Source organism: Huijunlia imazamoxiresistens (assembly GCF_037132455.1).
Lineage (GTDB): Bacteria > Bacteroidota > Bacteroidia > Chitinophagales > Chitinophagaceae > Flavisolibacter > Flavisolibacter imazamoxiresistens.
Genome location: NZ_JBBBEI010000026.1, coordinates 1 through 57,671, shown reverse-complemented (window position 1 = coordinate 57,671; position 57,671 = coordinate 1). Strand labels below are relative to the sequence as shown.

Here is a 57,671-nt window from a genome sequence, read left to right as displayed (position 1 = left end):
GTGCTGATCTTCAGGGCCTCTTCTCCTACCAGCGTTCCCGAGGCCACTACGGCTCCCGTGGTGTCGATGCTGCCGCCCAGCCAGGCGCCGGTGACGGCTTCCGGGAAATGGAAATAGTTGGCAATAAGGGGCATGAAGATCATCATGGGAATGGCGGTGATCAATACCATGGAGATCACGTAGGACAGCTTTTTGGAATCACCCTTGATGGCGCCCGAAGTAGCGATGGCGGCCGATACGCCGCAGATGGAAACGGCGCTGGCGATCATCATGCGCAGCTCGTCGTCCACCTTCAGCTTCTTGCACACCCAGAAGGCGAAATACCAGACCGACAACACCACTACCAGGGCCTGTACGAGGCCGAGGGCGCCGGCTTTTAAAATATCGGTGAAGATGACGCCGGTGCCCAGCAGCACCAGGCCGATCTTGACATAGAGTTCGGTGGAAAGGGCGGCCCGGAACCACCCGGGCAGGCGGACCGTATTGCCGATCAGCAGGCCGATGACCAGGCTGAAGATCACGGCTTCCAGGTTCAGCCCTTTGAGGGTGGCATTGCCGGCGATGACCAGGGCCACGATCGTTAATACATAAACTACCGGGAACACCAGGACGTTCGATTTCACCGGCTTGCCGGTCAGTCGGGCGCCGAGGACGGCCACGGCAAAGACGAATAAAAATTGCAGGCCGATGGTGCCCAGGTTGGAAGCGGTCAGTACTTTCTGGCTCAATTCGCCGGCATTCTTCCATCCAAAGGAAGGAACGGGGAGCACGAGGCCCCAGAGGGAGAGGCCGATGATGAGGAAGCCCAGGATAACGACCACCCAGTCCTCGTGCAGCGCGAATTTCGATGCGGGAGGCGGGGGCGCGACCTCTTGTTTAAGGGGCGATGGCTGGATGATTTTTTCTGCGGTTTGTTGCATATACGCTGTTTGGTTGTGTGTGAAAAATGTCTTTTAATGCCTGGCGGGCGGCATGGTAGCCGCACATGCCGTGCACGCCCCCGCCGGGAGGCGTGGAGGACGAGCAGATATACAGTCCTTTGGCGGAGGTGCGGTAGGGCGAATAACGCAGGGCCGGCCGTGTAAACAGCTGTCCCAGGTCGATGATACCGCCATTGATATCGCCCCCGATATAATTGGGGTTGTGGGTCTCCATCTGCGCGGTGTTCATGGTATGGCGGCCGATGATGCGGTCGCGGAAGCCGGGGGCAAAGCGCTCCACCTGCCGTTCGATGGCGTCGGTCATGTCGGCGGTGGACCCGTTGGGCACATGGCAGTAGGCCCAGGCCGTATGTTTGCCTTCGGGCGCGCGGGTGGCGTCGAAAAGGCTTTGCTGGGCCAGCAGCACAAAGGGCCGCTCGGGCAGGCGGCCTTCGGCGGCGGCCTGCTCGCCGGCGGCAATTTCTTCGATGGTATTCCCCAGGTGCACGGTGCCGGCATGGCGGCAGGCGGCAGCCGTAAAGGGGATGGCGTCGTCCAGGGCCCAGTCGACCTTAAATACGCCCATGCCGTACCGGTAGCGTTCCAGTTGCCACTGGTAGAGGCGGGAAAAGCGGTAGCCGGCGATCTGCAGCAGCTGCCGGGGCGTAACGTCGAACAATACTGTTTTTGCGGAAGGAAGCTGGCGCAGCGACTCCACCCAGAAGCCGGTTTCGATGACCCCGCCCAGCGAAACGAAATATGAAGCCAGTGCCTGCGCAATAGAGCGCGACCCGCCAACGGGCACGGGCCATCCCTGCAAATGCCCTACGGCCAGCAGCACCAGCCCGATGGCCGAAGTGGCGGCATTGGAAAGCGGTTGAATGGAGTGCGCCGCCATGCCGGCCCATAAGCCTTTGGCTTCGCGGGTGTGAAAGCGTTGGGACAGGCCCAGGGCGGAACGCACGGCCTTCAGCCCGAAGCGGGCCATCGCCAGGGGTTCTTTGGGAAGATGCAGGGGGGCGAGCACGTCGTCGGCAATGCGGGGCCAGTCCTGCGTCACTTCCTGCAGGAGCCGGCGGTACACGGGCGCATCGCTTCCCAGCAGGCGGGCCGTTTCCTCCACCGATCCTTTGAGCACGGCGGCATAGCCTTCGTCAAAGGGGTGGGCGGCGGCTACCGCCGGGTACACGAATTCGAGGCCGTGCTCGTCCAGGGGCAGGTTTTTGAAAAAGGGCGAGCCCGCCGCCATCGGGTGGATGGCGGAACAGGTGTCGTGCAAAAAGCCCGGCAGGGTCAGTTCCTGCGTGGACAGGCCCCCGCCCAGTTCGTCCTTTCCCTCGATCAGCAGCACGGAAAGCCCGGCCTGCTGCAACGTAATGGCGGCCGCCAGCCCATTGGGTCCCGAACCCACCACCACCGCATCATATTCTGTTTTCCCAATGTTCATTACTGTACTTTTTTCGTCCGTATTTAACTTTTGACAGCTGGCTCAATAGCGGCCGGCGACCAGCGTGCTTTTCGACAGGGTGTATTTCTTATCGGCCCGGTCCAGCACCACGTAAATGGAATCACGGTTTTCGTTGATGCCCCTCAGGATCACCCGCGAGCCGTCGGCGGTGCTGTAGTGCAGCACCATCCGGTTGCGCCTGAGGGTTTCCTTCGATTCTTTGGCGATGCCTTCGGTACGCCGGGCGGAGCGGGCACGGTCGTCGATGCGGGCATCCTCGTTGCTGATATGCGCTAGGGAGGAATCGGGCATCCAGGATTTTTGCTTTTCCTTATGGGCGGGTTTCTTAGCGGTTTCGCCACGGCCGTTGCCGTTGCGGCGCGGACGCAGGCCGGCGGTATTCTTGTCCTGCAGGTACAGTACACCGTTGACGGTATCGGCATCATAATAAAACACCCGTTGTCCGCCGGCCACGCCGGTCAGCTCGAAGGTGCGGTTGATATCGCGCATCGGCGCGCCGCCGCCATTGGAGAGGTCGAGCTGCACGGGCTTGTTCACCTTAAAGGTGAGGGTCGACCATTTTTCAAAGGTCGCCTCCTGCCAGCGCACGGTATCCCGGGGCGAGTAAGGGATCACCTGGTTGTTCAAGCGGAATTCCGTTACGTTGTAAAAGCCCCGCAGCGCGGTTACGCCCTTGCCCGAAGGCTGCTTGTAAGGGTCGTAGCGGAAGTTGATGAATTGCAGGTAGAACAGCACCACCAGGAACAGGAAAATGGTCAGCGATTTCAGGCCCACGCGGGTCCAGCGCAGCCACCCTTCCAACCTGGGATAAAAATTCACCGGAACGGTGTAGCGTTCGCGGATAAAGAGGTTGTACAACTTCGGAATGTCCTGGATCATCAGGAAGGCGGCCAGCAGCACGAAATAAGAGCTGTAGCCGTGCACGCCGCCGTCGTAGGCGAAGTTTACGTACACGATATCGCCCAGGGCACCGAACAGCAGCACGGAACCCAGCAAGGTGGTGCGGCGGAAGAACAGCAGGGCGCCGGCCAGGTTTTCCACGATACCGGCAAACACCTGGTACCAGGGCACGATGCCAATGGACAGCCAGTAGATCTTTTGCGCGGTGAAGTCGCCGAAATCAGTATTCAGCAGGCCTTCCGAAGGATAAGGCATCTGCACCGGGAACAGCTTGGTAAAGCCGAAGCCGATGATGCCGATGCCGGCACGGTAGCGTACGATCACCCGCAGCCAGTAATAAAGGGTATTGTACCCGGGACGCTTGCGGTCCAGGGCGGTCCATACCAGCCCGGCCAGGGTAGCCACGAACAGGGTAATGATCCAGTTGGCATAGCCGAGGAGCGAATTGCCAAGGATGGTATTGCCGACAAAGCTGAAGCCCGAGGAGAAGCGGGCCAGGTCGTAGAGGTCGCGGTAGTGCAGGCTGGTCCAGTCAATGGAAGCCAGGCCGGTGTACCAGCTGGCGTCCGTGGGCAGGGATAGGAACACGAAGAACACGAAGGCGATGCGGAACAGCACCTTCTGCCAGCCTTTCCATTCAGCCGGCGGCTGTTTGCGTTCCTGGCCGGCACGGACCAGGGATTCCTCGTGCAGGCGGGTATCCTGTAACAGCTGGGGATTTATGAGGGTAGTCATGATCAGTTTTTTTGGAGGTTTACAGTTTTGGAGAAGGCTTATAACTTCAGCGACTGGCGGCGGCCGGCGGCGGCTTCCAGCAGCAGGTACTTTTTCGGCAGGCGGTTCAGCACCACGTGGATCGAATCATTGCGTTCGTTCACGCCATCCAGGACGATCTGGTCGTTGCCGGTGCGGGTAAACTGCAGCGCCAGCTTTTCACCTGCATGGTTCCGGTTCTTGTTTTCCAGCAGCAGCCGGTTGTTGGAGGAATCTACCTGGTATTGGTAGTAATGCCTGCCCGCCGAACCGGCCAGCTCGTAGATGCGGTCTTTGTCGTTCTTCGCTACTTCCTCTTTTGGAGCATGCTGCAACTGCACAGGGCGGTTGGAACGGATGCTGAGGGTGGCCCATTTTTCAAACACCACGTCCTTCCAGCGTACGGAATCGGTGGCCGAATACGGCAGCACCCGGTTGTTGATGCGGAACTCGCTCACATCGTAAATGCCGGCGGCATCGGCCAGTCCCTGCTCTCTGGGGAACTGGTAGGGATCGTTTTGATAGCCCGAATACGTAGTAAACCCGTACAGGAACACGAACAGGAACACAAACAGGCCTTTGGCGCCCAGGCGGGCGGCCCGCTGCCAGTTTTCCCGGTACACGGGCTTGAAGCGGTTGGGCAGTACCGGCCGCTCCAATCCGAACAGCACGTATAAGCGAATAACATCGAAGGCCAGCACGAACAGGGCAAGGCTGATCAGGTACAGGCTGTACACATGCTCGCCGCCTTCGTAGGCCAGGTTGGATAGGAATACGTTGCCGGTAAACACCACGATGATGAATGCGCCGATGGTGGCGGTCTTGCGGTACAGCAGCAACAGGCCGGCAATGAGCTCCACCAGCCCGAGGAAGGATTCGTAGCCGGGAACGATGCCCAGGCTCAGCGAGAACACCTTCCAGTCGGAGAAATCGCCGTAGTGCGTATTCAGGTTGCTGATGGAGGGAAAGGGCGCCTGCAGCGGGAACAGCTTGATAAAGCCGTAGCCGATGATGCCGACGGCCAGGCGGTAGCGAACGAGCACCCGCAGCCAGTAGTACAATAAGTTGTATTCCCGGCTCTTTTTATCCGCCAGGGTCCAGGCTGTGGAACCGGCCAGGGCCACCAGGGCCACCACGCCCCAGTTGGCAAAGCTGTCGGGGCCGGGAAAGAAGGAAGGCGCATACCGGGTCAGGTTAAAGATATCCCCGTAATGGGGGCTTTCCCAGCTGATAGCGAACAACTGCTTAAAAAATCCCGGGTCCAGGGGAAGGACCTGGAGCAGGAAGTAACTAAAGAAAAAGCGGAACAGGATCTTTTCGTATCCCTGCCACGGGGCCGGGGGAACTTCTTTGTGTTGGCTCATACGTCCGGTTATTAGTAGGTGTACAATCGTGTTTAATATCCCAGGTTTTGGTCCAGCGCTTTGTCGATCAGGCGTTGCTCGGCGGGTATGGGCAGCACCAGGCGGTTGGGGTCGGTCACGTTCAGCACGGCGGCGGCGCGGCCGGTGCGTACCAGGTCGAACCAGCGGTGCGGCTCGAAGGCGAACTCCAGGCGGCGCTCCTGCTCGATGGCCAGCAGGGCCTCTTCAGGGGTAGTGGCCGCGGCCTGCACCAGGCCGGCACGGTCGCGAACGGCATTGAGGTCGCTGAGCGCTTCCACCAGGCGGGTGGCGCCCTGGCGGGCCCGCGCTTCGGCGCGAATGAGGTAGAGTTCGGCTATGCGGATCACGTAGGTAGGGTCCGTGGCGGGGTTGCGGTAGTACAGGGTGCCGTACCAGCGGTTTTGCTTGTCCCTGGCCACCAGCACGCTGCGGTTGCCGCCCACCAGGGGATTGTTCACCAGGGCCACGAAGGCGTCGCCGGGCGCCCATTGGCGGGTGCCGCCGTTCTCCTGCGGCTGCCACTGGTTGCGGTGCCCGTTAGTTTCGGCGCTGCTGTAAAAAATCTCGAATACCGACTCCTGCGTGCCGCGGACGTCGCCGGCAAAGAAGGCGCTGTACGGCTTCAGCAGCTTATAGCTGGCATCGCCAATCAGCTTGGAGGCATATTCTTCGGCCTTCTGCCAGTTTTTCTGATAGAGGTAAAAGCGGGCCTTCAGCGCCCATACGGTCCGCTGGGTAGCCCGGTAGCGGTCCACTGTGTTGGGCAGCAGGGGCTCGGCGGCATCGAGGTCTTTCAATACCTGGGAAAAAGTTTCTTCTACGGTAGCCCTCTTCACCCCCACGTTGTCCGACTGGTCCCGGGTGGGCTGGGTGATCAGCGGAACGCCGCCCCATACCCTTGCCAGGTCGAAATAGGCCAGGGCCCGGATGAAATAGGCCTCGCCGGTGATCGGGGCCCGCTGCGCCGCGGTGAAGGAAGCGTCGCTTACCTCGCTTACTTTTTTGATGACGTTATTGGCGCGGTTGATGGTGCGGTAGATGGCGATCCACACGGTGTTGATAGTGGCGTTCTCCGCATTCACTTTGTGGTTGATAAACTCCTGCACCTGCGATTGCGAGCCGGTCCACTGGACGTTGTCGCCCGATAAATAACCGATCGACTGGAAGCTGGTGCCGTAGTAGCCGCCGTCGGCCAGGGCGCTGTACACGCCGCGGAGGGCGGTTTCGGCGGAGGCCTTGTCCACGATGGTCTGGTCGTCGGAGAGGGAAGCCCGGGGCTCCACCTCCAGGTATTTCCCGCAGGAGCTGAAAGCGAGAACGATGAGGAAGAGTATGCTGTAGTTCAGAATTTTCATGATGATTTGCTTTATCTGTCTGGAATAGGGAATAGCGCTGCTTAGAGCGTCAGGCTCACGCCCACCTGCAGGCCACGGGGCTGCGGCGGCGTACCCAGGTCGATGCCCTGCTCGTTCTGGCCGCTGCTGGAGCTGCTCTCGGGGTCGAGGCCGGTGTATTTGGTCCAGGTAAACAGGTTGCTGCCCACGGCATAGAAGCGTACCGACTCGATCCTGGCCTTCTGCGTCAGGGCCTTGGGCAGGGTATAGCCCAGGGTCAATGAGCGCAGGCGCAGGAACGATCCGTCTTCCAGCCAGCGGCTGCCGCCGTCGCGGTAGTTGTTCACGTTCACGCCGTCGGGGCGGGGCACGTCGGTGATGTCACCGGGCTGCTGCCAGCGATCGAGGTTGCTGGCGAAAATGATGCGGGCCGCATCACGGGCGCCGCCGCCCTCGCCGAAGAACCGGTTGTGGTTGTAGATCTTGTTGCCGTACTGGAACGACAGCAACAGGCCGGCGTCAAAGCCTTTATAGGAAAGGTTGTTGGTCAGGCCGCCGAAAAACTTCGGCCAGATGCTGCCGTAGATCTGCCGGTCGTCCACCGTGATCTTGCCGTCCTTGTTCACATCCTCGTATACGGCGTTGCCGGTTTGGGGATCGACATATAATTGTTTGTACACCCAGAAGGAATAGAGCGGGTAACCTTCCTGTTGCAGGATCAGGTCGCGGCTGCCGTACTTCAGCGGCGCATTCAGCTTCTCGATGCGGTTCTTGTTGCGCGCAACGTTAAAGGAGGTATTCCAGGTAAAGCTTTCCGTGCGGACGTTGGCGGTATTCAGCACGAACTCGAAGCCCTTGTTGCTGATCTCCGCCGTGTTGCTCCAGTAGCTGCTGAACCCGGAAGTCGCGGGCTGCGACACCTGCAGCAAACCGTCGCGGGTGTATTTATCATATACGTTCAGTTCGATGTTCACGCGGTCGCGGAACAGGCCCAGGTCCAGGCCGGCGTTGAACTGGGTGGTTTTTTCCCAGCGCAGGTCCTGGTTGGCCAGTTGCTGCGGGGCGGTGCCGGCACTGCCCTGGTAGGGCGTACCGCCGGACCACAGGCCCAGGGCGGCAAAGTCGCCGATGCCGTTCTGGTTGCCCACGAGGCCGTAGCTGGCGCGGAGCTTTAAGTTGCTCACGTGGTCCACCTGTTTCAGAAAATCTTCCTGGGCCACTTTCCAGGCCAGGCCGACGGCGGGGAAGTAGCCCCACTTGTGGTCCTTGCCGAAGCGGGAGGAACCATCGGCGCGGATGCTGAAGTCGACCAGGTATTTGCCGGCATAGTTATAATCCAGCTTGGAGAAGAAGGAGGCGAGGCTGCTCTTCGTCCAGGATTGCGAGCTGGTGGTAGTGGCCGCCGAGGAGATCAGCTTGAAGGAGTTGTTGGCAAAGCCCCTGCCCTCCGCGCCGGTGCGGGTATACACATCGCTTTGCAGGGTGTTGCCCACCAGGGCGCCGAACTGGTGGCGGCCTTCTTTCTTGCGGTACTGCAGCGTCTGCTCGTTCAGCAGGGTGGTGAACTGACCGATGGAAGAAGTGGCCAAACCATTAGGGCTTCCGGAAATCAAATAATTATTCCAGTATTCCGACTCGTTGTAGTTATTATAATCGGCGCCGAAGCTGGAATGGAATTTCAAATTAGGCAGCAGTTCCGCGTCGGCATACAGGTTGCCGATATAGCGCAGGCTTACGGAATGCACGTCGTAATACTTCATCAGCAGGCTTACGTTGTCGAAGCCTGCCCGGCCCACCAGCACGCCCTGTTCATTGTAAGGCGACAGGTAGGTGGGGGTATGCAGGGCTGCCTGCAGCAGGCCGCCCGCGGGGCCGTCGCCCGCCCGGGCCTGGTTGCGGAATGCCCGGGTAAAGCTGTTGCTGACGCCCACTTTGAGCTTTTCGTTGATCTTCTGGTCGAGGTTTACTTTAAAGCTGGCGCGGCTGAAATCGATGGGACGCAGGATGGCCTCCTGCTTGTTGAAGCCGCCGCCGATATAGTAGCGGGTGGTTTTGGTACCGCCGGTCAGGGAGATGTCGTGGTTCTGCAGGCTGGCCGTACGGAACACCTCGCCCAGGCGGTCGTAGGTCTGCTGCTCTTCCGGCAGGCCGCGGCCGCCTTCCGATACGGGGCGGAACGGGCGGTTGGCAGAGGTGCGGTTCAGGGAAGGATCGTCCTTGCCGGTATTGATCCACCACTCGTTCACCAGCTGCGCATGTTCGGGGCCGGTAGTCAGGTCCCACAGCTTTTGCGCTTTTGCCCAACCGTAAGAGGAATTGATAGCGACGGTGGGGCGCTGGTTGAAATTCCCGCGCTTGGTGGTAATTAAGATAACGCCGTTGGCGCCGCGGGCACCGTACAGGGCGGTGGATTCGGCGTCTTTCAATACCTCGATGCTTTCAATGTCGGCCGGGTTGATATCGGCAATGGGGGAGGTGGCTTTACCGCCGGTACCGATCGACTGCAGGGAAGTGTTGTTTATAAACACGCCGTCCACTACGTAGAGCGGGTCGTTGTCGGCATTGATGGAGGTGGCGCCGCGTACGCGGATGTTCACCGCTTCGCCGGGTACGCCGGTATTGCTGGAGATCTGCACGCCGGTGACCTTTCCCTGCAGCTGGGCGTCGAAGCTGCCCGCAGGGATATTTTTGGTTTCCGCCGGGTTCACCTTGGTAATGGAGCCAATAAGGTTTCTTCTTTCCTGGGTGCCGTAGCCCACCACCACAACGTCATTGAGCTGGGTGCTGGTCTGCTGCAGGCTGATGGGGAAAAAGGTGTCGGCCGTCTGGGTAACTTCAAAGGTTTCGTAGCCTACAAAACTAACGACATAGGTTACGGGCAGTCGCTGCCCGGTGAGGAAATGGAATTCGCCTTTGTTATCGGTCACCACTTCGTGGGTGGTTCCTTTAATATGCACCGTAGCGCCGGCCAGCGGCAGCCTGGTACCGCGATCCAGCACTTTGCCGTTAAAGGTGATGTTGTTGTTCTGCGCCTGTGCGGGAAAAAGCGAGAGGCCGAACAGGGCGGCCGCCAGCAGGGAGCCTTGAGCACGCCATTGCTTTTTAGCCTTGTAAACTATTTTCTTCATGTGAATGTGTGAATGATTGATGAGCTGATTCGGGGAGGTTACAGGAAGCTGTCCTTGCTTGGAGGACATAGGATTCCCAGGTGTTTTCCCAACAACGGCCGGGCGTTGCACTCAAAGCCAATCGCCGACTTTTTTTTGCAATCGACTACCGGCCCGTTGGTTGGAAAACAGGATATGATGGGGCTGTCAGCAGGATACCTGCCGATACGGCCGAATAAGGAAGCGTGTGGGGAACTACCTACAGGTACAACAACACATTCGTGTGGAGAATCGACAATAGACATGAATCGCCTGAGCGTCCCGGATTGAGTGCTTTACAGAGTACATTACCGTTTACGTTTTTGATGAATGGTTTCATCAGCGCTGCTGGCGATTAACAGGACTGATGATCAGGGTAAAATTTAGTCTACTAAATTTGTGGACAAATATAGACGCATTCGGGCAAATGAAAAAACTTTGAAGAAAAAAAGTCCTCCGGGTCTTTTCAGGAGCCCCTTTAAAACAAATACGAAGCAGACCAGAAGCGCCAGTGAAAGTTGCCGGCGGCGTGGGCATCGGAAGGGATAATGGGCTGGCCCACTGCTTTTTTAGAGATAATTCCTTTGTCCGCCAGCAGCCGTTTGGCTTCCCTTATGCGCTCCTGCACTGCCCCATCGGCCATCCATTTTTTCTGGGGCGGCTCGAAGCCTACTTTATCCTTGCGCCACACGATCTCCTGCGGCAGCATCGGTTCGGCGGCCTGCCGCAGCAGCCACTTGGTCCAGCCCTGCCGGATCTTGAGGTGGGGCGGCAGTGCAAACAGGAATTCCACCAGGCGGTGGTCGAGGAAGGGCAGGCGCACTTCCACGGCATGGGCCATGCTGTTGCGGTCGGCATAGCGCAGCAGCTCCTCGAGGCCGTTCAAAAAAGTATTGTAGTACAGCACGCCGTTCAGATCGGGCCGGGCGGGCAGGCTGTAATACAGGTGCCGCTTCTGAGCATGGGCAAAGTCCTCTTCCCAAAACGGCAGGCGGGCGGCTTCCCTGGCTTTTTGACTTTGCAGCAGCGCCCCGGCGAAGTGGGGGAACAGGGCCGCCGCCTTGTTCTTTAACGTAAAGGGCTCCGTTACGCCCAGGGCACGCGCCGCGGCCAGCTCGCCACTCCGCCCTAACTTACCGGCAGCATACAGCTCCTGCCAGTACCATTTGTAATACTTATGATAACCCGCCAGCAGTTCGTCGGCGCCCTGGCCGTCGAGCAGCACCGTTACCCCTGCCCTTTTCGCCGCGGCGTACACCTTGTACTGGGCCAGCGTGCTGGCCGAGCCCACCGGCTCTTCCTGGTGCCGCATCAGCCGGTCCATTTCTGCTGCCATGCCGCTTCCGTCCACAGTCACCCTATGGTGCCGCAGACCAAAGCGGCTGGCTACCGCGGCGGCATAGCGTTCCTCGCTTTTTTCATAACCAGGGAAAACGGCGGTGAAGCACTGGCGGGAATAGGTTTCCGGGGGCGCATTGGCGCAAAGGGCCGCCAGCAACGAGCTGTCCAGCCCGCCACTCAGGCTGGTGCCGGTGGCGACGTCGCTGCGCAGCCGTCGCTGCACCGAGGCGGACAGCAGCTCCCGCAGCCGCTCTACGGCTTCGGCATCGCCGACGTCCCTGCTCTCCGGCGCTTCCACGCCCCAGTAGCGCTCCAGCGCCAGCTCGTTGCGGGGCAGCGAATAACGCAGGAAGTGGGCGGCCGGCAGGCGGCGGATGCCTTCGTAAAAGGTTTCGCCGGGATCGAAAGGATTGGCCGTATAGCCGATAGAAAGATAATTATAGAGCAGGGAACGATTTACCTCCCGGGGCACACCGGCGGCCCACAGGGCCTTCATTTCGGAAGCGAACACCAGCTGGTCTTCATCATAAAAATAGAAAAAGGGCTTTTCGCCCAAACGGTCACGGGCGGCAAACAACTCCTGCTCCTGCTCGTCCCAGAGGGCGAAGGCGAACATACCGTCGAAACGCTGCAGGCAGTCCGCACCCCAGGCATCGTAGGCGGCCACCAGCACCTCGGTATCGGAAAGGGTGGTAAAGCGGTAGCCTTTCCGTTCCAGCTCCTGCTTCAGCTCCAGGTAATTATACAGTTCGCCGTTGTGTACCAGCACGTAGCGGCCAGCGAAGGCCATGGGTTGCCGCGACCGGCTGCCGGCATCCATGATGCACAGGCGCTGGTGGCCCAGGGCTACCGTTTCCGCCCCGTTCATCCACAGGCCCTCGTCCTCGGGTCCGCGGTGCTGCAGGGCAGCGGCCGCGGCGGCCACCCGTTGCCGGCTGACCAGGGGCGCAAGGGCCGAAACCATTCCGGCGATACCGCACATAACAAAAGAAATTAAAGTTGAAAAGGTAAGCGGGCTTCGGTATCGTCCCAGGCGATCACCAGGTTGCCGCCGGCGCCGGCACTAGCTTTCTCGAAGACCATGGTGAAGTTTTCCACGGGCGAAGTGGTCGGCTGCACGGGCACCTCAAAGCGGTAAAGGTCTTTGGAGGCATCCTGCTTCAGGCCCCAGGAGTAATTGCCGCTGTTGAACACCACGGTCCAGGTTTTTTCCTGGGGAATGGCATAGAGCACGTAGCGGCCCGGCCTTATCCGTTTTTTCTGGATGGTCACGGGCCGGAAGAATTCGATCTCGGTGGCTTCATTGGCACCCAGCCGCCAGGGCTCGCCCCATTTCAGCAGCGCGCCGAAGATCTTTCGCCCGTGTTTGTGCGGCCGGCTGTAAATAACCCTGGCCACTGGCGGGGCCGTGGTTTTCTTCGTGGTTTTGAGGATGGGGTAGTCGGGCGGAAAATAGCTGACGTCCATAGGCGACAGGTCTACCGGCATATAGGGATTGGGCGGGGCGGGCGCCACCACCGTGGTTTTGCGGGGAATGATCTTTTCCGTGCCGGTACGGGTAGGGACAGGCTCGTCGCACGAGGCCAACAACAGCAGCAAACAGATAGCGGGAAAAAACTTCATGGTGAAAATTACGGTTCAGTCGGAGGTCCGAAAGTCCAAAAGTCGGAAAGTCCGGGAGATTTTAACCGTATTAATTGAAGAGATCAGCCAAAGCAATTTCGGATGTCGTCTCGCCTTGGGCGAGACGACATCCGAAATTTTATGGTTTCAGATCGATGGGCAGGGCTACCTCCACATCGTCCCAGGCAATAACCAGGCTGATGCCGGCACCCGCCTTGGTAAAGGTCATGGTAAACGGCTCCACCGGTGCCGGCAGCTTTTTTACCGGCACGTCCACCCGCGCCACGTCTTTCTTTTCATCGTATTTAAAGGCGCCCCAGGTATCGGTTTCCCTGTTCACGATCAGGGTCCACTGTTCGGGGTTCACCAGGGCGTAAAGCGTATATTTTCCTTTGACCACCTTTTTGCCGCCGATCTTCACGTCGCGGTAGAACTCGATCTCGGTAGCCTCGTTGGCACCCAGGCGCCATACCTTATTATATTCCACCAGGTCGCCGAAAACGGCGCGGTTGCTTTTCTGGGGGCGGCTGTAGATGGCCCGCGCCACCAGGGGGCCGTTCGCTTTATCCTGGATTTTCAGCACGGGAAAGTTGGCCGGGTAGTAAGCCATATCCATGGGCGACTTATCGAGCCCGGGCAGGCGGTTGGCATCGGACTGGGCATCAGCAGCAAAAAAGAGGAGCAGCACTGCAAAAAAGAATACGCATTTCTTCATGGTTAACTCTGTTTGGAGAAAACGCAAAAATAGACCGTGGAAGTATGCGATTTGACGCTGAGTCAGGCAGTTAGCCGGTCAAATTGCTGTTTGGCAAAGATTTTAACATCTTTAAAAAAAAGCGTAAAGCACTGCTGCAGAAAGGAGTAGTGCTGTAAAAACAGCTCAAAGGCGGTATGGCTGTCGGAAAAGAAGCTCGACCGGCGCACCAGGCCGCGGATGCTCTTTTCCATGGCCGGGGTGGTGTGATACTGGTAGAGCCAGTTCTCCGTCTTCATGTAGGCAAAGGCCTGGATGAAGTGGGGCGGCAGGTGGGCGGAATACTCTTCCAGCACCCGGTACACCTCCTGGGAAAAGGCCAGCAGTCCCTCCGGGGCAAAGCAGTGGGGGTCGTTGGCCAGGAAATGGTCGAACAAAATATCGGTGATCACGCCGCTGAACAACCGGTAATGGGGACGGAACACTTCCTTGGCCTCCCGGGTAACGGGATGCTGGTCGGTAAATTCGTCGATCTGGCGGTGCAGGAGGATACCGCTGCGGATACCCGGGGGGTAGCGCTGCGCAGCATTCCCCTTCACAAAGTCGCTGATCATATTGCCGACCAGCACTTCTTTGTGACCGAAAGAGAGGTATGCGTGCGCGAGGAAGTTCATTCGCTTTCGTTGAGTTTACGCGTTTACGGGTTTACAAGTTTACGAGTTCCTGCGGAAGTTTCCCCTCAACTCGTAAACTCGTAAACTTGTAAACGCGTAAACTGTAATTTTGCCCCTCAAATTTTAACTATGAGCAAAGGACCGGTTTCGAAATTTATCGAGCACCATTACCGCCACTTCAACGCGGCGGCGCTGGTGGATGCAGCAAAAGGATATGAGCAACACCTGCTGGAAGGCGGCAAGATGATGATCACGCTGGCGGGCGCCATGAGTACCGCCGAGCTGGGCGTTTCCCTGGCCGAGATGATCCGCCAGGACAAAGTGCACATCATTTCGTGCACCGGCGCCAACCTGGAAGAGGACATCATGAACCTCGTAGCACATGACCACTACAAGCGCATCCCCAACTGGCGCGACCTGACGCCGGAGCAGGAATGGGAACTGCTGGAGCAGGGCCTGAACCGGGTAACCGATACCTGTATCCCTGAGGAGGAAGCCTTCCGCAAGATCCAGCAACACATTCACAAAACCTGGAAGGATGCCGCCGACAAAGGCGAGCGCTACTTCCCCCACGAATACATGTACCAGCTGCTGCTGAGCGAAGTGATGAAGGCCGACTACCAGATCGACCCCAAAGACAGCTGGATGATCGCAGCCGCGGAAAAGAACCTGCCCATCGTGGTAGGCGGCTGGGAAGACAGCACCATGGGCAACATCTTCGCTTCGTACGTATATAAGGGTGAGATCCCTGCCAGCACCATGAAGAGCGGTATCGAATACATGGTATGGCTGGCCAACTGGTACAAGGACAACAGCGGCGGCAAAGGCACCGGCTTCTTCCAGATCGGCGGCGGCATTGCCGGCGACTTCCCGATCTGCGTGGTGCCGATGATGTACCAGGACCTGGAAATGCACGAAATCCCGTTCTGGAGCTATTTCTGCCAGATCAGCGATTCCACCACTTCCTACGGTTCGTACTCCGGCGCCCACCCCAACGAAAAGATCACCTGGGGCAAGCTCGACATTCACACGCCCAAGTACATTATCGAAAGCGACGCCACCATCGTAGCGCCGCTGGTCTTCGCTTACCTGCTGGGCTGGTAAACCGAGGGTCTATAAATAGTAAAGGGTTTATAAGGGGCAAATCTTCATCACCCCTTATAAACCCTTTGTTGTTTGTGAAGCTGCCAACCGCTTAGCAGGAGATCTTTCCTACCCGCTTTTCATGGCGGCCGCCTTCGAATTCAGTGTTCAGGAAGGTTTCCACCATATGCAGCGCCGCATCTACCGACACGAAGCGCTGGGGCAGGCAGAGCACATTGGCATTGTTGTGCTGGCGCGAAAGCTCGGCCAGTTCCGGCTCCCAGCAAAGGGCGGCCCGTACGTCCTTGTACTTGTTGGCGGTAATGGCCACGCCGTTGCCGCTGCCGCATACCAGGATGCCGGCGGCCGCTTCGCTGTTCTGCACCGCCCCGGCAACCGGGTGGGCGAAGTCGGGGTAGTCGGCCGACTCCTCGCTGTAGGTGCCGTAATCTTTAAAGGCAATGCCTTTGCGGGTCAGGAACTCGACAATCTTTTCCTTATAGACGTAACCGGCATGGTCGGAGCCGATAGCGATCGGCTTGGACAGATCGAATGTATTACTCATAGTGCGTGCTTTCTTTTACAAAGTTTAGATTTTCCTTTCTTAACTCCATTCCTTCAGTTCGGCCTTCTGCTGTTCCTTTTCAATGCGGCGGGCCAGCAGGATGCTGATCTCGTACAGCACGATAAGGGGCACGGCTACCGTCAGCTGGCTGATGATATCAGGACCGGGGGTAATGATGCCGGCCACGATGAAGATAATGACGATGGCGTACTTGCGCACGTTCCGCAGGAATGTACCCGACACCACGCCGACCTTGGCCAGGAAATACATCACCAGCGGCAGCTGGAACGCCAGGCCGCTGCCGATGACCAGCGGGATCATCGTATCGATATAGCTCGAGATGGTCCATTTGTTCTCGATGTTCTCATCTATCTGGAAGGTGGAGAAGAAGTTGATGGTATAAGGCGAGATCACGAAATAGCCGAACAGGACGCCGGTAAAGAACAGGAAGGACACCCAAAAGATCACGCCCCGGGTTTTGCCCAGCTCTTTTTTGGTCAGCGCCGGCCGTACAAACCGCCAGAATTCGTAAAACACATAGGGGAAGGCCAGGATCAGGCCGCCGATGATGATGACGGAAAAGAACATGCTGAGCTGTCCGCTGACCACCGTATTCTGCATGGGCACATTCACCTCGCGGATACAAAGGGCGGCACCCAGTCCCAGCTTATTGCCGATCTTACACATCAGCACATAGGTGGGAAAATCAGCATGTGTCGGCCCCATCAAGATCTGGCGCACCACGAACTTGTTGTAGATGCCGATCAGGGTAGCCCCTATAGCGATGGCGATAACCGAACGGAGCAGGTGCCCCCGCAACACATCCAGGTGATCTATGAACGACATCTCGGCCCGGTCATCCTGCGGCAGGCCTCTTTGTAAAATTTTCAAAGCCATTTTTGCAATAAAGGGTGCAAAGATAATGAGGATAAGCCGCCATCAATAAAGCCCGGCCATATAGCCGGGCTTTTCCCTGTTAATTTACGGGGGTCTTCGACCCTTTGCTATTTTTATGCGTGCAGCTTATTGCGGTTTGAGGGCATTATTGATCAGGAATAGCAGGGAAGAGCGGTGGGCCTTCGTCTCCTCGTTGGTGGAAACGGCGCCCGCCAGCAGCGCTTTTACCTTCTTCAACGAATGCAGGGCGCCCGCCTTGGCCACATCGTCAAAGCCAATGGCCCGCTCGCCGGAGATGGAGATCAACCCTTTTACAAATTGCGTCTGCAGGTACTGGCGGTACACGTTGACATTGGTTTTCAGGTCGGCGGCGAAAATGCCCGTGGTCAGGTCGCCGAGCACGGAGGCCACGCTGTATTGGTTGCCGTACAGGCGGCTGTTGGTGATCCGCTGCAGGGTGTTGGGGTGCATGATATGCGCCAGGGCGCCGCTGATCTGGTTGTTCAGCACCGTGGCCGTGATCTTGTAGTCGTCGCCGCCGGTCGCCTGGTTAAAGCCGCGTCGCTGGGGCTGCAGGTACGGGAATATGGCGGCATCGGCGTCAAAAGCGGTCGGCGCAAATACATAGCGGGTCAGCACGGCCATTGCCTCTTTCTGAACGGAAAGGGGAACGGGTGTGAACGGCTTGGCGGGCGAACGCTGCTCGGGAAAGCTCCGGTCGACATACACCCCGCCGATATAGCGGCTTACCGCCGAGATCATGCTCAGGCGCTGGCCCTGCAGGGTGTTGTAGCGTGCCCGCAGCTCGGCATACGACTGGCCGGGCTTGCTGTAGCGCTGTACCAGGGAACCCATCAGGTTGTTCACCACCTGGAAGCGCTGGGCGGCATAAGCGACCGCATCGCTGGTGAGGTCGTTGACGTTCACCCGGGGGTCCATGGCCTTACCCGGCGCCCGCATGTCGTCGCCATCGTTGCCGAAGGCCAGCTTGGGGTCGGTGCTGCGGAACAGGATCTTTTTCAAACCCCCTTCCTCCTCGCTTTCGGAGAAAGGCTTGTAGCCGTACTCGATGGCCCACAGGTCGTAGGGGCCGGCAACCGAGGTATAATAATCGCCCTGCTCCTTGCGGTTGAGCGCAATATTGGAGGCCGGGTAGTCCATTACGGAAGCCACCAGCCCGTATTTGCGGGTCAGCTCTTTATTGTTGATCTCCTTGAGCGACCACATCTGGCTGGCCATCATGTTGTGGTTCAGCCCGAGGGTATGGCCCATTTCGTGCAGGATCAGGTAGGTCAGGAACTGCCGGTGCATTTCGGTCATTTCCCGGGTATCGGCATTGGCAGCTTCCAGGGCAGTAAGGCTGGTGGCGTACTGGGCCTTCAGCTCCGCCGCCAGGGTGCAGGCGTTATGAGCGGTCGGCTCGGGCTGTTTCGCCAGCGCATCCCAACCGGCGGGACCGGTCTTGCCGTTCATCAACTCGTCGTAAACCGGGGTATTGCTGCCCGAGTACCATTCCACCGTGATATCGGCGCCCAGGATCTGGCCGGTCTTGGGGTTGACAAAGCTGGGCCCGATGGCGCCATAGGCCGGCACGGCGGAGGATACCCAGCGAATAACGTTGTAGCGGATGTCGGCCGGGTCCCAGGTGGCGGTGTCGGGCATGATCTTCATCTGGACGGCGTTTTTGAAACCGGCTTTCTCAAAGGCCGCGTTCCATTTCAGGCCGGCCTCCAGGATGGTTTGGCGGAAGGCCAGGGGCGTGGTGTTCTCGATCCAGAAAACGATCGGTTCTTTGGGTTCGCTCAGGGCGGCGGCAGGATCTTTTTTCTCCAGGTGCCAGCGGTTAATGATATCGCGGTAAGGAACGGCACTGATGCTGGTGAGGTCGGTCACCTGCTGGTTAAAATAGCCCACGCGGGGATCGTCGCGGCGGGGGCGGAAGTCGTTTTGCGGCAGCTCGATCAGGCTGTGCTGCAGGCGTACCCTTACGTAGCGGGCATCGGTGATGTCGGGGCCGCCCGTTACCCAGGCGTTGGGGTTATCGTAAGCCAGGTCCACTACGATGTCGGTATTGTCCGGAAAGGACCGGATGGCGTTGACTTTTGATTTAGAAGGGTTTAGGCCGCCCAGGCTGAAGGAAAGCGAACTGAACAGGCCGGGAGAGGTCTGCGGCTTGACGGGGTCCAGCTTTTCGCTGAGGAACAGCCCGTCAGCGCTGACGAGGTAGCCCGTGGAATCTTCGGCAATGATTTTTTCGGCCGTGATCACCGCTTCGGGCTTATCGACGTCCTTGGTCTTGCTGACCGGGCTTTCGGGGTCGTAATAAAAAGAGGTATTCACCCGGCTGAACTCGAGCTTATCAAAGGCCTTCTGCACCTTAAAGATGAAGTTGGACCGGTGCATACTCTGGTTGAGGTACAACGAGGTGGGACCGCTAATGGAAAAGCTCTGGTAGATGTATTCTTTTTGCAGCTGGTCCTTTTTCACGTACAGCTGGAGGGAGCCGTTCACCGAATCCTGGTACACGGTAAAGAGGCCGTCGGTTTTTTTGCTGGCTTTTACTTTATCGGAGATGCCGGCGGGCTTTTTGGGCTTCGCGGTATCGGCAGCCGGCGCCGGGGGCGCCGCAGGGACGGATTTTGCTTTGGACTGGGCATAGCCTGAAGCTGTCAGGCATAGAACAGCAAAGGAGAGGATCGCTTTTTTCATCGTGGAAGGCAATTAAAATTGGTTGAAAATAATGCCGGAATGAATGTTTCTTAAATGTAAACTGAAGAATGAAAAACAGGAAATGAAAATAAGAAAAATAGCCGGCAGGGATTGTTAAACTACAGCAGAGAGTCCATGAAATGGATGGGCGGTAACCCCCAATAAAAAGGCCCCTATGCTAGGGGCCGTTATCCATTCAATAGTTTTTATTCTATTTTAATATTTTGAGCTTGACCATCTCGATCCGGGTGTCGCTGACGCTGAGGATGTCGAACTCGTAGTCGTCGATAATGATCCGGTCTTTCTGGCGGGGGATGGTCTCGTGGTAGTTGATAATATAGCCCGACAGGGTTTCCGATTCGTTGTTGGTGAATTCGAGGTCGTATTTTTTGGAAATATAGTCCAGCTCCAGGCGGCCCGAGAAGATGTATTCGTTCTCGGAGATCTGCTTTTCCACGAATTCCTCGCTGTCGTATTCGTCCTGGATCTCGCCAAAGATCTCTTCCAGCACGTCTTCCATGGTCACGATGCCGGAGGTGCCGCCGAACTCGTCCACCACCCAGGCAATGCTTTTCCGCTCCTTGGTGAGCTTGTTCATCAGGTCGATGGCGCTCATGCTTTCGGGCACGGCCGGAATGGAAATGAGGATGGACTGCAGGCTGTCGGGGCTTTTGAACATGTCGAGCTGGTGCACGTAGCCCACGATGTTGTCGATATTGCCTTCGAAGACCACCAGCTTGCTCAGCTTGGTTTCAATAAACTTCTGGCGGGCCTCCTCGATGCCGATGCGGCTGTCCAGGCCGATGATCTCCTTACGGGGTACCAGGCACTGGCGGATCTTGATCTTGGACAGCTCCAGCACGTTCTCGAACAGCTCGGTATCTACCTCCTCCTGCTCGTGCTTGGCGTCTTCACTCTGCTGGAACAAAGTGCCCAGGTCCACCCGCGTAAAGGCTTCCTTCTTCTCGTTGACCCGCACGTTGAACACGTATTTCAGCATCCAGTTGGCCAGGTTGATGAAAGAGGCGGCCAGGGGCTGCAGCAGCTGGTAAAAGATATTGATGAGCCAGATCAGCCTCGAAAGAAAGATGCTGCTTTGCGCCCGGAAGAGGGCACGGGGCAGGAACTCGGCAAAGATCAGCACGATAAACGTGGACAGGATGATCTCGGCCACCAGGCGGGGGGTATTGTACTGGGGGTCCAGCAGGCCCACCCAGGTCCAGACAGGTTCCATAACCAGGCTGAACATGAGGGTAAAACCCACCAGAAAGAGGGTAAAGCCCAGGATGGAAACGCCCAGGAACTGCTCGGGGTTGTCGAAAAAGCGCGACAGCAGTTCCGCCCCGGGGCGTCCCTGCTTTTTCTTCAGCTCAATGCCAAAGCGGTTGGCGCTGTAGAAGGCCATTTCGATACCCGAAAAGAAGCCCATCATGATGATGGTGACGAAAAACCAAACCAACGTACTGACTGCTATCATTGTCATAAAGATAAACTACTCATCCATAAATCTAAGAGATAAAGAGGGGAAGGAGCTAAAGAGTAAAGAAGAAATAATCTGCTGCTGCCGGTAAGCAACCTCCTGCAGCGCCCTGTACTCTTCAACCCTTTATCTCTTTTTTTCTTTGTCGCTTAGCCTTCGAGGAAGTCAAAGATGGCCTTTTCGGCTTCGGCGCAGGCTTGATCAAGCTCGGCATTGACAATCACCTGGGTGAAGGAATGCTTGAACGACAGTTCGTAGGAGGCCTTGTTGATGCGGGCATTGAGGGAGTCCTCGCTTTCGGTACCACGGGAGGTCAGGCGCCGCTTCAGCTCGTCGATGCTGGGTGCCTCGATGAAGAGCGACAGGGTGGTTTCGGGGAATTGCTGCTGCACGTGGATGGCGCCCTTCACGTCAATATCCAGCACGGGCACCTTGCCCTCGTTCCAGATGCGCTGCAGCTCGGACTTGAGGGTGCCGTAATATTTTCCTTCGTACACCATCTCCCACTCCACGAACTCCTCGTGCTGGATCTTGTTCCGAAACTCCTCCTCGGTCATAAAATAATAATCCTTTCCACTTTTTTCGCTGTGGCGGCTCTGACGGGTGGCCGCGGAAATGGAAAAGGCCAGCTTTTCGGGGTATTTTCCCAGTAAATAACGGGTAATGCTGGTCTTGCCGGCACCCGAAGGGGCGGTCAAAATGATGATTTTCTGCTGCTTATTGATCGTCATGGCCTGCGAAGTTAAAGGAGTTTGTAGTTTGTAGTTTGTGGTTTGTAGTGAGGCGTAACGCCGGCAAGGGATGGCTAAGAATAAGAAGTGGCAAGCTGCCACTGCAATTTAACCCGTAAACTTGCATTTCAGGCCGTTAAGCACATTTCCAATAGCACGACAACTACAAACCACAAACAACAAACTACAAACCCTTCTAAAATGTCATACCAAATCGACGCCATCAACCACCTGATACGCCACCGCCGCTCGGTATTTCCCGCCCAGTTTGTTCCCGGCAAGAAGGCCGACGACGGCATTATCCGGCAGATCCTGGTAAACGCCACCTGGGCGCCGAACCACCACCATACCGAGCCCTGGCACTTCGTGGTGTTCACCGGCGAGGGACTGAAAAAGCTGTCCGACTTCCAGAGTGAATTATATAAGGAGGAATCCGGCGACCACTTCAAGCCGGAAAAATACCAGAAGCTGAAAAAATATCCCCTGCTGGCCTCGCACGTGGTAGCCCTGTGCATGAAGCGCAGTGCGGGCAAACGGGTGCCGGAGATCGAGGAAATTGAAGCCGTGGCCTGCGCCGCCCAAAACCTGGCGCTGTCGGTGGAAGCCTACGGCCTGGGAGGCTACTGGGCCAGCGGCGGCATTACGTATTCCAAAAAAGCAAAGCCTTTCTTCGGCCTGGGGGAAGAGGACAAGCTGCTCGGCTTTTTCTACATCGGCCACGTGGCCGTAGCCTCTCCCCGCAGCAAACGCCAGCCACTGGAGGAGAAGATGGTGTGGGTGAGTGAATAGGGATTGGGGTATTGGTTCATTGGTTAATTGGGAATTAGGGAGGGACAAGCTTCACTTTCCTGGTAAGGGAAGCAGAGAGACCTGTTTCCGCCCTAACTCTTTATCCCCTTGTCCTCGTGGTCTCTTAGCTGGCGTTTTTGGGATAGTCAAAGAACAGGAATTCCTTTTCGCTTTCCCGGAAGGCGGACCAGTGGCCGGTATGGGCCTGCACCGCCAGCATCGAACAGGTAGGCATATCGTCGATGCGCACCGTATCGAGGGTGTTGGCAAAATCGGTAATGCCGGGGTTGTGCGAGAACAGCACCACGGTTTCGTATTTGTCGTCCAGCTGCCCGAGCACTTCGTAAAAATTGGCCGAAGGGGCTTCGTACAATTTCTCCTCCTCCACAATCTCTTTTTTGCTTCCGCCGAATTCCTCGGCAAAAAAACGGGCGGTCTTGCGGGCCCGCTTTGCCGGGCTGGAAAGAAAGAGGTCGGGCCGGATGCCTTTTTCCTTTAAGCGTTTGGCCATTTCCGGTGCATCCTTCTTGCCCCGGTCATTCAGGGGGCGGTCCCGGTCGTCCTGCGTATCGTCCGCCCAACTGCTTTTGGCATGTCTTACAATGATCAATGTTTTCATAAACGAGCCTGTTTGGTTCACCAACAATTTATACTTTTTACAGGGGAAAACAAATAGGGCAGGCCGGGAATGGCCCCAAACAAAAAAACTACAAAAGTCTTAGCGACTTTTGTAGTTTTCTAATAATGGGGATAGCCTCCCCAGGAGTTTCTTTTAAATTAATAGCCCCGCACGTTCTTGCCTTCCATGTAGTTGATGAAAGCTTTGTTCACGACGCGGTTGCCGCCGGGGGTGGGGTAATTACCGGTAAAATACCAGTCGCCCAGGTTGCCGGGACAGGCCTCGTGCAGTGATTCGATGGTCTGGAAGATCACATCTACGGGGATATCCAGGTCGGGCGGGGTGATCAGCTCGGCAATCTTGGCGGTGATCTCCTCGTTGGTGAACGTCTTGTACACCTGCTTCACCACGTTCTCGGTATGCAGCAATCCCTGCTCGTTGAGCTCCAGGCAGCGGTTATAGAGCTCTTTCAGGATGGACTCGCGGCCCTGCTCCTTCAGCAACTCCACGGCGGCATTGAAGGCGATGAAGTCGCCCATCTTGCTCATATCGATGCCGTAGCAGTCGGGGTAACGGATCTGGGGAGCGGAGGACACGACGATAATGCGCTTCGGTCCCAGGCGCGCCAGCATGCGGATAATGCTTTCCTTCAGCGTGGTGCCCCGCACGATAGAGTCGTCGATGACCACCAGCGTATCGGTATCCCGCTTCACGGTGCCGTAGGTAATATCATAAACGTGCTGCACCATCTCCGAACGGCTCACATCCTCGGTGATGAAGGTGCGCATCTTGACGTCCTTGATGGCGATCTTTTCCATCCGGATCTTGCGGTTGATCACTTCCGCCAGCTTTTCGGGGTCGATCTGGTTGCCCCAGGCGGCGATGCGCTCGATCTTTTTCTGGTTCAGGTAGTCCTCGGCGCCTTTGCACAGCCCGTAGAAAGCCACCTCGGCCGTATTGGGAATAAAGGAAAAAATCGTGTTTTTGAGGTCGTAGTCGACGGCGTTCAGCACTTGGCGGCTGAGGTTATACCCCAGGGCAGTGCGTTCGCGGTAAATCTTTTCGTCGCTGCCACGGGAGAAATAGATGCGTTCGAAGCTGCAGGCCTTCCGCTCCTTGGGCTCGATCACCTGCTCGATCTTCACCTCGCCGTTGGGGTAAACGATCATCGCCTGGCCCGGCATCAGTTCTTTTACTTCGTTCTCTCCCACGTTGAAGGTGGTGCGGATGGCGGCCCGTTCCGAAGCGCCCACTACCACTTCCTCGTTTACATAATAGTACGAGGGGCGGATGCCGTGTGCGTCGCGGAAGACAAAGCCGATGCCGCTGCCGGTGATGCCGCTTACATTGAAGCCGCCATCAAAGAGGCGTACCGCCTTCTTCAGCACCGAAATAATATCGGTTTCGCCGGGACTCTCCTCGTCGGCCTTGATGAGGAAGTGGTAGATCACTTCCATCATGGCGGCCAGGTCGCTCTGGCGCTGGAATTCACCGGGATTGATGCCCACCAGCTCGAACAGCTCATCGGTATTGATGAGGTTGAAGTTGCCGGCCAGTGCCAGATTGCGGGCCGGGATGGTGTGGCGTTTAATGAAGGGGTGGCAAAAGTCGGCGTTGTTCTTTCCCTGGGTGCCGTAGCGCAGGTGGCCCAGCAGGACCTCGCCCAGGAAGGACAGGTGTCCTTTCATCAGGCCGGGGTGGTTGCCGAAGTCGTGGTTGAACTTCTGAATCTCGGCAAACTCCTGCCCGATCTGGCGAAAAACGTCGGCAATGGGCTGGGGGGCACTGCTGCGGAGGCGGGAAAGGAAGGGGTAGCCGGGTTCTACGTTCAGCTTTACGGCTGCCACCCCTGCGCCATCCTGGCCGCGGTTGTGCTGCTTTTCCATTAAAAGGTACAGCTTATTTAAGCCCCATAATACTGTACGATACTTTTGCTGGTAATAGGAAAACGGTTTGCGCAGCCTGATAAAGGCCAGGCCGCATTCGTGTTTTATTGCATCACTCATGGGAAGAAAAAGAAGGCGCAAAGGTAGGAGAAAAAGTTCCAAAGTTCCTGAGTTCCTAAGTTCCTGAGTTAAGGGAACGTTACAATCTGAATAGTTCCAGCGTTCATGGGTTTACAAGTTCACGAGTTCGAGGGAGCATCTGGCGGCTATTTGCGTCGGGAGATGACAGTGGAAAGCGACGGCCCGCCTATTCCCGATTAACCAATTAACAAATATCCTAATTCCCTATTTCCCCCGGTTCCACCAGGTGCACGTGGGGCACGGTGACTTTGACGGTGCAGCCTTTGCCGGGAGTGGAGATCACTTCCACCTGGCCGCCGAAGAGCTCGGCCCTGCTTTTCATGTTGGCCAGGCCCATGCCCCGTCGGGGAAGGGCAGTATCAAAACCTTTTCCATCGTCCTCGATCAGCAGCGCCACCTCGGTTTTGGTGAGCCGCAGGACAATCGTCACCAGGGAGGCCCGGGCATGCTTCAGCACATTGTTCAGCTGCTCCTGGAGGATGCGGAACAGCATCAGCCGCTTATCTTCCGCCAGCAGGCGTTCTTCAAAATCAAAATAATCAAACCGCAGCTCGATCCGCTGGGTCTGGCTGATGGAGTCGATCAGCTCGTTGATGGATTCGATCAGGCCCAGGTCGCCCAGGGTGGGCGGCACCAGCGCCCGGGACATGCTGCGAATCTCGTTAATGACGTAGGAAACGCTTTTGGTAGCCCGGCGCACCAGGTCCCGGGTAGCGGGGTCGGCGGCCGTTCCGGCCAGGTCCAGGTAGAGCTTGATGGTGGTCAGCTGCTGGCCGATGTTGTCGTGCAGCTCTTTGCCGATCTCCTTCCGCTCTTTTTCCTGCCCCTCGATGGTGGCCTTCGTCAGCAGCTTCTGGCGGCTGACCTGCTCGTGCAGCAGTTGCTGCTCCAGCTCTTTGCGTTCCGTAATATCGGTCACCGACGTAACAATATGGAGGATGTTGCCCTGGTCGTCCAGGACCGGGTCGGCATTGATGATCATCCAGATCCGGGCGCCGCCCTTGGGACCGCGCAGGCCCGCCACAAAATTCTTCACCGGCTTTTGCAGGCGGATGGCCTTCTTCACCGGGCGGTCGGCGGGGCCCACCACCCTGCCGTCCTCGTGCACCAGGTCGGCGAACACGTCCCAGAAAGCCCGGCCTTTCATTTCCTCCTCCCCGAGCCCAATCATTTCCTGGGTAAACCGGTTGCACAGCAGCATATGGCCATTGCTGTCCAGCAGCATCACCCCCACCTTCAGGTCGCGTACCAGGGAGCGGAACCGTTGTTCGCTTTCCTCCAGGGCAGCAATGGCCCGCCTGCGGGGCGTGTCGTCGTGGAAGTATACCAGGATATGGGCCACGTGGGGATTGCTCAACAGGTTATGTCCCCGCACCATACACCACAGCCATTCACCGTTTTTCTTCAACAGCCGGATCACGATAAACTTGACCTCGGGCGTTTGGTTCACCTCGAGCTGGAAGGCTTCGAGGGCGTTGCCGAAGTCTTCGGGGTGGACGAATTCAAAACCATTGCGGCCCAGCACTTCCGCCTCGGAACCGTAGCCCAGGATGGACAGCACCGAGGGCGAGCAGTAGTTAATGGTGCCTGTTGCTTCCATCAGCAGCATGCCGTTCAGGGAGTCGGTAAACAGGTTGCGGTAAAAGCGCTCGCTTTTCTGCAATGCCTCAAAGTGGCGGACCCGCTCCTGTTCGGCCTCCCGGGTATTTTCCGGCTGGAGCAAGCCTGTTACTGCCGGGGCCGGCGCCATCCAGCGGTACATGCGTTCGTCGCCGGAAAGCGGCAGGGGCGCCACTTCCCAGGTAATGTTCTGAAAGTTGTTGCGCTGATCCTGCCGGGACAGGGTCACCAGGATGGGCGCGTCGCCCGCTTCGTCCAGGCGGGGTAGAGAGGCTTCGTCGGAAATCAGCTGGTGCTCCCGGAGGGAAAAGAATTGCAAGGCCCGGTCATTTGCGCAAACTATTCTGCCTTCCGCGGTAGTAATTATACAATAAAACTGGAGGGAGTGCTTAAAATAAAGGTCGTAGGATACTGAGGACATGGAAGCAGTGTGTTTTCATAAAAAGGGGAACGGGAACAGCTAATATATATAAGAAATATAATAGAAAAAGGTTTCCCGGTAATTAAAAAATTAATCTACGGGGAAACCTTTATACAAATATGAGGGAATCGGGCGGATACTTACTTCGTCTGGGCCTGGAGGCTGCTCCACTTCTGCAGTTGCTCGCAGCCCGCAGCAGAGGCCGGGTCGATCATGATGTAGTAGCTGGGCAGCTTGGCGGTGATCCATTTTTCGAGGGCCGCCTGCTTTTTCTGCTCCAGGGCATACTGGGCAATGCGGTTATAGTCGTCGCGCAGGTTCATGCGGTGCGGCTCGGTCCTGGACTTCAGAAAAACCAGGCGCACGGCCTTCTTTCCTCTTTCGTCGGCATACGCCTGGGGTTGCGAGTACTCACCTACTTTCAGCTTGTCGAGCAGGGCCACCAGGTCCTTATCCAGTTGGTCGATGGTTACAAAGCTGGAGCCGTCGCGGCCGGTGATATAGGGACCGGAATACTTGGCGGCCTCATCCTCGCTGTATTTACCTGCCGCCACCGGGAAAGTAGTGGTTCCGGCGATCAGCTTGGCGCGAACGGAGTCGAGCTTGGAAATCGATTCCCGCGTTTCCTCGTCCGTTACCGGCGGGATGCGCAGGATGTGGCGCACGATGGCGTCGTCACCCGTTTTGCTCACCATCTGGATGATGTGGTAGCCGAACTTCGACTTGATCACCGGCGACACCTCGCCTTCCTTCAGGCGGAAAGCGCCGGATAAAAAGGCGGGATCCCAGCTTTTTTCGTTGCGGTTCACCTGGTACTGGCCGCCGCGGTCCTTGGAACCGGGGTCCTCGGAATAGCGTTTGGCCAGGTCGCCGAAGGAGGCCACCTTCATTTCCACCTGCTTGCGGTAGGTGTTCAGCTCGTCGATCACGTATTTTTCCAGGTCGCGGGACGCCTTGGGATAGACGACGATCTGGCCGATCTCGAATTCCGATTCGTAGTACGGCAGGCTGTCCTTGGGGATCTTATCGAAAAAGTCTTTTACTTCCGTGGGGGTGATCTTGACGTTCTCCACGATCTTGCGCTGTTCGGCTTCGGCCAGCTTGCGCTCCTTCACCGATTCGCGGGCATCGTCCTTGATCTGGTAAATGGTTTTACCGGCGATATCTTCCAGCGCCTGCTGCGTACCGTACTGGCGGATGAATTCGCGCACCCTTAGGTCCAGGTCGGCCTCCACCTCGTCGTCGGTCACCGGAAGGGAGTCTTTTTCGGCCTGCAGCATCATTATTTTGGAGATCAGCGCCTGCTCGAGGATCATGCACTCGGCATTTTCGGGCACCGTCCCACCCTGGCGGGCCGCATCGGCAATGGTATTTTTAATGTCGGAATGCAGGATAATGCGGTCGCCCACAATCCCTACGATTTTATCGGCCACCACCTTCTGGCCCTGGGCGCTTGCCAGGGAAGCGAGGCCGAGGAAGCCGGAAAGAACGAGAAAAGCTTTCTTCATAATTTACAGTGCGTAAGGCCAAATGTAGCCTTTTGAAAAAAAATCCCTGCCGCAAGCAGCAGGGATTAACAAAAGTTTGAAGGGCAAAGTTATTGATACAGGGAATTCGTTAATTGGTTCATTCGGTATTAGGGTTTAGGCGGAACCATCTATTACCAGATGGTAGTTACCTTTTATCTATCTTTTACTTCCTTGGAAGAAGGACGCTAACCACCTAATGTCCTAATTCCCAATGAACAAATTAACCCATTCCCTGCACCTGTTATAAGGTGCGTTTGATTTCTTCGATCTCGTATGCTTCCACGATATCGCCTACTTTCAGGTCGTTGTAGTTCTTGATCGTCAGACCGCACTCCATACCCATCTGTACTTCCTTCACGTCGTCCTTGAAGCGTTTGAGCGAACCCAGGTCGGCGGAGGCGCCTTCGGCCGTGGGGTACACCACGATACCGTCGCGGATGAGGCGGACTTTGTGGTCGCGTTTGATCCGGCCGTCCAGCACGTAGCAACCGGCAACGGTCACCTTGTCGAACTTGAACACTTCGCGAACTTCCACGTTGGCCACGATCTTCTCCTGCACCTTCGGTTCGAGCATGCCTTCCATCGCGCTCTTGATCTCTTCAATAGCGTTGTAGATGATGGAGTAGGTCTTGATCTGGATGCCCGCGCCGTCGGCCAGGCGGTTGGCCTGCATGGAGGGACGCACGTTGAAGCCGATGATCACGGCGTCGGAGGCTTCTGCCAGCACCACGTCGCTTTCGTTGATCTGGCCCACGCCCTTGTGGATCACGTTCACCAGGATCTCGGGGGTGGAGAGCTTCTGCAGCGAGTCGCTCAGGGCTTCTACCGAACCGTCCACGTCACCTTTGATGATGACTTTCAGTTCTTTGAAGTTGCCCAGTGCCAGGCGGCGTCCGATCTCATCGAGGGTGATGTGTTTCTTCGCACGCATGCCCTGTTCGCGCAGGATCTGTGCCCGGCGGTTGGCGATTTCTTTGGCTTCGGACTCGTCGGTGTATACGCGGAACTTCTCACCGGCCTGCGGGGCGCCGTTCAGGCCCAGGATCAGCACCGGTGTGGAGGGCGGAGCCGCGTCCACGCGTTTGTTCCGTTCGTTGAACATGGCTTTCACACGGCCGTAGTTCTGGCCGCTCACCACCAGGTCGCCGGAGCGGAGGGTACCGTTGTGCACCAGTACGGTGGTCACGTAGCCGCGGCCCTTGTCCAGGGTAGCTTCCACGATGGTACCGCTGGCTTCGCGGTCGGGGTTGGCCTTCAGGTCGAGCAGTTCGGCTTCCAGCAGGATCTTTTCCAGCAGCAGCTCTACGTTCAGACCTTTCTTGGCCGAAATTTCCTGGCTTTGGAACTTACCGCCCCACTCTTCCACCAGCAGGTTCATACCGGCCAGCTGTTCGTAGATCTTGGCGGGGTTGGCGCCGTCCTTATCGATTTTGTTGATGGCGAAGATCATCGGTACGCCGGCAGCCTGGGCGTGGCTGATGGCCTCGCGGGTCTGCGGCATCACCGCATCGTCGGCCGCGATCACGATCACGGCGATGTCGGTTACCTTGGCACCGCGGGCACGCATGGCCGTAAAGGCTTCGTGACCGGGGGTATCGAGGAAGGTGATGTCTTTACCGTTGGGGAGATTCACCTGGTAGGCACCGATGTGCTGGGTGATACCGCCCGCTTCACCGGCTACTACCGTAGCATTGCGGATATAGTCGAGCAACGAGGTCTTACCGTGGTCCACGTGACCCATGATGGTCACGATGGGCGAGCGGAATTCCAGGTCTTCTTCGGCGTCCTGCTCCATTTCCTCATCCATCTCCAGTTGTTTTTCCACGTCGATGAATTCCACGTCGAAGCCAAACTCGCTGGATACCAGCTCGATCACTTCGGCGTCGAGGCGCTGGTTGATGGACACCATGATGCCCAGGCTCATACACTTGCTGATCACTTCGGCAAAGCTCACGTCCATCAGGTTGGCCAGTTCGCTTACGCTGATGAATTCGGTCACCTGCAGGGTGTGTTCGCCGGTTTCCGCGGATTCCGCCATTTCGTGGCGTTTTTCGCGGCGCAGCTTGGCCTTCAGGTTCTTGCCCTTGCCGGTGCTGCCGGCCAGCTTGGCCTGGGTTTCCTGTATCTTTCTTTGGATTTCTTTTTCGTCGATCTGCTTGTCCTCACGCGGAGCAAAGCGGCTGCCCTGGGGTTGTACCTGGAAGCGTCCGCCGCCACCGGGGCCTTTGGCCCGTTCGGGACGGTTGAAGCGTCCGCCACCCTGGCCGCCCTGACCTTGCTGGCCCTGGCCGGGACGTGCCTGCTGGCCGCCCTGTTGGCCCTGACCGGGGCGCTGCTGGAAGCCGCCACCCTGTCCCTGCGGACGGGGCTGGCCGGGTCGCTGGCCCTGCTGGCCCTGGCCGGCGTCCTTCTTCTCGATGGGGATGCGCTTGCGTTTGCGCTTCTCATCGGCTTTCGGACGGGTATCGCTGTCCACCGGCAGTTGGATCTTGCCCAGGATCTTGGGTCCTTCGATCCGCTCGGCCTTGATGTTTTCGATCACCGGGGCTGCGTTTTCCGTGGGGGTTTCCGCCACCGGCGTGGTGGGGGTTTCCGCGGTTACGGCCGCTTCCGTTACCGGCGGTGCGGTCACTGCGGGGATGTCTTCCGCGGGTTTTTCGGCCACTACGGGAGCTGCCTCCGCCTCTTTCACCGGCGGCACTTCGGCTACCGGTTCGGGCGCAGGGGCCGGTTCGGGTGCAGGGGCCGGGGCCACCACTTCCGGCTCACGCACGGGCGGTTGCTTTTCCTGCTGGGGTTCCTGCCCGAATACGGGCGCCTGTTTGGTTTCAGACGGGGCTGGCAGCGTCATGGTATCCGGTTCGGTTTCCGGGAGCTGCTCGATATACGTGTTTGACGGAGGCATTACTTCCTGTTCTTTTTCTTGCGGGAGGTCGGTTTTGGCACCGCCTTTTTTGGGGCGGGTCGAAGAATCGATGGCGGACAGGTCGATCTTGTCCACGATCTTCAGGCCTTCGATCTCGGGAGCGTCGATTTTGACCACTTCGGCTTCCCTGGGTTCGGACACTTCGGGGGCGGAGGGCTGGGCTTCCGGGATGGAGGGGGTTACCGGTTCGGCGGCAGGCTGGGGCTGCGGCGGAGCCGGAGGTTGCTGGGGTTGAGGCGGGGTTTCCACCTCGGGGGCCGCCTGTACGGGTTGCACGGGCTGAACCGGCTGTACAGGGGGCACGGGGGCCGGTGCAGGGGCCGGCTCTTCTTTTTTCGGTGCAGGTGCCGGCGCTTTCTTTTCTTCCCTGCGGAAAAGATAGTCGTCGTCCTCGCGCTTTCTTTTCGCTTCTCCGGCCGCACCTTTGGGTAGGTCGATCTGGTCGCTTTTCAGTTTCGCCACTTTGTCGCCCTGGAATTCCGCCTGCAAAGCCCGGTACATCGGTTCCGTGAGCTTGGAGGTCGGCTTCAGGTCGTCTCTGCTAAAACCTTTTCCTGCCAGAAAGTCCACCAGGGTATCTTTCCCGATGTTGAACTCCTTGGCTGCGGCCATTAACCTTGGTGTTGTAGTTTCTGCCATATAGTAGTTTACCTATCCGCCGCTGGCGGATCGTTTAAATCTTTTTTTTACGGGTGGCGCTCCTGTGGAGCCCACCCTGTTATGAAATCCCCCCTCCGGCAGCCCGCTGCCCTCTGGCAGGGTTTATCCTTTTTCAAATTCGGCCTGCAGCACCCGGCGTACTTCCTGGATGGTTTCCCGTTCCAGATCGGTGCGGCGTTCCAGTTCTTCGGGGGTGAGGTCCAGCACGCTGCGGGCGGTATCGCAACCGATGCGTTTGAGCTCGTCGATCACCCATTTTTCGATCTCGTCGCTGAATTCTTCCAGGTCGATGTCGAACTCTTCGGTCTCTCCTTCGTTATCGCGGTACACGTCGATATCAAAACCGGTCAATTCGCAGGCCAGTTTTATGTTGACGCCCCTCCGGCCGATGGCCAGGGATACCTGGTCGGGCCGCAGGTAAACGCTGGCGTGCTTGCCGTCGGTATCCAGTTCCATATTGGTGATCTTGGCCGGCGTCAGCGAGCGCTGGATGAGCAGCTGCGTATTGCTGGTAAAGTTGATCACGTCGATGTTCTCGTTTTTCAGTTCCCGTACGATGCCATGGATCCGGCTGCCCTTCATCCCTACGCAGGCGCCCACCGGGTCGATGCGGTCGTCGTAGGATTCCACGGCCACCTTGGCGCGTTCGCCCGGCTCGCGCACGATCTTTTTGATCACGATCAGGCCGTCGAAGATCTCCGGCACTTCAATTTCCAAAAGCTTTGCCAGAAACTCCGGCGAAGTGCGGGAAAGGATGATCACCGGGTTATTATTCTTCAAATCTACCTTTTTTACCACTGCCCGGATGGATTCTCCCTTTTTAAAATAGTCCTGGGGGATCTGTTCGCTCTTGGGCAGGATCAGTTCGTTGTTTTCCTCGTCGAGCAGGAGGATCTCTTTTTTCCAGACCTGGTAGACCTCGGCGCTGATGATTTCGCCGACGCGGTCGGAATATTTTTTGGCCAGGACGTTCTTTTTGAGGTCGCTGATGCGGCTGGCGAGGGTTTGTTTGGCCGCCAGGATGGCGCGGCGGCCGAAGTCGTAGAGGTCGATTTCTTCGTACAGCTCTTCTCCCACCTCGAAATCGGGTTCCAGTTTAATGGCATCGCTGTACGCAATTTCTGCGTTGGGGTCCATCACTTCGCCGTCCTCGACGATCATACGGCGGCGAACGATTTCCAGGTCACCCTTCTCGGCATTCACGATGACGTCAAAGTTTTCATCGCTGCCGTATTTTTTGCGCAGCAAGGTTTTGAAAACGTCTTCTACTACACGCATCATGGTAGGACGGTCGATATTTTCCGCGTCCTTAAACTCCTGGAATGCCTCTATCAAATTGATACTTGCCATACAAAGTTCGATTTACGAATTAGGTTTATTATTGAAGGTGGCGGTGGAACGGGCCCTGATGGGCCGGCCGGTGCCGGCACCCCTAGAATTTCACTTGAATTTTTGTGCTTTTAATGTCACTGAATAAAATGGTTTCCTGTTGGGTCTGCTTTTGTTTGCCCTTCCCGGTTACATATTCGATAATGATGCCGTCTTCGGTGGCTTCCAGCAGTTTTCCTTCCTTCACCGCGCCGTCCTTGAGGATGAGGTCCACGAAGCGGCCGACGTTCTTTTGGTACTGCCGGTGGTTTTTCAGGGGTTCGTCCAGTCCGGGCGAGGACACCTCCAGGGAGAAGTCGCCTTCGGGGAACAGCCCGCTTTCCTCCAGGGCCTTGTACAGGCCACGGTTATAACTGATCAGGGTGGTCAGGTTCATGCCTTCGTCGGCGTCGATGAACACCTTGATATTATTCGTGGGTTTCACTTTGATTTCGACCAGAAAATGGGAGGGGTGGGCGGCCAGCAGGGGGGCCAGTTTTTCTTCTACTGTCTTTATTAACGTTTCTTTTTCCATAAACCATAATAGAAGAAGGGAACGCTCCCGTTCCCTTCTTTCACTCTTTTCCTTCGGCAAAGGTAAGAGAATCCTTAAATATCCTCCAAATTATAAAATGATAAAGCGCAATTAAATAATTTTGACCCCGATGATACTGAAATTTATAATCTATTCTTTTCTGTTTTACCTGCTGTTCAAGTTCATTTTCAACTTTGTTGTGCCGGTGTACCGGGCTACGCGGCAGGTGAAGAAGGGTTTTCGGGAGATGCAGGAAATGCAGGAGCAGCAGATGCGCAGCCAGCAGGCGTACGAGGACCGGGCCCGGGCGCAGGCCCAATCGCCCTCTCAGCCCGGCCGGGCGGGTAATGGCGGCGGCAGCAGCCTGGGTGAGTACATAGATTTTGAGGAAGTGAAGTAATTGATCAGAATTCCCTTATATTTGCCCCCCATAAATATTTGGCCTCCTTTGTGGAGGATTGGATCCTTAGCTCAGTCGGTTAGAGCAGCTGACTCATAATCAGCGGGTCGCTGGTTCGAGCCCGGCAGGATCCACAGGCTTTGAGGGCTACTTTTCAGTAGCTCTTTTTTATTTTATGGACTTTTCCTTTGGGGAAGCAGGGGTTTCCTGGCTTTGACAGTGTCCTACAGGTATCGAAATTCTTCTACTTTTTGTCTTGGAAACAAAAAGTAGCAAAAAATTCAAGTCGGCCCTCTCGCCTAGGGCGAGACCGGGCCGACAAGCCCACGCACAGGAGGGGCACATTCATTATTTGCCTTGCACATTTCCGGTTCTTCGAAGAGTTCGGCGTGCTTTAGGAAAAGCGTGAAGGCGCTGCATTCCGCCTTATTATTCATTAAAGCTGAAAGAAGCATTAGGTCCGGCGGAATGAGGCGCGTGACTCTCAAGCTCTTACAGGTTTGTGCATTCTTTTATTTTTCAGGCATGGGCGCTGCCCTTGTATACAAGCTTAATGGATTGTCTACCAACGGGTTTGGGCGCTGCCCAAATGCTTGCTGACAGGAGGATTTACTTGTGCGGATAAAGATAGCACCTGCCTTTGCGCAATCTGAATGGCTGGTGAAGCGCCTCATTCCGCCGGAACTATCGTTTCTAACTACTATAATGAATGACAAGGCGGAATGCCAGCGCCGGCAGTATTTCCGAATAGCACGACCGGATGAAGGCGTTTTGGGAGCGCGAAGAAACAAAGAATGTGCGCCTGTGCGTGGGCCTGTCGGCCCGGTCTCGCCCTAGGCGAGAGGGCCGACTTGAATTTTTTGCTACTTTTTGTTTCCAAGACAAAAAGTAGAAGAATCTCGATACCTGTAAGACGATAACAATCGAAGGAAACCTTCTCTTCCCATAAAGAAGCCCTGCCAACGCTCTACCTTAATATATATTCCCCCCAGCCAACAAAAACTCCTTTATTTTTGAGCCCGCAATCCCCTTAACCTTCCGTTAACGGTTGCCCCTATACTTTTGTTCAATTAAGAAATGATATGAGAAGAATCCTATTCGCCTTGATGATGGTACTGGTGGCCGCCACGGCTTTTGCACAAACCGATACCCTGCTCAAACCCCGCCTGAAATCCTCCATTAGCCTCCCCCGGTCCAACGACCACCTGATGCTGCAGCTGGGATATACCACCTGGCAGGGAAAGACCGACTCGATGAATACCGGCGGCATCCCCCGCACGTTCAACGTCTACTTCCTGTTGGATTTCCCCTTTAAATCCTCGCCCAACTGGAGCGTAGCTGCCGGTGTGGGTGTAGGCACCGACAACGTGTACTTCGACAAGACCATTGTCGGCATCAAGGACCAGACCACCCGTCTGCAGTTCAGGGACGTCAGCGATACCAACCACTTCAAGCGGTTCAAGGTGGCCACCACCTACGCCGAAGTGCCCCTGGAGCTGCGCTATAATTCCGGCAACGACGCCAACCGCCAGGGCTTTAAGGCCGCCATCGGCGTGAAGATCGGCACCCTGCTCAATGCCCATACCAAGGGGAGCATCCTGCAGGACAAAAGCGGCAATACCCTCAACAGTTATAAAGTAAAAGAAAACAGCAAGCGGTTTTTCAACCAGAACCGCCTGGCTGCCACCGCTCGTCTCGGCTACGGCCATTTCAGCCTGTTCGGCACGTACCAGATCACTTCCCTGTTTAAGGAAGGCCTGGCACCCACCGTTCGCCCGCTGACCGTTGGCCTGACCCTGAGCGGTCTATAGTTTGTGGTTTGTAGTTTGCTGTTTGGTTCTGAGTTCCGGGTTTCAGGTTTTCGATTCTGGTTAAGCGGGAATATCTTTAAAAAAGGTTTTCACGGAAGCAACCGGGAGCGGCGCCTGGAACTTAGAACTCAGATTTTTTTTAATTTTTAGAATTTTCTATGCTCGATACAAGAAATAAGATCAAAGAAACGGAAAGAGCCGTGCTGGTAGGCGTGATCCAGAAAGACCAGAAGGAAGCGGTGGCCCAGGAGTACCTGGATGAGTTGTCGGAGCTGGCCGAGACCGCCGGGGCGGTGGCGGTGAAGCGTTTTATTCAAAAGCTGGCCCGTCCCGACAGCCGGACCTATATCGGCAAAGGCAAGCTGGAAGAGATCAAGAATTATGTGGCCCTGCGCCAGATCGACATGGTGATCTTCGACGATGAGCTGACCGGCTCGCAGATCTCCAATATCGAAAAAGAGGTAGGCGTCAAGGTCCTGGACCGCTCGGACCTGATCCTCGACATCTTTGCCGGCCGGGCCAAGACTGCCCAGGCCAAGGCCCAGGTGGAGCTGGCCCAGTACCAGTACATCCTGCCGCGGCTGCGGGGGATGTGGAAGCACCTGGAACGGCTGGGGGGTGGTATCGGTACGAGGGGTCCCGGGGAAACGGAGATCGAAACCGACCGCCGGATCGTACGGGAAAAGATCTCGTTGCTGCGCAAGCGGCTGGCCGAGATCGAGAAGCAGGCCTTTACGCAGCGAAAGGAGCGGGGCGAGTTTATTCGGGTGTCGTTGGTGGGGTATACGAACGTGGGCAAGTCCACGATCATGAACCTGCTGAGTAAGAGCGAGGTGCTGGCGGAGAACAAGCTGTTCGCCACCCTGGACACCACCACCCGGAAGATCGTTTACGAGACGACGCCTTTTCTGTTAAGCGATACGGTAGGGTTCATCCGCAAACTGCCGCACCACCTGGTGGAAAGCTTCAAGAGCACGCTGGACGAGGTGCGGGAGGCCGATATTTTGCTGCACGTAGTAGATATTTCGCACCCGAACTACGAAGACCAGCTTGGGGTGGTGAACAAGACACTGCAGGAGCTGGAATCCTTTGACAAGCCTACGATCATCGTATTCAACAAAATGGACCTGTACATCAAGCATACGTTTGACGAGTGGCTGGAGGAAGGCACCAAGGCGGATATCCTGCAGGAGCTGGAAGACCGTTGGAAGGAGCAGACTGGCGGCAATGCCATCTTCGTCTCGGCCACCGAAAAGCTGAACATTGAAGCGCTCCGCAACAAGATCCTGGAGCGGGTGCGGGAACTGTACCGGATAAGGTATCCCTATAAGACGGAGTTTTTTTACTGATAAGCTCACTATAAATCTCCTTATTAGCTGCCGGCAGGGGTCTAAAAGCCCTGCCGGCAGTTTTTACATATAGGAAGCTGCCGGTCCCTGCTATTTTGCCTAACTTATGGCGAAACCTGCCGCTCCTTACTCTTTATCTCTTTTTCCTCTTTTATTTCTTAGCTATGAAGACTCGATGGGTCAAGATTGCCGAATCGGAAAATGAAATCCCTTTTAATGAAGACCATTTGGCTGAGATTATGGCCGATGGGAAAAAGCTGTGCCTGGGCCGGCACAAGGGCGAGCTGTTTGCTTTTGCGCCCAGGTGCCCGCATGCGGGAGCTGCTATGTCATTTGGCTATATTGACGCCTTGGGCAATGTGGTCTGCCCCCTGCACCGCTATAAGTTCTGCATGAAGAACGGCCGCAACGTTACCGGGGAGGGCTATTACCTGAAGCACTGGCCGGTAGAATGCCGGGAGGATGGGGTTTTTGTCGGGCTGGAAAGCAATTCCCTTTTTGGTCTTTTCTAGGGCGAAAAATTTTTTGAAAAAAGTTGTCATTTTATTTGCTGAAATCAAATCAGCGGCTATTTTTGCACTCCCAACGACGGAATAAGCGTTGGGAAAACAAAAATTCCTCCTTAGCTCAGTTGGTTAGAGCATCTGACTGTTAATCAGAGGGTCGCTGGTTCAAGTCCAGCAGGGGGAGCTGAAAATCAAGCACTTACGCATTAAAAACGCTAAGTGCTTTTTTTATTTGCAATCATTTTGCACCAATTTGCAATCAAAGTTTAGCTGAGGCTGGTGGATGCAATGCCCAAAAGTTTGGGGTTAGGTATTTAAAGTATAAGCTTTAGTCAGTCTGAACAGGATGGGTTCCAAGCCTCTTTAAGCTCTCCTTAAGCTCTTGCTGAACTTTAAAAAAGCTCAACTTTTGATAGCTTTTCTTAGCCTAATGAGTTTTTTCTAATTGGTAAACCCATCCTAACTTTTATACCGCTCCTCAGCCATATAAAAAGTCTCTAATTCTATATAGACATAAAAGCTCTGCTACGTAAAAGAATTGTCAACCAAAACTCTGGAATACCTTCCCTTCACCTTAGGAGCATGGATTTATACCCTTATAAATAAAATAAATGTTAAATAGGATGTTAAATTGGCTTTTTATTTATTTTCCTTTTTTTTAAATTAGCCACTTTAACCATTACTAATTGATTCATGCTTGGAGATACACCTATTCTCAATAATCCTTACCTAGAGCCGAAACTTCACTATGCCACAGATGCTGAAGGCTGCTTAAATTACCAAGATATACGATCTGGTCGCCGGATGTTCACGCCCGGAATCCAAGTCATACCTCAGAAACAAGGTACCCAACCCTCCATATTTGATGTAAATGAAGATGGGGAACAGTATGGTACCCATATTATTAATCTAATCCGTAAAGAAGTAGGCAAATGGAGGGCTGAGGAGTATCCCAATACAACGCGCATTACCAAAGAACTATTGGAATATTGGTTTTTAAACCCGGAAAGGCCTCCCTATAAAAAGCTATTCTTTGCACAACAGGAAGCCGTGGAAACAGCCATTTGGCTGAACGAGGTGTCCGAACGTTCCAATGCCGGCAACCATATTTTAAACTTATTAAAGGAAGGTCATCAAACAGTTTCGGAGAACTTGGAAAACCAGTTGCCTCGCATTGCCTTTAAAATGGCTACTGGAAGCGGAAAAACCGTGGTCATGGCCTGCCTGCTACTCTACCATTATTTCAACAGGCAGGAATACCGCAGCGACATACGGTTTGTCGATTGCTTTTTGCTGGTGGCTCCAGGCATAACCATTAAAGACCGCCTGGGTGTATTGTTTGTTGATACGGTTACGCAGAACCCAAAGGATATTAACGACTACTACCGACAGCGCAGCCTTGTACCTCAAAAGTACCTCCACTCCTTAGAGGGCCTTAATGCAAAACTAGTTATCTCCAACTACCACCAGTTTGAGCCCAAAACCTTGCAGGGGAATAAGAGAAGCCCTTTCGACGGTAAGTTGGGCGAGGATGGTAAAAAGCAGGAGGCCAAGGAAGACTTTACCCAGGTAATCAAAAGGCTACTGAGTAAATTCAAAACCGGCAGCCGACTGCTGGTCATAAACGATGAAGCCCATCACTGCTATTTGCCGCTGGAAAAAGGCAAAAATACGGAAGATGAGAACTCGGCCGAGGAGAATGAACGGGCTGCAGTATGGTTTACCGGCTTAAAAGAGATGAGCAAACGTTTCCAGTTAAAAAGCGTTTATGACCTGTCGGCCACTCCTTATTACCTCAATGGCTCCGGCTATACCCCATATTCCCTGTTTCCCTGGGTAGTAACTGATTTTGGATTAACAGAAGCAATAGAAAGCGGACTGGTAAAAATTCCCTTCCTCCCGGAAAGCGACAATACGCAGGAGCTTACCATGCCTGTTTTGCGAAACCTCTACGAGCACGTACGAAGCGAACTTCCTAAGAAAGGCCAAACCAAGCAAAAAAAGGAAGCAAAGGAAAAAGGCGAAAAGCTAACTGAAGCTCCGCCTAAATTGCCCAAAACGGTTATAGCCGCCCTGGAACAGTTTGTTGACCACTACAACCGCTATGACAAAGGCATACGGGAAGCTGGTGAAGGGAGAGCCAACCTGTTTACCGAGCCCCCTGTATTCATTGCCGTTTGCAACAATACTTCCGTTTCCAAGGAACTATATAAATACATTGCTGGCTACGAATTTGAGGATGCCAAAGGGAACAGGATCGTTGTGACGGGCAAGTATGATGTTTTTTCCAACTACAATCCCCAAACCCTGCAGCCCTACAGGAAGCCGCCTACCCTGCTCATTGACAGCGATGCGTTGGAAAACAGCAACCAGGTAAATGATGATTTCAAAAAGGTTTTTGCCCCAGAAATAGAAAAGTTCAAGCAGGATTACCGCATTATGCACCCAGACAGGTCTGTTGAAAACATTAGCGATGCCGACATTTTGCGGGAAGTGGTGAATACCGTGGGGAAGCAAAGTGCTTTGGGTTCGCACATCCGCTGCGTGGTATCAGTATCCATGCTCACTGAAGGTTGGGACGCCAACACGGTCACCCACATTATGGGTCTCAGGGCCTTTGGCTCGCAGTTGCTGTGCGAACAAGTGGCCGGAAGAGCGTTGCGCCGCAAAAGTTATGTGATACAGCCCTATAATAAGGATGGAAACATCATTCAGCAGAAAGACCTTCACCGCTATAAAGAAGAAAATATTACCTGGAAGTTTCCGCCGGAGTATGCTCATATCATTGGAGTTCCTTTCAAGTTATTCAAAGGAGGCAGCGTCAGACCGGATCCCCCGCAAGACTTCACGCATATCGAAGCCATACCCAAAAGACAGGCAGAACATGAAATAACCTTTCCCAATGTGCAAGGTTACCGGATAGAAATAGCTGAAGGCAACTTGGAAGCCGATTTCAGCAGCCGCCCGAATTTTGAGCTGGATTTTACAAAGGTTGCTGTAAAAACCGTGATGGCCAATGCCATGAGCAAGACGACGGACGTGATGGAGGTTCGGTCACACAAGGAATTGAGAGACGCACAGGTGATCTTCCAGCTTACAAGGTACTTAATTAACTGGCACTTTTCGGATGAAGAACGAAATCCGCAGTTCCAAAAGTTTAATAAGCTAAAGAAAATTGTTGAGGAGTGGTATCATACAAAACTTGTAGTAGTAGGAGACACGGATCAGGATTTAAAGCGCCTGGTGATCTATTGGGGAGAGCAAACAGTTGCCGATGATATTAACTACGGCATATTGGCCCAACAACGGGGAAGGGATAAAATATTGCCGGTGCTGAATTATTACAATCCGTTCGGCAGCACAAAGTATGTAAACGGGAATACCACCAAACCCGTATACGCCACCCTGAAAAGCCATGTCAACTACGTAGTGGCCGATACGGAAAGCTGGGAACAGATCTGTGCCAAAACCCTAGAGGAGCTTCCGCAAGTGACCAGTTATGTAAAGAATGCTTTCCTCGGTTTTACCATACCTTATGCGGGGCAGGGAAAGGACAGGCTTTACTATCCTGACTTTATTGCCACCTGCAATGCAGGCAATGGCAAGCAGGTAAACCTGATTATTGAGGTAACGGGGATGAACAAGGATAAGCAGGACAAGAAATGGTATGTGGAGCACCGGTGGCTGCCTGCCGTAAATGGGATAAGGGAAAAATACGGAATGAACGAATGGCATTTTATTGAGGTCTCCAATGATATACGTAATATCAAACAACAATTGTCAAACAAAATAAATTCAATCATCGAAAATCCATCGCAGCCGGGAACAGAACCGAGGGATTAATAAAAACAACCATCACTGCTTATGAAATCTATCCAGGAAGTTTTTGAAAACGCGCTATTCCGGATTCCAGATTACCAACGGGGTTATTCATGGAAAGACACCCATTTGGATGACTTTTGGCAAGACCTTAAAAATTTAAGAGAAGATCATTTTCACTATACAGGTGCATTAACACTGGAAAGGCCTGCTGGGCAGAACCTGAAAAAATGGAAAGGTGACGAGTGGATAATCACTTCTGGAAGCATTAAACCTTTTTATATTGTAGATGGACAGCAAAGAATTACTACCATAGTAATACTTCTGAACATTTTGATTGAACGATTGGAAGATGAAGAACAGTACCTCTATCAAAGTAAAACAGATCTTATTGCCAAATTCATTTACAAAAGAAACGAGAAAAACAAATTACAATCTTTCATATTTGGCTATGAAGTGGATGACCCAAGCTATGAATACCTGAAAACAGAAATATTTAAGCAGGAAAGCTCCGAAGCTGCTAATCAGCCGGAAACAACCTATACAAACAACCTCATGCTGGCTGATAACTTTTTCCGGGAAAGGCTTAAAGGATGGGGCTTGCAGGAAAAGGAAAACTTGTTTAAAAAAGTAACACAACAGCTAAAATTTGATCTGAAGATCATTGAGAACGACCTGGACATTTTTGTTGTATTTGAAACAATGAACAATCGGGGCAAACCGCTCACCAACCTGGAAAAGCTGAAAAATAGATTAATTTACCTCACCACGTTAATGCATGAAAGCGACTACCAGGAGAAAAACCAGCTTCGAAAGGAAATAAACGACGTGTGGAAAACTTGCTATGAGTTCTTGGGTAAAAACAAAAAAAGTCCTCAAATTGATGACATTTTTTTAAGAAATCACTTTATAGTCTACCATTACTTTGAAAAGACAAAAGACTTTCCGAATCTTCAGATATTTAAGGAAATATACACCGTCCAAAATACAGTTATTGAAAAACCCAATGTCAGCTTTAAAGTTGTACGCAAATACATAAGGAGCCTTCAGAAGGCATCACAGCTTTGGTATGCTATCAATAATCCTAAACATGCACTCCAATACGAATTTATCTCTGAGGAAGAAGCCTATTGGCTGAGTAAGCTAAACCATTTGGCATTTAAGGCATTTAGTTCCCTGACGCTTTCTGTTTTTATGAGTACAGAGGATACTTGTGCCCGGGTTGAGTTTCTAAAAAGCATGGAATCCTTTATTTTCCTAAACTTTCATTGTGCCGGACGAAGGAGCACCCTTGGAACCTCAAACTTTGCTCACAAAGCAAACCAATTATATAATAAGACGGATGGTTTAACTGTGGATGATTTAATTCATGAATTGAGGGATTGGACATACGGAAATGAGGAAAGCTATGGTTATTATACGAATGAGCGGTTTGTTTTAACAATCAAAGACCTTTTTTCCAACTCAAAGAAAAACGGGTATTATGACTGGTCGGGGTTGAAATACTTGCTTTTTGAGTATGAGGAACATTTGCAGGGCGAAGAACCTCAAAAGGTAAAATGGTCCACGCCCAATTCTATTGAACACATTTTTCCTCAGAATGATGCAGATCCTGCCTGGAAAGAAAACTTTAAAAATTTCACACCCAAGCAAAGGAAAATACTAAGTAACTCTTTAGGTAATCTTATCTTACTAAGAGGCTCAAAAAACAGTGAGCTTTCAAACAAGGCTTTCGCGTTTAAGAAGAAGCATTCAAGCGCTAAAGGTGGCATGAATGGTTATATTAATGGATCCCACAGCGAGATACAGGTTGCACAAAATAAAGACTGGAATGCCAAAACCATCTATAAACGGGGCGTAAGCATTTTAAACTTCCTGCAGCAAAGGTGGGGGGTCGCCCTTACTACATCTGAAATAAGATATCTTTTATTGGCCGACGAAGTGTTAATTGAAAAAGTGAAATCTATATGAGCAAGATTGATTCTATAAAATATAAATCCGACAAGCGCGCCCATATCCCGAGCAAGGAAGAAGCAGGTATGGAAAATGCCAACCTCCATGCAAAGCAAGGCACGGCCCAGTACCCCCTAAACCCGGTAGTGCACCGTGGCCAAGACCCGGAATTGCTTTGGCTGAACAAATATGGTAATGATAACCGCGAAGAACTGCTGAAGGTCGATATCCGCAGCCTGTACCGCCATGAACACATCAGCCCGGAACTGCTGATCAACAACCTGTACAAAATAAAAGAAGGCCACGGCAGCCAGTTGGACATGTTTTCCATTTTTGGTAATACTCTGCAAATGGACATACTCGAAAAAGTTCCAGATTACTACAAATACAGCGATGACTGGAAGAATCGCCTAATACAAGGCGATAGCCTTTTGGTCATGGCCTCTTTACTGGAAAGGGAAGGCATGGCAGGTAAAGTGCAGACAATTTATATGGACCCTCCGTATGGAATAAAATACGGCAGCAATTGGCAGATGAAGCTCAACAGTCGCGATGTAAAAGACGGAAGTGACGACCACCTGACCGGCGAGCCTGAAATGATCAAAGCTTTCCGTGATACTTGGGAGTTGGGAATTCACTCCTACCTTTCCTACTTGCGTGACCGTTTATTGGCAGCCAAAGAATTGCTGACTGAAAGCGGTAGTTGCTTTGTGCAAATAAGTGATGAGAACGCCCATCTTGTAAGGAATCTGATGGATGAGGTTTTCGGAAGTGAAAACTTTGTTTCTGCTATAAAGTATACAAAAACTGCTTCGCAAACCGACCGGCTGTTAGCCAGTGTATCTGATACAATATTGTGGTTTTCGAAAAATAAAGAAGTAGTGAAGTTTAGAGCATTATTCCATGAGAAGAATGCAAGTGATTTTTCAAGCGCCTCACTGTACAATGCTTTAAAATTTCCAGATGGTACTTGGAGAAGAATGACCGCCGAGGAAAAAGCCAATCAACAGAAAATCCCCAAAGGTGCGAAAATCTTTAGAATAGACAACCTAACGTCACAGACGCCCTCAAACACAACTACATATACCTACAACTTTGAAGGCATTGATTATAATCCCGGAAATAGAGGCTGGTCAACCAACATTAACGGAATGAGGAACTTGGAAAAATTAGGGCGATTAATAAAGTCTGGATCTTCATTAGCCTATATACGTTATTTGGACGACTTTCCTGTATACCCTATAACAAATCTTTGGACAGATACAGGTGTAGGCAGTTTCACTGAAAGTAAAGTCTATGTAGTTCAATCAGGTATTAAAGCCGTACAACGCTGCATCCTCATGACTTCTGACCCAGGGGATCTCATTCTCGACCCTACTTGTGGCAGTGGAACATCTGCGTATATAGCCGAACAATGGGGTCGACGCTGGATTACCATTGATACCAGCCGAATTGCACTCAACATTGCCAAAACGAGGCTGATGACCGCTACCTTTCCGTATTACAAGTTATACGATACAGAGGGAAAAGATATCCGACAGGGATTTCATTACAATGCAGTCTCTCGCATTACCTTAAAAAGCCTAGCTAACAACGAACCAGCGGAGAAGCAAACTCTGTATGACAAAGCAGATGTTGACGAAAAGAAGCTAAGGGTAACAGGTCCTTTCACAGTAGAAACTCTGCAAAACTTTGAGCCCGCATCACCAGAGGCATTGGATAAGGATGGCCAGGAAGACGAAAGCATAGAGCATTTTGAAAACCGAATCTTTGAGCACCTGAAAAGCGCTGGTGTAAAAAACGGCATCAAAAATGAAAATGCCATTTTCAAACGGGTGGAACATAAAAGTAACGAATACTTGCATGCAGAAGGTTTCTACAACGATGTCTTGGGTAATGAACGAAAGGCCTATATACACATAGGACCAAAGTTTGGCACGGTCAGCAAAGAAGCGGTTAGCAAGGCAGTAAAGGAATGCCAGATGGCCAGAGATGCGGACTGGCTTATTATTTTGGGATTTAGCTTTGAAAGTGATATACAGAACAGCACGCAAACCACTTCACTAGGCACCTTTGAGGTAACCAAAGTGCGCATGCATGATGACCTCATGCAAGAAGGCTTATTGAAGAAAGACAAAAAAGCTGCCTCATTTGTTACCATTGGCGAACCTGATATTAAGTTAAACAAAGCAGATAGCGCAGTTACAGTGGAAATACAGGGCCTAGACATTTACGATCCTATCAAAGACGAAGTAAAAGGTCGCAGCGTGGCCGACATTGCCTACTGGATGGTAGATGACGATTACGATAGCAGCAACTTTATCGTAAAACAGGTATTCTTCTGCGGCGGCGAAAAAGACGAGTTTGAAAAATGGAAGAAAGGTTTAAGTAGCCTTGCCAAAGAAAGCACCAAGGCAAATCTGCAAAATACCCTGCATATTGAGTTGGACGAAGATGCATTTGACCGGCTCTATGGTTTTAAGTCGCATCCCATAGAGTACAAAAAAGGGAAGAAGATTGCGGTGCGAGTCATCAGCCAGTTTGGAGAGGAAAGCATGAAGGTAATGACAATTTAAACCCCTATTAAAGAACACTTTAATCAAAAAGACTGTTATATGACTCCAAGCCAGGCATATAAATCCGTATTTAATGAGGGCGGAATAAAAAACTTCTTCGACGATTTATCCATAATGGAAATCATCAAAGGAGAAAATACCGACCTCGAAACGGAAGAGATTGCGAAAAGAACCCGGAGCAACCTGAATATTATCGCCAATAACATCCTGCTACTTCAGGAATTTGAAAGCAAAAATATAGAAACTGACTTTGACAGTTTTTTAGTTCGGTCTCTGCACGAAAGCACCCTGCTGAAGTTCCATTCGGTAAGGAAAGATATGTTTCACCTGTTTAACTATTATGACGAAACAGAAGGGAACGGATGCAGCAAAGATTCCTTACTGGCTGAATACCTGGGCCGAAGGTTTAAGGTTTCCCCGGACGAAAAGCAGTTTCTTTCACTCGAATGGTATTCCGTAATCGAGTTGGCCTTATTAAGCATACAGGAGAATATAAACAAGCTTCACTTTTTCTATGGAGCTCCCCTGTGCTTCCAGATAACCGACTACGATCAGAACTTTCAGGTTGATCCTACTCCTCCCTATACCGAGCCTAATAACCTTATTAACTCTAAGATCTTTTTCACGCTTAGCTTTTTACACCTGTTAAACTATATAAATTTTATTGTAAAGTATTCCATTTTAACGCGCTACAAAGACCCCAAATATGTTACAGCCATTAAAGAGTATAAGTCCAACCCTTCATCTTTGGGCAATTTGGACCTATATGATTTCATTTTCATTGACAATTACGAGGACGTAGATTTACTCTTCCAGAACCAGCTGAACAGCCGGCGATAAACTTCGGAAACCTTAACAGGACAGCGTGAAGAAAAGACGTATCCTAAACCTGACCAAAACTAACTGATTATGCAGCTAATTGCTGGAAATATCTTAGACGGACTTCTTGACCAGTTTGAAGAGGGGTCCCATAACCGGGAATATGCCCAATCCTTAACGAAATGGCTTTCCTATTTTGAACTGAAGGGCCCTGACCTGCCCCAACAACCCCGGTCTGCGCAACAGCCTTATGTTAATGTACTAATCAACGCCTTGCAGAGGAGCAGGCCTACTTGGCTGAATGCAAAAGCACTGGAGTTCCTTTGTAATCAGAGTCCTGTATGCCATGTGAATCGGGAAGAGTTCGGTTTGAAGGTAACTTGGGACCCTTGCGTAAAGGAACGAAACAGCGTTCTGCTTGCCTGCCTGCACCCTGTTGACCCCAGAATTACCGCCCTGGACATAACGGCCAACTGGCAGGCCAATGGCTATGCCCTTGGAAGCGCCCAAGAGGAGCAATTCTTCTTCAACGCCTTTCAACGGACCTATGGACTCGCAGGAGATGCATTCCTGCAACTGCTGGCGCCGCAAAGAACCCTTGACAGCATCCTAAAAGATCAGCAGCCTCCTAACCTTCCGCCCCATGTCCGTACCGATTTCAAGCAGCAACGGTCGGATTTTTCCATTGAGTTCCCCTATAGTCAAAACTTCTTGTATAAAGGCGTGGTAGTAGAAGTTGACGGGGGGCAGCACAGTGATGTGCGGCAAATGTACCTCGACGGACAACGAGATGAGGCTCTTGCCCAGATAGGATGGCATAACACCATTCGCATTCCCACGACCAATATCTATAACAGCGCCTACCGGCATACCATAGATACGGTCTTTAGAAATGCCGTTAACAGCCCATATATCGCCACTGTCATCAAAAATTACAGCCAGCCACTGCTCCGCGATCCTTTCAAAAAATCACTTTTGGAGCATGCCCTAGTTCCCTTTGCAATAGCCCGCATACAAAGAACTATTTTGCAGCTTATCGGGCAGGGCTTCTTACGTATGGACGCGGCACAATGGAATATCGCTGTGGTGGAACGCGACATTCCTTGTGCCTGCCTGGCGCTATTGGATCTGCAGGAATCAATGCAGCAGCTTAATATCCTTTCTCCGGACGTCCCGCCCCTACCGGAAATTCAATTGAGCGTCTTTGTTTCCCCGGAATTTAGAGATTCACCCTTTCAGTTTGCCGGCCGAGTGTCTGCTCTTACCGAATTCAACAGCCGCAGTAATTTTGACTGCATCTTAGACATATCGGTTTTACAGCGCCAAGGCATCATTTTCCCAGTAAAAAGCGCCAGCCCGGTTTATTCAATCAGGAGTGTGCATTATTTAGACACAGAGCGAATTATTTTCACCTCCGCTCATATTCCTTATGCGCCCATCGCCGATAAAACCCTCGATGAACGCTGGGAGGTACGTCCCGGAAAAGAGGAAGCACTCACGTACTTCCTGCAAAGCTTTTTCCGCAAAAGCAGCTTCCGGCCCGGGCAGATTCCTATTATTAATAAGGCACTGCAGGGCCGTAGTGTCATTGGGCTTTTACCCACAGGGGGCGGCAAATCCATTACCTACCAACTATCGGCCCTGCTCCAACCTGGCGTATGCCTGGTGATTGACCCTATACGATCGCTCATGAAGGACCAGGTAGATGGGCTCTTGGACAACCAAATAGATGCCGCTGTTTTTATCAATTCTACCTTAAAAGGAAAAGAGAAGGCCGAGGCAATAACAAAGATGGTATCGGGCCAGGCTCATTTCATATTTATATCTCCCGAACGGCTTCAAATGGATGAGTTCAGGGACTTGTTAAAAAAAATGCATCATGACCGCATCTTCTTCAGCTATTGCGTAATTGATGAAGCACACTGTGTATCGGAGTGGGGGCACGACTTCCGTACCGCCTACCTCCGCCTTGGCATAAATGCCTATGCCAACTGCAAAACTGCCTCAAACAACTCTCCAGTACCCTTATTCGGCCTTACCGCAACAGCTTCCTATGACGTATTATCCGATATCCAGAGAGAGCTTTCTGCTTATGGTACTTATAAACTGGATGAAGATTCCTTGGTAAGGTTTGAATCAACGATTCGGCCGGAAATACAGTTTTTGGTGGAAGACATTTCGTTAACGGAAAAATCCTATAAAAACGAATGGGAATTAAAAACGGCCCTCGGAGAAGCTAAGAGGAGGCGGATACATACGATAATGAATGAGTTGCCCAAAACTATGGCAACATTCCTTGATGCCCCTGAAGACCTATTCCCCCAGAAGGATTGGGAGGAAAAGCCGGAGGAAACTGGAAAGAAGCTGGAACAACTCCTACTACCGGATTTCGACACGCAAAGCTTTTATTCATCGCGAAACGGCGGCCTGATCTTCTGTCCTCATAAAGCTGGACCATATGGAATCACCGACCAGTATAAACCCGAGGACAACGGGCGCCCCCAAAGCCTCCAAGGAGTTTTTGACCATGTCAGAAGCCGGAACGGAATTAAAGCCGGCTTTTTCATGGGTGCAGGGGAGGAGCAAGATGAAACAGCGCAGAAAATCATAGAATCCTCCTTGGAAAACCAGACACTGTTTAAAAAGAACCGGTTGAATCTGATGATCGCTACCAAAGCTTTTGGCATGGGTATCGACAAACCAAACATTCGGTACACCATCCACATGAACTATCCCGGCTCCATTGAAAGCTTCGTACAGGAAGCCGGAAGAGCAGGGCGCGACCGTAGCCTGGCTATTTCTTACTTACTGCTGAACAATCAAAAATTTAAGATTGAGAAAACCGGTGAAGAAATTGACCACGATCTTGATGTAAACTTTTATTTCCACAACAACTCGTTCAAAGGCGTGAGCAAGGAAATGGCTGTGCTGGACGAATTGCTTACGGAGATATATTTCCCCGATAGAACGGCTGAGATAGAAAGCCTCATAGCCAAAGAACTGGAAGTGGAAGCCTCTTGTTCCTATTGGGAAGGGAAAGTAAAAAAACTGCTTTTTATCAATAAAGGGTACAGGCAGCCCTACTGCACAATTGACTTGGACCTGTTATCCGGCAACACCAAAGACACAATAGACCCTGGACTGGGAAACAAGATAATTTCTATAGTAACTAACTACATTAGAGGTATGCGATTAAACATGCCGGCTTCGGAATGGATTCAAAAAAGCAACAAGGAGATCGGCATTGAAAAAAGGCTGGAACGACTGAAAACGGGCGAAAAGTTCGATATTCAAATAGGGTTCATCAATAACCAGGTGCAGCGAGTACAGACTTTGACGCAATGGTTACAGGTAGCAGTACACCCTGGCTTTGATACGGAAACCGTTAAAACCCTGCGCCAGAATTGCAACAATGCCGACATTTTCATAGAAAAAATATGCGAAAAGTACAAGCAATTGACAAATGGTCAAACCCTAAACTTTGAAGCCGCTTGTAAAGCGCGGGACAAAGTGAAAAACAACCCTCCGGGGTATGCCTACAGCTTTTTCTGCAACCTGTTTAATGCTTACCGGAATAAGGGGGATACCGAAAAAGCCATCTACCGTCTGACCACTTTAGGAGTGATCGACGACTATACGGTTGACTACAACAGTCGTACCTTTACCTTAGTTGGAACAAAAAGGCCGGACAAAGAATATCAGCAACTGCTGGAGCATTACCTGCAAAAGTTTTATTCCGAAAAGGTGGCCCGGCAACGTCTTAAGGAAGTAGAAAAGACCGAAGAGCCTACCTACATCCGGAAGGGCCTTCATTTCATTGTAGAATTTGTTTACGACACCATAAAAGAGAAAAGAGCCAATGGCATTAAAGAAATGAAAGGCGCCTGCCTAGAAGCGGTAGAGAGGGGTAAAGAAGGCAACCTGTTCCTGAGAGAGTATATCGACCTTTATTTCAACTCCAAATATGCTCGAAGGGGCTATTTCTTTATTAATGAGGACGGCACCGTCCAAGCTTCCTTAACCGATGCAACAAAAGAAGGCATAGCGGCAAATATCAAGACCGTCTGGAACTTTATTCAATATATTGACCAAGACAAAACGGGCACTCCCCTAGAAAACACCAAGCACCTCAGAGGAGCCTGTATACGGATGATAACTAACAATCCCTTCAACTATACATTGCGTCTGCTCAACGCTTTCACCCTCTTCATGCTGGAATACCGTAATAGGCGGTTAATGGAAGAAGCCATAAACCATGTCAGCATCGGCTTTGAACTTATAGAAAAAGAGGAGAACCCTTCAGACAAAGAATTAGAGAAGACATTTGAGAAATACTACAAACTTATAACCACAAAGAACGAGGCCCTCGTGGAAAGCCTGAAAAAGGCAAATATCCAGTTTGACTTTGAAATCATCATGATATCAAGGACCCTAAATAAATTGCGCACTATCAACAAATCACTTAAATCATTAAATAAAACCCTGGAATTACATGGCAACGAACGTACTAAGCCAATTAACTGAAGAGTTATCGCTTCTTGAGCAGGAGCTCGCAGACTTTAAAACAGCAGTAGGCTACCTGAAAGGGGCAAAAGACCATGTGAAAACTGCTGTAGAGGCGGTAAATAAAGCGGAGAATTATCATTTAACGAACTTGGCGACTATTGAAAAAGCATATGCCGGGCTAGACAAGGTAGTGGCAACTATTGACAACCTGAATAACAAAATAGAAACGGTAGACTTTCCTGCACGGCTCACATCAATAGAAACCAACTTGACCCAGGTAGTAAAAAGTATTGATGAGGCCACCAAAACCACATTGGTCCAACTTCAGAAAGCTTCTGAAAGTATTACAAAAGCAGACTTTGATACCAAATTCAGCAGATTGGATTCGGTTGTAAACACCTCCATTACCAGCGCCCGGAAAGCTGTCGATGATACCCACAAGCTATCTACCGCCCAGGTGGTAAAGCTGGAAAAATCTATCGAGGCACTCGAATCATCTCAAATAAAAATATCAAAAGACCAGATGGTATTTTTCAACAACCTAAACCTGCACAACCGTTTTGAAAAGCTGGACACAACTATTACAGCCATCATTACAACGGTGCAGGGAATACAAGGAAGACTTGACCTGATAGAAAGAAACATTAAGGACAAAATAGCAGAAGTTCAGGAGCAAAGCAGGCGAGAGCTGGAAAAATCAGTTCAATACCTACAAGCTGAAATAAAAAAGCAAGGGAATAAGAGCCAGACAAACGCTTACATCATTATGGTTCTAACAGTAATTATTGGCATATGCGCCATAATTTTAGGGAATCATAAATAGTTCTATTCACTACTCCGGTACCCTTCGAAAATATGGTAAAGGTTAAAAAGAAATTTTCAATACGAAAAAAATGTATTTGAAATGATTTCGGCACATACATACCTTAAAGGTTAACGGAGTAGTAGAATTAAACAGATGATCAATGCTATTATAAGAATGATTATCCCGAAAACGTAAACTTTACTAATAGATAAGTCTTTACTATTAATTTGCTCAAGATACCCTTCGGCATAATTATGCAGATAAGTATCTCCCATGCAGTCAGAATCGGAGGAAGATAGCTCATCCATTATACTTTCAAAGAGCCATTTCGCTCTTCGAAAGTTTCCTTTTTCAAAATGCATTTTAGCCCTATTGTATTTGTTAATCAGGTTAGAATGTTGCATTATAAATTATCGCTTAGGTGAAGTAAAAAAAGGAGGTCTATGCAAGTAGAAATATTTTGAATAAAAAAGGCTATGATGAGCACATAGCCTAAAAGGAGTTAAATTACTTTAGTCCAGTAATACAGTTCAATAGGCTTACTTGTAAGCCTACCAACTAATTTTTAAATCGTTTGAAAAAATTTAATGCAAACATGTACCACATGGTTTGAAGCCTAGCTGTTCTAACAAAGTACCTTTAAACTCCATATTTGGATTATACTTAACTCTATAATATTCCACTAACCTTTCCTTAACTGGCGTCTTAAATTTTAGCTCGTAAGCCTTAAGAAAAGATTTTAGTTGTTCATCTTTCAATCCCGATCTATTGTTTTTTATCTCTCCGTCAACAAACGCCAAGAAGGTCCATTTTTGATATCTATATATTAAATCCCTAAGATTTGGATTATCATTAAAATAATTATCACATTCTAAAAGTAAACCATCTATCTCGCATTCTAACTCTGCCAAAGAATAATCCTTTTTAAGTTCGGCCCCTGAGTTTGAATAATCAATTGTCTGGGGCACTATTACTCCAACATAGGGAAACTTCAATTGAAGTTTGAAAATGTAGTCCTTTGGATCGTCAAAGTTGAACTGCGTGTTATTATACCAAGTTCGAAACTTTATTACTTCCTCCACCCCCTTCTCTCTAATTATTGAAGGAACTTCAATGTTCCTAAAATTTGAATGTAATCTATCACATGTATTGTCTCTATGGTATGCGGGTTGATTTTCAGGAAAAACATAGCGATAGGTATCCTTCACCACTATTGGCTGGTAATACTCTGTAATAAACTTTTCTAGGTCTTTAAAAAGTTCACGAATACCTTTCAAGTTTGCACTTTCGCGCCTACTCAGAAAATAAATATCTCTTTTATAAATTTTCTCGGCAACGCTATCTAACGTAAACTCATCAAGCTTTTTAATTAGCTTTTTTGAATTTGATACTGTTATATATGCCATATTAAAAAGCTCTACAAATCATGAAGCTTAAAACTATTTACTTGGTCAATTCTTCAAAATATCATCAATTTGCTGTTGGGAAACCGAAAGTGCATTCTCCCTAGAAAAAAAGAAGCCATCCTCTACATTTTTTACATTCATTGCTCCTAACCATCCTGCCCACCATTTTTCCAAAACTAATTTATCACAATTATTTTCTCCCTTCCGTATGTTTACTTCTAATAGATAAACTTCTAAGTCAGCATATTCTTTATCCATTGTCGCCGCAGGGAACTTTAGCTCAAATCTGCTATTTAAACAGAATTCCTTTCTCGCTTTAGCACTTGGAGATACAGAAATAATACTTCCATTTGGTCCATTAAGCTCTAAATAGCCATCAGTTATGATAAATAAAATATTACGGAAGCGATCTGCCAACGTTGAACGCTTTACACGCCGCGGTAATACATCACTAAAGTAGTTAACGTAGTCAGCGCCTGTCACTTTCTGCTGTAAGGCAGTGTTATATAACCTTGCTATGTTTGAGCTAAACCTATCACCCGCCTTTTTAAAGTATTGTCGATTATTTCCCTTATTCTTTGATAAATCGAAAACCAAATCATCAGCAATTGCCTGAAAAGAACCTTGAGCTTGGCCATTATCCGACACATCTACCAATAAAAAGTCTTTTGAATCATTCTTACGCTTTGTTTTTTCTTGGAATGAATGATATATATGATTTAGGAGAGAAGTATCATGACTAACTTGTCCAGGATTACTTTCAGCATCTTTAATACGGTAAGAAAGATCAGGAACCAAAACAATATTTAAATTTTCTGTCCTTGGAGGTAACCAAGACATAATTTCCTTTTCCTCCTTTTTCCGCAGCCTAAATGAATTTAATTTTTCAATCACTTGATTAAAGTACTCACTCTGCTTCCTTGCTTCTGGATCTAGGTCAACAAGGTCCCGGTTGTATTTCTCCCAGTTTGCCTTTACGGATGCTACATCCGTACAATGAGCCAACTCCTCCATTGCAACGGCTTCCTCAGATGGACGCAATATTGCAAAAATGAAAAATCCAAAAACAAGAATGAATACACCAAATAAGTACAGAACTCTCCTTTTGCTTTGCATAGGGTAAATTATTAAAAAGGAAATTGATTAGTTAAGCGATTCAAGTTGTGAAATCTTAATAGCCAGCCATTCTTCTTTTTTGCCGTCAGCTTCTGATAACAGCGTTTCTGCACTCTCATTATACATCATGTTGGTGAAGGCACTCCATCCTCCCATAAACTCACCCACATTTGCTTTTAACGCAGGCACATTTACAATTACCTTTCCATTCTCAAAGTCTTCAATATCCTTAGATACCCTTTTGATGTTGTTATCGCATATAAGCAGTTTACCTTCATTTTCATCTATTAGAATACTTAGCTCTTTAATCTTATTTTTTACCCTTACGACCATACTATCCGGCTGAATTTCCTTCCATTTGTTTAAAGTGTAGTTGAGTAGAACGCCCCACATTACATAACAAACAAAACCAGAAGCCAATACGAGGTAAAAATTCAAGTCAGCGTACACCATATTAAATTGCCAAGTAGTCTCTGTTGCACCTGCATTATAGGCGTTTAAATGAATGTTTTCAGAAATTTTATAGCCAATTATAGCGTCTAAGCAAAATGTAAAGAGAAGCAGTACCGCAATAAAAAAATATTTCTTTTTTTCAATAGCATCATGAATCAGGAAGCCTAGGCTTAGAAATATTGTGGGAAATAAAACTGTAAGTACCACCACAAACCCACCCTTATTAAAGGCAGCTGAAAGGGCAGAAAAAACACCTGCAAATCCATGTGTTCCTGGCTTTACTCCATTTAGAGCGGCATAACCACTGGCTGCATAAAATGTCCACAGGTAAAAGGAAAGCAAAACTGTAATAAAACTCGCGATTACAAAAGAAAGGTAATCAGGTATTCCTTTCCCTGCCTCTATCTTTTGAATCTGCCCTTTTAAATCTTCAATTTCACTACGATGCGTTTTATTTTCCGCATCCAGCCTTTTTTTCGTATTATTTTCAGCGAGTAAATTGTCCTTAAGTTGTCCAATCTTTTTGGCAATAGTCCCTTTGTCCTCGCTAGCGCGTTCGACAATACGTAAGTAGAGAATTTCTAAGTAATTTTTTAGCTGAACGGAGTTGGAACTTGCATCCTTAGCTGCTTCTTTTCCAAATTGTTCATAGGTGATATTTTCGCTACTAGGGCGAAAAGTAACATTAGGTGTAGTTTGCATATTACACAGTTAGTTGGTTGGTCAATAAGACCAAATATAAAAAACTTTTTTATAACTATAGCTTTATCAATAGTTTTTCCGTTTTAAGGGCATAGAAGCCTTACCTTTTTCCAAGGTTGTAGTTTGGCCCACAAATCAATAACCTGCAAGACACATTATTAAATTCCATAAAATAAGTGGATTCCCTATTACTGCATGCGGCAAAATCAAAATCAGCCGTCCGCTTCTCCTTTCCTTCCCTTGCACATACAGGCTTCTGCTAGCATTCCCTTTGCCGAACTGATTCTGCCCTCAGGCAAACCCTTGGTGCTGCATGAGCCGGCGGATGCCCACACGCTGCTCGCCCTTTTGCAATGAGCCCTCCATGCTGCACCTCTCTCCCACTGCCGATACTTTTTATATACCGGGCCCTGCGATATGCGACGGGGCTTCGATAGCCTCTGTGGCATCATTCAAACGGCCATGCATCAAAACCCGCTTAGCCAACAGATTTTCATCTTTCTTAACAAACGCCCCAACCACATAAATTTACTTCTTTGGGAGGGCGATGGCTTTTCTATGTATCACAAGCGCTTGGAGAGGGGCACCTTTGAACTGCCCGCCTTTACTCCCGGACAAATCCCCTCCACCCTCAGCACAGAACAGCTGCTGCTGATGCTCAAAGGCATTTCCCTAGGCCACATTTAAAGGAGGACGCGCTATGTGCACCCTTAAATATTAACAAATAAACTCATTCATATAAGGGATAATGCATCAATTTTGCAGCCTGCTTCCACATGAAAGACCAGGATCCCATAGATTACAAAGCCCTCTACGAACAGACACTGCTCCAGGTAACGGTGCTAAAGCATCAGCTCGATGAATTTAAGCGCCTGATCTACTGTAGCCGCAAGGAGCGCCTTGTTCCCTCCAGCTCCTCGGTGCAACTCTCTCTGGACCTTGCAGCGGAAGCTACCCAACGGCCTCAAAGCACGGTTTAGAAAAATCCAGTAGTACAAAACATTTAATACTGCCGTACCAAGCCCTTCAGTCAGCCCACTAAACTTAGAGCCCTTGGCATGGTCGAGAAACCATTTCTTTAGCTATTAACTAACAGGCAGGAGCAACCAGAATGATAAAGAACTACTATTGTACTGCTGAACAAACTAAAAAAGGATATTGTAATATCAATACCAGTCATGAGTGTCCGGTAAATTTTATGGTCAGTTCTTTGAAATGCTTTAGGGACAAGGGTTTGAAGGGTGTTGGCAACG

Annotated in this window: 37 protein-coding genes, 2 tRNA genes and 1 pseudogene (1 of these 40 running past the window's edge); 15 read left to right on the top strand and 25 right to left on the bottom strand. The window is 51.8% G+C overall.

The features are described from left to right. The 10 genes from V9K67_RS22470 to V9K67_RS22425 all read right to left on the bottom strand — a co-directional run. Window positions 1–920, bottom strand: partial view of a YeiH family protein gene (locus V9K67_RS22470; protein ID WP_336726479.1) — the 5' portion only. The gene continues 397 nt to the left of window position 1, outside the view; the window shows 920 of its 1,317 coding nt (coding positions 1–920); it begins with the start codon at window positions 918–920; its stop codon lies off the left edge, out of view. Beyond that, on the bottom strand, window positions 877–2,367 hold the full coding sequence (locus V9K67_RS22465) for a phytoene desaturase family protein (RefSeq protein ID WP_336726477.1): 1,491 nt from the start codon (window positions 2,365–2,367) through the stop codon (window positions 877–879). Before V9K67_RS22465 ends, V9K67_RS22470 begins: the two co-directional genes overlap by 44 nt. Window positions 2,368–2,409: 42 nt before the next feature. Continuing rightward, on the bottom strand, window positions 2,410–4,023 hold the full coding sequence (locus tag V9K67_RS22460) for a hypothetical protein (RefSeq protein WP_336726475.1): 1,614 nt from the start codon (window positions 4,021–4,023) through the stop codon (window positions 2,410–2,412). A 38-nt stretch (window positions 4,024–4,061) separates the two neighbouring features. Then, a complete protein-coding gene (locus V9K67_RS22455; protein WP_336726473.1) occupies window positions 4,062–5,405 on the bottom strand; it encodes a DoxX family protein in 1,344 nt (447 codons plus the stop codon). Between the two features lie 32 nt (window positions 5,406–5,437). Further along, entirely contained in the window at window positions 5,438–6,781 is a 1,344-nt protein-coding gene (locus V9K67_RS22450; RefSeq protein WP_336726471.1) for a RagB/SusD family nutrient uptake outer membrane protein, read from the bottom strand. A gap of 41 nt (window positions 6,782–6,822) precedes the next feature. Beyond that, complete coding sequence (locus V9K67_RS22445) at window positions 6,823–9,888, bottom strand: SusC/RagA family TonB-linked outer membrane protein (RefSeq protein ID WP_336726469.1); 3,066 nt, start codon at window positions 9,886–9,888, stop codon at window positions 6,823–6,825. A 496-nt stretch (window positions 9,889–10,384) separates the two neighbouring features. Then, window positions 10,385–12,229, bottom strand: coding sequence for an asparagine synthase (glutamine-hydrolyzing) (gene asnB, locus V9K67_RS22440; protein WP_336726467.1), 1,845 nt, complete (start codon window positions 12,227–12,229; stop codon window positions 10,385–10,387). An 11-nt stretch (window positions 12,230–12,240) separates the two neighbouring features. Continuing rightward, window positions 12,241–12,870: a DUF2911 domain-containing protein gene (locus tag V9K67_RS22435; protein ID WP_336726465.1), complete on the bottom strand. Its 630-nt coding sequence runs from the start codon at window positions 12,868–12,870 to the stop codon at window positions 12,241–12,243. Window positions 12,871–13,009: 139 nt separating this feature from the next. Beyond that, window positions 13,010–13,585, bottom strand: a complete 576-nt coding sequence (locus tag V9K67_RS22430) for a DUF2911 domain-containing protein (RefSeq protein WP_336726464.1) — start codon at window positions 13,583–13,585, stop codon at window positions 13,010–13,012. A 62-nt stretch (window positions 13,586–13,647) separates the two neighbouring features. Next, entirely contained in the window at window positions 13,648–14,238 is a 591-nt protein-coding gene (locus V9K67_RS22425; protein ID WP_336726463.1) for an acyl carrier protein phosphodiesterase, read from the bottom strand. A 129-nt stretch (window positions 14,239–14,367) separates the two neighbouring features. Between V9K67_RS22425 and V9K67_RS22420 the strand changes: the two genes are divergently transcribed. Beyond that, the gene (locus V9K67_RS22420) at window positions 14,368–15,342 is read left to right on the top strand and encodes a deoxyhypusine synthase family protein (protein ID WP_336726462.1); all 975 of its coding nucleotides are present in this window, start codon (window positions 14,368–14,370) and stop codon (window positions 15,340–15,342) included. A gap of 91 nt (window positions 15,343–15,433) precedes the next feature. Here the strand turns inward: V9K67_RS22420 and rpiB are convergent, their stop codons facing one another. The 5 genes from rpiB to gmk form a co-directional block, all read right to left on the bottom strand. Next, the gene (rpiB, locus tag V9K67_RS22415; RefSeq protein WP_336726460.1) at window positions 15,434–15,886 is read right to left on the bottom strand and encodes a ribose 5-phosphate isomerase B; all 453 of its coding nucleotides are present in this window, start codon (window positions 15,884–15,886) and stop codon (window positions 15,434–15,436) included. Between the two features lie 39 nt (window positions 15,887–15,925). Beyond that, on the bottom strand, window positions 15,926–16,777 hold the full coding sequence (gene tatC / locus V9K67_RS22410) for a twin-arginine translocase subunit TatC (protein ID WP_336726458.1): 852 nt from the start codon (window positions 16,775–16,777) through the stop codon (window positions 15,926–15,928). 132 nt (window positions 16,778–16,909) lie between these two features. Beyond that, complete coding sequence (locus V9K67_RS22405) at window positions 16,910–19,492, bottom strand: zinc-dependent metalloprotease (protein WP_336726456.1); 2,583 nt, start codon at window positions 19,490–19,492, stop codon at window positions 16,910–16,912. Between the two features lie 211 nt (window positions 19,493–19,703). After that, window positions 19,704–20,969 carry a hemolysin family protein gene (locus tag V9K67_RS22400; RefSeq protein WP_336726455.1) on the bottom strand — a complete coding sequence of 422 codons (1,266 nt, stop codon included), beginning with the start codon at window positions 20,967–20,969 and terminating at the stop codon, window positions 19,704–19,706. Window positions 20,970–21,121: 152 nt separating this feature from the next. Next, window positions 21,122–21,703, bottom strand: coding sequence for a guanylate kinase (gmk, locus tag V9K67_RS22395; protein ID WP_336726454.1), 582 nt, complete (start codon window positions 21,701–21,703; stop codon window positions 21,122–21,124). A 201-nt stretch (window positions 21,704–21,904) separates the two neighbouring features. Here gmk and V9K67_RS22390 point away from each other — a divergent pair, with 201 nt between their 5' ends. Further along, window positions 21,905–22,492, top strand: coding sequence for a nitroreductase family protein (locus tag V9K67_RS22390; protein ID WP_336726453.1), 588 nt, complete (start codon window positions 21,905–21,907; stop codon window positions 22,490–22,492). A 124-nt stretch (window positions 22,493–22,616) separates the two neighbouring features. Here the strand turns inward: V9K67_RS22390 and V9K67_RS22385 are convergent, their stop codons facing one another. From V9K67_RS22385 to rimP, 7 genes are all read right to left on the bottom strand, one after another. Then, window positions 22,617–23,111, bottom strand: coding sequence for a SixA phosphatase family protein (locus V9K67_RS22385; RefSeq protein WP_336726452.1), 495 nt, complete (start codon window positions 23,109–23,111; stop codon window positions 22,617–22,619). A 158-nt stretch (window positions 23,112–23,269) separates the two neighbouring features. Continuing rightward, window positions 23,270–24,997 (bottom strand): amidophosphoribosyltransferase, encoded by a 1,728-nt coding sequence (locus V9K67_RS22380; RefSeq protein ID WP_336726451.1) that lies wholly within the window; start codon window positions 24,995–24,997, stop codon window positions 23,270–23,272. Between the two features lie 337 nt (window positions 24,998–25,334). Then, window positions 25,335–27,077, bottom strand: a complete 1,743-nt coding sequence (locus tag V9K67_RS22375) for a PAS domain-containing sensor histidine kinase (RefSeq protein ID WP_336726449.1) — start codon at window positions 27,075–27,077, stop codon at window positions 25,335–25,337. A 242-nt stretch (window positions 27,078–27,319) separates the two neighbouring features. Continuing rightward, window positions 27,320–28,687, bottom strand: coding sequence for a peptidylprolyl isomerase (locus V9K67_RS22370; RefSeq protein ID WP_336726448.1), 1,368 nt, complete (start codon window positions 28,685–28,687; stop codon window positions 27,320–27,322). Between the two features lie 262 nt (window positions 28,688–28,949). Further along, window positions 28,950–32,246, bottom strand: a complete 3,297-nt coding sequence (gene infB / locus V9K67_RS22365; RefSeq protein ID WP_336726446.1) for a translation initiation factor IF-2 — start codon at window positions 32,244–32,246, stop codon at window positions 28,950–28,952. A gap of 150 nt (window positions 32,247–32,396) precedes the next feature. Beyond that, the gene (nusA, locus tag V9K67_RS22360; protein WP_336726444.1) at window positions 32,397–33,644 is read right to left on the bottom strand and encodes a transcription termination factor NusA; all 1,248 of its coding nucleotides are present in this window, start codon (window positions 33,642–33,644) and stop codon (window positions 32,397–32,399) included. Window positions 33,645–33,726: 82 nt separating this feature from the next. Further along, window positions 33,727–34,197, bottom strand: a complete 471-nt coding sequence (rimP, locus tag V9K67_RS22355) for a ribosome maturation factor RimP (RefSeq protein WP_336726443.1) — start codon at window positions 34,195–34,197, stop codon at window positions 33,727–33,729. A gap of 130 nt (window positions 34,198–34,327) precedes the next feature. Between rimP and V9K67_RS22350 the strand changes: the two genes are divergently transcribed. From V9K67_RS22350 to V9K67_RS22295, 12 genes are all read left to right on the top strand, one after another. After that, window positions 34,328–34,597: a hypothetical protein gene (locus tag V9K67_RS22350; protein ID WP_336726442.1), complete on the top strand. Its 270-nt coding sequence runs from the start codon at window positions 34,328–34,330 to the stop codon at window positions 34,595–34,597. Between the two features lie 60 nt (window positions 34,598–34,657). Then, a tRNA-Ile gene (locus V9K67_RS22345) sits at window positions 34,658–34,731 on the top strand. 948 nt (window positions 34,732–35,679) lie between these two features. Continuing rightward, entirely contained in the window at window positions 35,680–36,408 is a 729-nt protein-coding gene (locus V9K67_RS22340) for an outer membrane beta-barrel protein (protein WP_336726441.1), read from the top strand. A gap of 158 nt (window positions 36,409–36,566) precedes the next feature. After that, window positions 36,567–37,757 carry a GTPase HflX gene (gene hflX, locus V9K67_RS22335; protein ID WP_336726440.1) on the top strand — a complete coding sequence of 397 codons (1,191 nt, stop codon included), beginning with the start codon at window positions 36,567–36,569 and terminating at the stop codon, window positions 37,755–37,757. Between the two features lie 164 nt (window positions 37,758–37,921). After that, the gene (locus V9K67_RS22330; protein ID WP_336726439.1) at window positions 37,922–38,269 is read left to right on the top strand and encodes a Rieske (2Fe-2S) protein; all 348 of its coding nucleotides are present in this window, start codon (window positions 37,922–37,924) and stop codon (window positions 38,267–38,269) included. Window positions 38,270–38,373: 104 nt separating this feature from the next. Next, window positions 38,374–38,447, top strand: a tRNA-Asn gene (locus V9K67_RS22325). Between the two features lie 509 nt (window positions 38,448–38,956). Then, window positions 38,957–42,106, top strand: coding sequence for a BPTD_3080 family restriction endonuclease (locus V9K67_RS22320; RefSeq protein ID WP_336726437.1), 3,150 nt, complete (start codon window positions 38,957–38,959; stop codon window positions 42,104–42,106). A 21-nt stretch (window positions 42,107–42,127) separates the two neighbouring features. Beyond that, window positions 42,128–44,053 carry a DUF262 domain-containing protein gene (locus V9K67_RS22315; protein ID WP_336726436.1) on the top strand — a complete coding sequence of 642 codons (1,926 nt, stop codon included), beginning with the start codon at window positions 42,128–42,130 and terminating at the stop codon, window positions 44,051–44,053. Further along, window positions 44,050–46,611, top strand: coding sequence for a site-specific DNA-methyltransferase (locus V9K67_RS22310; protein ID WP_336726435.1), 2,562 nt, complete (start codon window positions 44,050–44,052; stop codon window positions 46,609–46,611). The genes V9K67_RS22315 and V9K67_RS22310 overlap by 4 nt, the downstream gene beginning before the upstream one ends. 39 nt (window positions 46,612–46,650) lie before the next feature. Beyond that, the gene (locus V9K67_RS22305; protein WP_336726434.1) at window positions 46,651–47,451 is read left to right on the top strand and encodes a hypothetical protein; all 801 of its coding nucleotides are present in this window, start codon (window positions 46,651–46,653) and stop codon (window positions 47,449–47,451) included. Between the two features lie 69 nt (window positions 47,452–47,520). Further along, window positions 47,521–51,954 carry a DEAD/DEAH box helicase gene (locus V9K67_RS22300; RefSeq protein WP_336726433.1) on the top strand — a complete coding sequence of 1,478 codons (4,434 nt, stop codon included), beginning with the start codon at window positions 47,521–47,523 and terminating at the stop codon, window positions 51,952–51,954. Next, the gene (locus V9K67_RS22295; protein ID WP_336726432.1) at window positions 51,923–52,759 is read left to right on the top strand and encodes a hypothetical protein; all 837 of its coding nucleotides are present in this window, start codon (window positions 51,923–51,925) and stop codon (window positions 52,757–52,759) included. The genes V9K67_RS22300 and V9K67_RS22295 overlap by 32 nt, the downstream gene beginning before the upstream one ends. 566 nt (window positions 52,760–53,325) lie before the next feature. On the opposite strand, the gene V9K67_RS22290 is transcribed toward V9K67_RS22295, so the two are convergent. From V9K67_RS22290 to V9K67_RS22280, 3 genes are read right to left on the bottom strand one after another with little or no spacing between them, the layout of a single operon-like run. Continuing rightward, on the bottom strand, window positions 53,326–54,147 hold the full coding sequence (locus V9K67_RS22290; protein ID WP_336726430.1) for a hypothetical protein: 822 nt from the start codon (window positions 54,145–54,147) through the stop codon (window positions 53,326–53,328). A gap of 45 nt (window positions 54,148–54,192) precedes the next feature. Beyond that, window positions 54,193–55,263, bottom strand: coding sequence for a hypothetical protein (locus V9K67_RS22285; RefSeq protein WP_336726429.1), 1,071 nt, complete (start codon window positions 55,261–55,263; stop codon window positions 54,193–54,195). A 27-nt stretch (window positions 55,264–55,290) separates the two neighbouring features. Beyond that, the gene (locus tag V9K67_RS22280) at window positions 55,291–56,418 is read right to left on the bottom strand and encodes a hypothetical protein (RefSeq protein WP_336726426.1); all 1,128 of its coding nucleotides are present in this window, start codon (window positions 56,416–56,418) and stop codon (window positions 55,291–55,293) included. 399 nt (window positions 56,419–56,817) lie between these two features. On the opposite strand from V9K67_RS22280, the pseudogene tnpB reads away from it, so the two are divergent. Continuing rightward, window positions 56,818–57,105: pseudogene (gene tnpB, locus V9K67_RS27215) on the top strand (IS66 family insertion sequence element accessory protein TnpB); the annotation flags it as partial. Between the last annotated feature and the right edge of the window lie 566 nt (window positions 57,106–57,671).

What these genes read in the sequence shown, in the direction of transcription:
- V9K67_RS22390 (WP_336726453.1), top strand. Translation starts at nt 21,905, where the DNA reads ATGTCATACCAAATCGACGCCATCAACCACCTGATACGCCACCGCCGC.
- V9K67_RS22455 (WP_336726473.1), bottom strand. Translation starts at nt 5,405, where the DNA reads ATGAGCCAACACAAAGAAGTTCCCCCGGCCCCGTGGCAGGGATACGAA.
- V9K67_RS22445 (WP_336726469.1), bottom strand. Translation starts at nt 9,888, where the DNA reads ATGAAGAAAATAGTTTACAAGGCTAAAAAGCAATGGCGTGCTCAAGGC.
- V9K67_RS22370 (WP_336726448.1), bottom strand. Translation starts at nt 28,687, where the DNA reads ATGAAGAAAGCTTTTCTCGTTCTTTCCGGCTTCCTCGGCCTCGCTTCC.
- rpiB (WP_336726460.1), bottom strand. Translation starts at nt 15,886, where the DNA reads ATGAGTAATACATTCGATCTGTCCAAGCCGATCGCTATCGGCTCCGAC.
- V9K67_RS22295 (WP_336726432.1), top strand. Translation starts at nt 51,923, where the DNA reads ATGGCAACGAACGTACTAAGCCAATTAACTGAAGAGTTATCGCTTCTT.
- V9K67_RS22420 (WP_336726462.1), top strand. Translation starts at nt 14,368, where the DNA reads ATGAGCAAAGGACCGGTTTCGAAATTTATCGAGCACCATTACCGCCAC.
- V9K67_RS22315 (WP_336726436.1), top strand. Translation starts at nt 42,128, where the DNA reads ATGAAATCTATCCAGGAAGTTTTTGAAAACGCGCTATTCCGGATTCCA.
- V9K67_RS22435 (WP_336726465.1), bottom strand. Translation starts at nt 12,870, where the DNA reads ATGAAGTTTTTTCCCGCTATCTGTTTGCTGCTGTTGTTGGCCTCGTGC.
- V9K67_RS22290 (WP_336726430.1), bottom strand. Translation starts at nt 54,147, where the DNA reads ATGGCATATATAACAGTATCAAATTCAAAAAAGCTAATTAAAAAGCTT.
- V9K67_RS22405 (WP_336726456.1), bottom strand. Translation starts at nt 19,492, where the DNA reads ATGAAAAAAGCGATCCTCTCCTTTGCTGTTCTATGCCTGACAGCTTCA.
- V9K67_RS22430 (WP_336726464.1), bottom strand. Translation starts at nt 13,585, where the DNA reads ATGAAGAAATGCGTATTCTTTTTTGCAGTGCTGCTCCTCTTTTTTGCT.
- V9K67_RS22330 (WP_336726439.1), top strand. Translation starts at nt 37,922, where the DNA reads ATGAAGACTCGATGGGTCAAGATTGCCGAATCGGAAAATGAAATCCCT.
- V9K67_RS22285 (WP_336726429.1), bottom strand. Translation starts at nt 55,263, where the DNA reads ATGCAAAGCAAAAGGAGAGTTCTGTACTTATTTGGTGTATTCATTCTT.
- V9K67_RS22380 (WP_336726451.1), bottom strand. Translation starts at nt 24,997, where the DNA reads ATGGAAAAGCAGCACAACCGCGGCCAGGATGGCGCAGGGGTGGCAGCC.
- V9K67_RS22320 (WP_336726437.1), top strand. Translation starts at nt 38,957, where the DNA reads ATGCTTGGAGATACACCTATTCTCAATAATCCTTACCTAGAGCCGAAA.
- V9K67_RS22310 (WP_336726435.1), top strand. Translation starts at nt 44,050, where the DNA reads ATGAGCAAGATTGATTCTATAAAATATAAATCCGACAAGCGCGCCCAT.
- V9K67_RS22340 (WP_336726441.1), top strand. Translation starts at nt 35,680, where the DNA reads ATGAGAAGAATCCTATTCGCCTTGATGATGGTACTGGTGGCCGCCACG.
- V9K67_RS22425 (WP_336726463.1), bottom strand. Translation starts at nt 14,238, where the DNA reads ATGAACTTCCTCGCGCACGCATACCTCTCTTTCGGTCACAAAGAAGTG.
- V9K67_RS22350 (WP_336726442.1), top strand. Translation starts at nt 34,328, where the DNA reads ATGATACTGAAATTTATAATCTATTCTTTTCTGTTTTACCTGCTGTTC.
- V9K67_RS22400 (WP_336726455.1), bottom strand. Translation starts at nt 20,969, where the DNA reads ATGATAGCAGTCAGTACGTTGGTTTGGTTTTTCGTCACCATCATCATG.
- hflX (WP_336726440.1), top strand. Translation starts at nt 36,567, where the DNA reads ATGCTCGATACAAGAAATAAGATCAAAGAAACGGAAAGAGCCGTGCTG.
- V9K67_RS22465 (WP_336726477.1), bottom strand. Translation starts at nt 2,367, where the DNA reads ATGAACATTGGGAAAACAGAATATGATGCGGTGGTGGTGGGTTCGGGA.
- rimP (WP_336726443.1), bottom strand. Translation starts at nt 34,197, where the DNA reads ATGGAAAAAGAAACGTTAATAAAGACAGTAGAAGAAAAACTGGCCCCC.
- V9K67_RS22300 (WP_336726433.1), top strand. Translation starts at nt 47,521, where the DNA reads ATGCAGCTAATTGCTGGAAATATCTTAGACGGACTTCTTGACCAGTTT.
- V9K67_RS22305 (WP_336726434.1), top strand. Translation starts at nt 46,651, where the DNA reads ATGACTCCAAGCCAGGCATATAAATCCGTATTTAATGAGGGCGGAATA.
- gmk (WP_336726454.1), bottom strand. Translation starts at nt 21,703, where the DNA reads ATGACGATCAATAAGCAGCAGAAAATCATCATTTTGACCGCCCCTTCG.
- V9K67_RS22385 (WP_336726452.1), bottom strand. Translation starts at nt 23,111, where the DNA reads ATGAAAACATTGATCATTGTAAGACATGCCAAAAGCAGTTGGGCGGAC.
- V9K67_RS22280 (WP_336726426.1), bottom strand. Translation starts at nt 56,418, where the DNA reads ATGCAAACTACACCTAATGTTACTTTTCGCCCTAGTAGCGAAAATATC.
- nusA (WP_336726444.1), bottom strand. Translation starts at nt 33,644, where the DNA reads ATGGCAAGTATCAATTTGATAGAGGCATTCCAGGAGTTTAAGGACGCG.
- V9K67_RS22450 (WP_336726471.1), bottom strand. Translation starts at nt 6,781, where the DNA reads ATGAAAATTCTGAACTACAGCATACTCTTCCTCATCGTTCTCGCTTTC.
- asnB (WP_336726467.1), bottom strand. Translation starts at nt 12,229, where the DNA reads ATGTGCGGTATCGCCGGAATGGTTTCGGCCCTTGCGCCCCTGGTCAGC.
- infB (WP_336726446.1), bottom strand. Translation starts at nt 32,246, where the DNA reads ATGGCCGCAGCCAAGGAGTTCAACATCGGGAAAGATACCCTGGTGGAC.
- V9K67_RS22460 (WP_336726475.1), bottom strand. Translation starts at nt 4,023, where the DNA reads ATGACTACCCTCATAAATCCCCAGCTGTTACAGGATACCCGCCTGCAC.